Annotated in this window: 52 protein-coding genes and 7 pseudogenes (2 of these 59 running past the window's edge); 23 read left to right on the plus strand and 36 right to left on the minus strand. The window is 62.9% G+C overall.

Annotated elements, in window-relative coordinates; genetic code table 11:
* From OKW39_RS29040 to OKW39_RS29100, 13 genes and pseudogenes are all read right to left on the minus strand, one after another.
* Window positions 1-200 carry the start of a LysR substrate-binding domain-containing protein gene (locus OKW39_RS29040; RefSeq protein ID WP_429564200.1) on the minus strand. The gene continues 721 nt to the left of window position 1, outside the view, so only the first 200 of its 921 coding nucleotides appear in the window; its start codon is at window positions 198-200; its stop codon lies beyond the left edge, outside the window.
* Window positions 201-274: 74 nt separating this feature from the next.
* Window positions 275-1,522 (minus strand): amidohydrolase family protein, encoded by a 1,248-nt coding sequence (locus tag OKW39_RS29045; RefSeq protein ID WP_429564201.1) that lies wholly within the window; start codon window positions 1,520-1,522, stop codon window positions 275-277.
* Between the two features lie 66 nt (window positions 1,523-1,588).
* Entirely contained in the window at window positions 1,589-2,779 is a 1,191-nt protein-coding gene (locus tag OKW39_RS29050) for a M24 family metallopeptidase (protein WP_429564202.1), read from the minus strand.
* Window positions 2,780-2,852: 73 nt separating this feature from the next.
* Window positions 2,853-3,740: an ABC transporter permease gene (locus OKW39_RS29055; protein ID WP_090810837.1), complete on the minus strand. Its 888-nt coding sequence runs from the start codon at window positions 3,738-3,740 to the stop codon at window positions 2,853-2,855.
* 3 nt (window positions 3,741-3,743) lie between these two features.
* Window positions 3,744-4,805 (minus strand): extracellular solute-binding protein, encoded by a 1,062-nt coding sequence (locus tag OKW39_RS29060; protein WP_090810835.1) that lies wholly within the window; start codon window positions 4,803-4,805, stop codon window positions 3,744-3,746.
* 11 nt (window positions 4,806-4,816) lie between these two features.
* On the minus strand, window positions 4,817-5,869 hold the full coding sequence (locus tag OKW39_RS29065) for an ABC transporter ATP-binding protein (protein ID WP_090810833.1): 1,053 nt from the start codon (window positions 5,867-5,869) through the stop codon (window positions 4,817-4,819).
* Window positions 5,870-5,871: 2 nt separating this feature from the next.
* A complete protein-coding gene (locus OKW39_RS29070; RefSeq protein ID WP_429564203.1) occupies window positions 5,872-6,735 on the minus strand; it encodes an ABC transporter permease in 864 nt (287 codons plus the stop codon).
* Window positions 6,736-6,996: 261 nt separating this feature from the next.
* Window positions 6,997-8,292 carry an MFS transporter gene (locus OKW39_RS29075; protein WP_429564204.1) on the minus strand — a complete coding sequence of 432 codons (1,296 nt, stop codon included), beginning with the start codon at window positions 8,290-8,292 and terminating at the stop codon, window positions 6,997-6,999.
* A gap of 173 nt (window positions 8,293-8,465) precedes the next feature.
* Window positions 8,466-8,765, minus strand: a complete 300-nt coding sequence (locus tag OKW39_RS29080) for a hypothetical protein (protein ID WP_429564205.1) — start codon at window positions 8,763-8,765, stop codon at window positions 8,466-8,468.
* Between the two features lie 13 nt (window positions 8,766-8,778).
* A pseudogene (locus OKW39_RS29085) lies at window positions 8,779-9,859 on the minus strand (IS630 family transposase).
* Window positions 9,860-9,913: 54 nt separating this feature from the next.
* Window positions 9,914-11,791, minus strand: coding sequence for an alpha,alpha-trehalase TreA (gene treA, locus OKW39_RS29090; RefSeq protein WP_429564206.1), 1,878 nt, complete (start codon window positions 11,789-11,791; stop codon window positions 9,914-9,916).
* 284 nt (window positions 11,792-12,075) lie between these two features.
* The gene (locus OKW39_RS29095) at window positions 12,076-13,572 is read right to left on the minus strand and encodes an alkaline phosphatase family protein (protein WP_429564207.1); all 1,497 of its coding nucleotides are present in this window, start codon (window positions 13,570-13,572) and stop codon (window positions 12,076-12,078) included.
* 276 nt (window positions 13,573-13,848) lie between these two features.
* Entirely contained in the window at window positions 13,849-15,765 is a 1,917-nt protein-coding gene (locus OKW39_RS29100; RefSeq protein ID WP_429564208.1) for a potassium transporter Kup, read from the minus strand.
* 402 nt (window positions 15,766-16,167) lie between these two features.
* Between OKW39_RS29100 and OKW39_RS29105 the strand changes: the two genes are divergently transcribed.
* The 5 genes from OKW39_RS29105 to OKW39_RS29125 all read left to right on the plus strand — a co-directional run bounded on the left by OKW39_RS29105 (window position 16,168) and on the right by OKW39_RS29125 (window position 21,489).
* Entirely contained in the window at window positions 16,168-16,863 is a 696-nt protein-coding gene (locus OKW39_RS29105) for a TetR/AcrR family transcriptional regulator (RefSeq protein WP_184061816.1), read from the plus strand.
* Window positions 16,860-17,825, plus strand: coding sequence for an HlyD family secretion protein (locus OKW39_RS29110; RefSeq protein ID WP_429332647.1), 966 nt, complete (start codon window positions 16,860-16,862; stop codon window positions 17,823-17,825). Before OKW39_RS29105 ends, OKW39_RS29110 begins: the two co-directional genes overlap by 4 nt.
* Complete coding sequence (locus OKW39_RS29115) at window positions 17,822-18,802, plus strand: ABC transporter ATP-binding protein (RefSeq protein ID WP_429332646.1); 981 nt, start codon at window positions 17,822-17,824, stop codon at window positions 18,800-18,802. The genes OKW39_RS29110 and OKW39_RS29115 overlap by 4 nt, the downstream gene beginning before the upstream one ends.
* 32 nt (window positions 18,803-18,834) lie before the next feature.
* Entirely contained in the window at window positions 18,835-19,950 is a 1,116-nt protein-coding gene (locus tag OKW39_RS29120) for an ABC transporter permease (protein ID WP_090810822.1), read from the plus strand.
* 81 nt (window positions 19,951-20,031) lie between these two features.
* Complete coding sequence (locus tag OKW39_RS29125) at window positions 20,032-21,489, plus strand: efflux transporter outer membrane subunit (RefSeq protein ID WP_429360172.1); 1,458 nt, start codon at window positions 20,032-20,034, stop codon at window positions 21,487-21,489.
* A 13-nt stretch (window positions 21,490-21,502) separates the two neighbouring features.
* Here OKW39_RS29125 and OKW39_RS29130 read toward each other — a convergent pair whose 3' ends face one another.
* Genes OKW39_RS29130 through benA form a run of 5 tightly spaced genes read right to left on the minus strand, consistent with a single transcriptional unit; the run spans window position 21,503 to window position 26,437 of the window.
* Complete coding sequence (locus OKW39_RS29130; RefSeq protein WP_429564209.1) at window positions 21,503-22,720, minus strand: benzoate/H(+) symporter BenE family transporter; 1,218 nt, start codon at window positions 22,718-22,720, stop codon at window positions 21,503-21,505.
* A 25-nt stretch (window positions 22,721-22,745) separates the two neighbouring features.
* Window positions 22,746-23,537 (minus strand): 1,6-dihydroxycyclohexa-2,4-diene-1-carboxylate dehydrogenase, encoded by a 792-nt coding sequence (locus OKW39_RS29135; protein ID WP_090810816.1) that lies wholly within the window; start codon window positions 23,535-23,537, stop codon window positions 22,746-22,748.
* Window positions 23,534-24,556 (minus strand): benzoate 1,2-dioxygenase electron transfer component BenC, encoded by a 1,023-nt coding sequence (benC, locus tag OKW39_RS29140; protein ID WP_429564210.1) that lies wholly within the window; start codon window positions 24,554-24,556, stop codon window positions 23,534-23,536. The genes OKW39_RS29135 and benC overlap by 4 nt, the downstream gene beginning before the upstream one ends.
* A 25-nt stretch (window positions 24,557-24,581) precedes the next feature.
* Complete coding sequence (gene benB / locus OKW39_RS29145) at window positions 24,582-25,073, minus strand: benzoate 1,2-dioxygenase small subunit (RefSeq protein WP_090810812.1); 492 nt, start codon at window positions 25,071-25,073, stop codon at window positions 24,582-24,584.
* On the minus strand, window positions 25,070-26,437 hold the full coding sequence (gene benA / locus OKW39_RS29150) for a benzoate 1,2-dioxygenase large subunit (RefSeq protein ID WP_429332641.1): 1,368 nt from the start codon (window positions 26,435-26,437) through the stop codon (window positions 25,070-25,072). Before benA ends, benB begins: the two co-directional genes overlap by 4 nt.
* Window positions 26,438-26,895: 458 nt before the next feature.
* Here benA and OKW39_RS29155 point away from each other — a divergent pair, with 458 nt between their 5' ends.
* The 5 genes from OKW39_RS29155 (at window position 26,896) to OKW39_RS29175 (ending at window position 31,159) form a co-directional block, all read left to right on the plus strand.
* Entirely contained in the window at window positions 26,896-27,813 is a 918-nt protein-coding gene (locus OKW39_RS29155; RefSeq protein ID WP_429332640.1) for a LysR family transcriptional regulator, read from the plus strand.
* A 286-nt stretch (window positions 27,814-28,099) separates the two neighbouring features.
* Complete coding sequence (locus OKW39_RS29160) at window positions 28,100-28,873, plus strand: ABC transporter substrate-binding protein (RefSeq protein WP_184069458.1); 774 nt, start codon at window positions 28,100-28,102, stop codon at window positions 28,871-28,873.
* A gap of 81 nt (window positions 28,874-28,954) precedes the next feature.
* Window positions 28,955-29,644, plus strand: coding sequence for an ABC transporter permease (locus OKW39_RS29165; RefSeq protein ID WP_090810805.1), 690 nt, complete (start codon window positions 28,955-28,957; stop codon window positions 29,642-29,644).
* Entirely contained in the window at window positions 29,641-30,354 is a 714-nt protein-coding gene (locus tag OKW39_RS29170) for an ABC transporter permease (RefSeq protein ID WP_090810803.1), read from the plus strand. Before OKW39_RS29165 ends, OKW39_RS29170 begins: the two co-directional genes overlap by 4 nt.
* Before the next feature lie 37 nt (window positions 30,355-30,391).
* Complete coding sequence (locus OKW39_RS29175; protein WP_429332639.1) at window positions 30,392-31,159, plus strand: ABC transporter ATP-binding protein; 768 nt, start codon at window positions 30,392-30,394, stop codon at window positions 31,157-31,159.
* Between the two features lie 160 nt (window positions 31,160-31,319).
* Here OKW39_RS29175 and OKW39_RS29180 read toward each other — a convergent pair.
* The 4 genes and pseudogenes from OKW39_RS29180 to OKW39_RS29195 form a co-directional block, all read right to left on the minus strand.
* Window positions 31,320-31,542 (minus strand): annotated as a pseudogene (locus tag OKW39_RS29180) (Rieske (2Fe-2S) protein); the annotation flags it as partial.
* A gap of 3 nt (window positions 31,543-31,545) precedes the next feature.
* Complete coding sequence (locus OKW39_RS29185) at window positions 31,546-31,863, minus strand: YciI family protein (protein WP_429564211.1); 318 nt, start codon at window positions 31,861-31,863, stop codon at window positions 31,546-31,548.
* 5 nt (window positions 31,864-31,868) lie between these two features.
* Window positions 31,869-32,741, minus strand: a complete 873-nt coding sequence (locus OKW39_RS29190) for an intradiol ring-cleavage dioxygenase (protein WP_090810797.1) — start codon at window positions 32,739-32,741, stop codon at window positions 31,869-31,871.
* A 45-nt stretch (window positions 32,742-32,786) separates the two neighbouring features.
* Window positions 32,787-33,113: pseudogene (locus tag OKW39_RS29195) on the minus strand (maleylacetate reductase); the annotation flags it as partial.
* Window positions 33,114-33,321: 208 nt separating this feature from the next.
* Between OKW39_RS29195 and OKW39_RS29200 the strand changes: the two are divergent.
* Together OKW39_RS29200 and OKW39_RS29205 are read left to right on the plus strand one after the other, a co-directional pair.
* Window positions 33,322-33,672 (plus strand): BON domain-containing protein, encoded by a 351-nt coding sequence (locus tag OKW39_RS29200; protein ID WP_090810795.1) that lies wholly within the window; start codon window positions 33,322-33,324, stop codon window positions 33,670-33,672.
* A 445-nt stretch (window positions 33,673-34,117) separates the two neighbouring features.
* Window positions 34,118-34,405 (plus strand): high-potential iron-sulfur protein, encoded by a 288-nt coding sequence (locus tag OKW39_RS29205; protein WP_090810793.1) that lies wholly within the window; start codon window positions 34,118-34,120, stop codon window positions 34,403-34,405.
* Between the two features lie 365 nt (window positions 34,406-34,770).
* Here the strand turns inward: OKW39_RS29205 and OKW39_RS29210 are convergent.
* A pseudogene (locus OKW39_RS29210) lies at window positions 34,771-35,488 on the minus strand (dihydroxy-acid dehydratase); the annotation flags it as partial.
* On the opposite strand from OKW39_RS29210, the gene OKW39_RS29215 reads away from it, so the two are divergent.
* On the plus strand, window positions 35,453-35,611 hold the full coding sequence (locus tag OKW39_RS29215; protein WP_429564291.1) for a hypothetical protein: 159 nt from the start codon (window positions 35,453-35,455) through the stop codon (window positions 35,609-35,611). The pseudogene OKW39_RS29210 and the gene OKW39_RS29215 sit on opposite strands and share 36 nt — an antisense overlap.
* Before the next feature lie 177 nt (window positions 35,612-35,788).
* Window positions 35,789-36,007, plus strand: coding sequence for a hypothetical protein (locus tag OKW39_RS29220; protein ID WP_429564212.1), 219 nt, complete (start codon window positions 35,789-35,791; stop codon window positions 36,005-36,007).
* A gap of 50 nt (window positions 36,008-36,057) precedes the next feature.
* On the opposite strand, the gene OKW39_RS29225 is transcribed toward OKW39_RS29220, so the two are convergent.
* Together OKW39_RS29225 and OKW39_RS29230 are read right to left on the minus strand one after the other, a co-directional pair.
* Complete coding sequence (locus OKW39_RS29225; protein ID WP_429564213.1) at window positions 36,058-36,534, minus strand: bacteriohemerythrin; 477 nt, start codon at window positions 36,532-36,534, stop codon at window positions 36,058-36,060.
* A 90-nt stretch (window positions 36,535-36,624) separates the two neighbouring features.
* Window positions 36,625-36,909, minus strand: a complete 285-nt coding sequence (locus tag OKW39_RS29230; protein WP_429564214.1) for a hypothetical protein — start codon at window positions 36,907-36,909, stop codon at window positions 36,625-36,627.
* 174 nt (window positions 36,910-37,083) lie between these two features.
* Between OKW39_RS29230 and OKW39_RS29235 the strand changes: the two are divergent.
* Window positions 37,084-38,416, plus strand: a pseudogene (locus tag OKW39_RS29235) (Rieske 2Fe-2S domain-containing protein).
* A gap of 16 nt (window positions 38,417-38,432) precedes the next feature.
* The gene (locus OKW39_RS29240) at window positions 38,433-39,608 is read left to right on the plus strand and encodes a Gfo/Idh/MocA family protein (protein WP_429564215.1); all 1,176 of its coding nucleotides are present in this window, start codon (window positions 38,433-38,435) and stop codon (window positions 39,606-39,608) included.
* A gap of 182 nt (window positions 39,609-39,790) precedes the next feature.
* Here OKW39_RS29240 and OKW39_RS29245 read toward each other — a convergent pair.
* From OKW39_RS29245 to OKW39_RS29265, 5 genes and pseudogenes are all read right to left on the minus strand, one after another.
* A pseudogene (locus tag OKW39_RS29245) lies at window positions 39,791-40,110 on the minus strand (nicotinate-nucleotide diphosphorylase (carboxylating)); the annotation flags it as partial.
* A 90-nt stretch (window positions 40,111-40,200) separates the two neighbouring features.
* Complete coding sequence (locus tag OKW39_RS29250) at window positions 40,201-40,791, minus strand: MarR family winged helix-turn-helix transcriptional regulator (RefSeq protein ID WP_429564216.1); 591 nt, start codon at window positions 40,789-40,791, stop codon at window positions 40,201-40,203.
* Between the two features lie 89 nt (window positions 40,792-40,880).
* Window positions 40,881-41,951 (minus strand): porin, encoded by a 1,071-nt coding sequence (locus tag OKW39_RS29255; protein WP_429355191.1) that lies wholly within the window; start codon window positions 41,949-41,951, stop codon window positions 40,881-40,883.
* A 109-nt stretch (window positions 41,952-42,060) separates the two neighbouring features.
* Window positions 42,061-43,053, minus strand: coding sequence for an ABC transporter substrate-binding protein (locus OKW39_RS29260; protein ID WP_429564217.1), 993 nt, complete (start codon window positions 43,051-43,053; stop codon window positions 42,061-42,063).
* A 46-nt stretch (window positions 43,054-43,099) separates the two neighbouring features.
* Entirely contained in the window at window positions 43,100-44,446 is a 1,347-nt protein-coding gene (locus OKW39_RS29265; RefSeq protein WP_090810778.1) for an MFS transporter, read from the minus strand.
* A gap of 238 nt (window positions 44,447-44,684) precedes the next feature.
* On the opposite strand from OKW39_RS29265, the gene OKW39_RS29270 reads away from it, so the two are divergent.
* Both OKW39_RS29270 and OKW39_RS29275 read left to right on the plus strand, forming a co-directional pair.
* On the plus strand, window positions 44,685-45,653 hold the full coding sequence (locus OKW39_RS29270; protein WP_429564218.1) for a PDR/VanB family oxidoreductase: 969 nt from the start codon (window positions 44,685-44,687) through the stop codon (window positions 45,651-45,653).
* A gap of 301 nt (window positions 45,654-45,954) precedes the next feature.
* On the plus strand, window positions 45,955-46,254 hold the full coding sequence (locus tag OKW39_RS29275; RefSeq protein WP_429564292.1) for a hypothetical protein: 300 nt from the start codon (window positions 45,955-45,957) through the stop codon (window positions 46,252-46,254).
* Between the two features lie 137 nt (window positions 46,255-46,391).
* Here OKW39_RS29275 and OKW39_RS29280 read toward each other — a convergent pair whose 3' ends face one another.
* Window positions 46,392-47,177 carry an IclR family transcriptional regulator gene (locus tag OKW39_RS29280; RefSeq protein ID WP_018422624.1) on the minus strand — a complete coding sequence of 262 codons (786 nt, stop codon included), beginning with the start codon at window positions 47,175-47,177 and terminating at the stop codon, window positions 46,392-46,394.
* A gap of 187 nt (window positions 47,178-47,364) precedes the next feature.
* Here OKW39_RS29280 and OKW39_RS29285 point away from each other — a divergent pair, with 187 nt between their 5' ends.
* The 3 genes and pseudogenes from OKW39_RS29285 to OKW39_RS29295 all read left to right on the plus strand — a co-directional run.
* Window positions 47,365-48,648 carry an MFS transporter gene (locus tag OKW39_RS29285; RefSeq protein WP_429564219.1) on the plus strand — a complete coding sequence of 428 codons (1,284 nt, stop codon included), beginning with the start codon at window positions 47,365-47,367 and terminating at the stop codon, window positions 48,646-48,648.
* 4 nt (window positions 48,649-48,652) lie between these two features.
* A complete protein-coding gene (locus tag OKW39_RS29290) occupies window positions 48,653-49,099 on the plus strand; it encodes a type II 3-dehydroquinate dehydratase (protein WP_090810774.1) in 447 nt (148 codons plus the stop codon).
* Between the two features lie 62 nt (window positions 49,100-49,161).
* A pseudogene (locus OKW39_RS29295) lies at window positions 49,162-49,872 on the plus strand (cation diffusion facilitator family transporter); the annotation flags it as partial.
* 9 nt (window positions 49,873-49,881) lie between these two features.
* On the opposite strand, the gene OKW39_RS29300 reads toward OKW39_RS29295, so the two are convergent.
* Window positions 49,882-50,154 (minus strand): hypothetical protein, encoded by a 273-nt coding sequence (locus OKW39_RS29300; protein WP_184045046.1) that lies wholly within the window; start codon window positions 50,152-50,154, stop codon window positions 49,882-49,884.
* Window positions 50,155-50,454: 300 nt separating this feature from the next.
* On the opposite strand from OKW39_RS29300, the gene OKW39_RS29305 reads away from it, so the two are divergent.
* Window positions 50,455-51,270, plus strand: a complete 816-nt coding sequence (locus OKW39_RS29305; RefSeq protein ID WP_429332636.1) for a class I SAM-dependent methyltransferase — start codon at window positions 50,455-50,457, stop codon at window positions 51,268-51,270.
* Window positions 51,271-51,294: 24 nt separating this feature from the next.
* Here the strand turns inward: OKW39_RS29305 and OKW39_RS29310 are convergent, their stop codons facing one another.
* From OKW39_RS29310 to OKW39_RS29320, 3 genes are all read right to left on the minus strand, one after another.
* Window positions 51,295-51,600: an acylphosphatase gene (locus tag OKW39_RS29310; RefSeq protein ID WP_090810768.1), complete on the minus strand. Its 306-nt coding sequence runs from the start codon at window positions 51,598-51,600 to the stop codon at window positions 51,295-51,297.
* A gap of 109 nt (window positions 51,601-51,709) precedes the next feature.
* Window positions 51,710-52,798 (minus strand): hypothetical protein, encoded by a 1,089-nt coding sequence (locus tag OKW39_RS29315; RefSeq protein WP_090810766.1) that lies wholly within the window; start codon window positions 52,796-52,798, stop codon window positions 51,710-51,712.
* A 22-nt stretch (window positions 52,799-52,820) separates the two neighbouring features.
* Window positions 52,821-53,261 (minus strand): hypothetical protein, encoded by a 441-nt coding sequence (locus OKW39_RS29320; protein ID WP_429564220.1) that lies wholly within the window; start codon window positions 53,259-53,261, stop codon window positions 52,821-52,823.
* Window positions 53,262-53,859: 598 nt separating this feature from the next.
* On the opposite strand from OKW39_RS29320, the gene OKW39_RS29325 reads away from it, so the two are divergent.
* The gene (locus tag OKW39_RS29325; protein ID WP_429564221.1) at window positions 53,860-55,494 is read left to right on the plus strand and encodes an NADP-dependent glyceraldehyde-3-phosphate dehydrogenase; all 1,635 of its coding nucleotides are present in this window, start codon (window positions 53,860-53,862) and stop codon (window positions 55,492-55,494) included.
* Between the two features lie 117 nt (window positions 55,495-55,611).
* Here the strand turns inward: OKW39_RS29325 and OKW39_RS29330 are convergent, their stop codons facing one another.
* Window positions 55,612-55,864: the 3' portion of an SRPBCC family protein gene (locus OKW39_RS29330; RefSeq protein WP_429564222.1), read on the minus strand. It continues 194 nt past the right edge of the window; 253 of the gene's 447 nt are visible here — the last part of the coding sequence; its start codon lies beyond the right edge, outside the window; it ends in the stop codon at window positions 55,612-55,614.

The raw sequence follows: 55,864 nt of genomic DNA on the forward strand, positions 1-55,864 counted from the left end.
TCCTCGAACAGCGCCAGGGCTTCGACGGTCGGTTCGAGCCGGCCGCGGCTGCGATCGAACAGCGTGAGACTGGTCGAGCGCTCCAGATCGGTAATCAGGCGGCTGATGCCCGACTGCGAAGTGCCGATGACCTGCGCGGCGCGAGTCGTCGTGCGCGTGAGCATCAGCGCCCTGAATGCGTCGATGTGCCGAAAGTCCATCCGTTCTCTCCGGATTGCACGGGCCGCCGGCGCTCCCCGCTGTCAACCTCGCTCGCAAGCGAGCGCTGCGCATGTCACGCCGGCAAATCAAAGGCATGGATTCTACCGCCCTTCATCACGACCGGAATGCGCTCGCCCTGCCCCAGCAGACAGTCGAGCGACGCAAGCGGATTGCCGTCGACGACGAGCATATCGGCGTGCGCGCCTGCCGTGATCTGCCCGAGCTGCCCGACCTGGCCGAGCACCTGCGCGCCGACCACCGTTGCGCTGCGCAGGATCTCGAGCGGCGTCAGCACTTCGCTGCGCAAGCGGAATTCATCGCTTTGCAGACGCTGCGATTCGCCGAGCAGATCGCTACCGAAGCCCATCGGCACGCCCGCCGCGCGGAAGATTTCGAGCGAACGCAGGCCCGCCTGGCGCACGCTCCCGATCTTCGCGACGCTGTCGGCGGGCAGGCCGAGCGCTTCGCCTTCGTTCGCGAGCGCGTCGTAGGTGACGAGCGTCGGCACCGCGAACGCGCCGTGCTCGGCCATCACCCGCGCAGCCGCTTCGTCGACCAGATTGCCGTGCTCGATCGTGCGAACGCCGCAGCGTACCGCGCGCGCGATCGCCTCGGCCGTGTACGCGTGCGCGAGCACGTAGGTGCCGCGCGCCCGCGCCTCGTGGACGATCGCCCTGATCTCGTCTTCCGAATAGCCCCATGCGCCGACCGGATCGGTGGGCGAGGCGACGCCGCCCGAGGCCATGATCTTGATCTGGTCGGCACCCATCTGCAGCTCTTCACGCACCGCGCGACGCACGGCATCGACGCCGTCGGCGACACGCGATATCGCGCCGACCCGCGCACAACACGCGCACGGGCTATCGGTGCCGATGTAGTCGCTGCGGCCGCGCATGTCGCCGTGTCCGCCGGTCTGGCTGATCGCGCGGCCCGACACGAACAGGCGCGGACCTTCGGCGAGCCCCTGCTCCAACGCCTGTTTGAGCGCGAAGCCCGCGCCGCCCGCATCGCGCACTGTCGTGAAGCCACGCCGAAGCATGCCTTGCAACAACGGCAACGACTTCAGCGTGACCAGCACGTTCGGCAAGTTCACCTGTGCCGCGAGATTGAGCTGCGTCGCATGCACGTGCACGTGCAAATCGATCAGGCCAGGCATCAGCGTCTTGCCGCGCAGGTCGATTTCGCGTGCGGACACGCTGCGGATCGGCCGGTCCGCGACCTCCTTGATGCGTCCGTTTTCCACCAGCACCGCGTGGTCCTCACGCAATTCGCCGGCAGCCGGATCGAGCAGCGCGCAGTGCGAGAACAGAATCGACTCCATCAGGTCTCCTCCCGGTACAAGATCCGGGTCATCTGCAACGTTGAAGGGTGTCGCGCGCTGCGCGACTCAATCGATGGTCGCGTGCGCGAGCGTGCGAGGGGTCTTCGTCAGCAGCTCCGGCGTCGGGCCGGTCACGACCGAATCGTCGAGCCGGAAACCGCCGAGGCCGTACACATAGATGCCGGGCTCCGCCGAGTACACCTCGTTGTCCAGCAGCGCGCGGTGATTGAACGCCATGTCGTCCGGATACTCGTGACCGATGATGCCCATGCCATGCCCCGTGCGATGACGGATGTACTTCGCGCAGCCGGCCTGCTCGATCACCGCCTGCGCGGCCGCGTCGATACCCGAAACCGGCTGACCCGTGACGGCCGCCGCGACGGCCGCCTCGTTGGCCGCGCGCGCGACCTCATGAAAACGCGCCTGCTCGGCGCCCGGTTTGCCGCAGAACCAGGTGCGCTCGTTCTCGATCACGAGACCGTTCAAACGCGGAATCACGATATTGACGAGACCGTCGCCCGCCTTGATCTGCGCGCCGCACGACGCACCGTCGCCGTGCGGCGACGCCGATGCCGGTCCCGACAAGGTCCAGCAACGCATCACTTCGAGGTTCTCGCCAGGAAAGCGGCGCGCGCCTTCGGTCACCATCAGGGTGGCCATCTGATAGTCGAGTTCCTGAACGAGCCGTCCGGGGCGAATGTTCTCGCGATAGCGGTCCTGCACCCAATCGGCGAGGCTTGCGGCGGCCCGCATGATGGCAATCTCCTCCCGGTGCTTGACCCAGCGCAACGAGCGCAACTCGGCGAGCATCGGCAGGAACTTCGCGTCCGGCAGCAGTGACGCCGCGCGGCCGAGCGGACCGCCGGCGGCTTCGACGCCGATTCGCGATGCGCCAAGCCCGGCGGCACGCAAACGCGCGGCGATTAGCTCCGGGACCTCCGCGAGTAGCGGCTGCCGCTCGACCACGCGCGGATGCTCGGAGTAGAACGAGATATCGTCGAGCCACAGATGTCCGCGCTCGCGCGCCATCATCACGTGATGCGTCGACAGCTCGTTCATGACCGCGAACGGCTCGCCCGACAGCGGCACGCACACGGCGATCGGCCGCTCCCAGGTCTGCACGTCGACGTGGAAATTGGTCGCCCACTGGAAGAAGTCGGCGGACGTGAAGATGAGCGCATCGACTCGCTGACGTTCCATCAGTTTTTGCATCAGGTCGTGACGGTAAGCGCGAGTCTTTTCGGTGAGGATTGGCATCTGTTGTTCCTTCAGGAAGAAGAATTAAGGAGAGGCGCATCCCACACACCAGCCCGCGGCGCGCCCTGTCAGTTCAGGTCATCATCGTCTTCGCGTAGCGCCGCTGGATGATCCAGTGCGACAACAGCGCCAGCGCAAACGTGACGACCATCGATACGATCGACAGCACGGCCCCGAACGGCCAGTTGTTCGCCTTGGCGATCTGGTCGTAGATTGCCGGCGTCATCATCGTGATGCCGGTGCCGCCGAGCAGAACCGGTGTCGCGTACGCGTTCATGCACAGAATGAACACGAGCATCGTGCCGGCCGCGACGCCGGGCGCCGCGATCGGCAGCACGACGCGCGCGAGCGTCTGAGCGAAGCTCGCGCCGAGATTGCGCGCGGCTTCCTCGATCGAGAAATCGAGCCCTTCGAGCACGCTCTGCAAGGTCAGGATCATGTACGGCAGAACCACGGCGGTGGTGCCGGCCACCACCGCGAACGGCGTATACAGCAGCCGCACCGGTTGATCGACGAGGCCGAGCGCCATCAGCATCGCATTGACGAAACCCGCGTTGCCGAGCATGACCATCCAACCCGCCGCGCGCACGACGTTGCCGACCAGCAGCGGAAACACCAGCAGCATCACCAGTTGGCTCTTGAAGCGGCTCTGCGTTTTAGCAAGCACATAGGCGACCGGAAAACCGAGTACGAGCGACAGCGCCGTGCACAGCGCGGCCACCTTGATCGTGGTCCACAGCACCGCGTGGTAGTACGGATCGGTCAGAAACTGGACGTAGTTCTCGAGCGTGAACGCCGCCTGCATCATCTGGACCGAGTCGAAATGATTGAAGCTGTAGCGCACCAGTTGCACGCCCGGCAGCACGATCACGAATAGCACGACCAACACGGCAGGCGTTGCGAGCAGGCCCCCGGCGAAGTCGCGGCGCCGCGGCGCGGCGTTCAGTGCGCTCGTCGTCATGGTTCAAAGTCCCGGCTTGAATTCCTTGTTCCAGAAGTCGAGCAGCGCCGGTTTTTCCGCAGTGAAACGCGCGTAGTCGACTTTGACGAGGCGATCGAGCTCGGCATTCGTGAAGCCGACGCTCTGTTGCAGCGTCGGCGGTAACGCCGCGTCGGTGACGGTCGGCGCATAGCCCATCGTCTCGGCGAAGCCGACCTGCGCGCGCGGATCGAGCATCGCGTTCAGATAGTTGAAGCCGCACGCACGCGTCGGCGCGTTCTTCGGCACGGCGGCCTCGAACGTGACCGGCACGCCGCCCTCTTTCGGGAACGCGTAGTCGACCGGCACGCCGCCTTTTTTCCACTGCAGCGCGCGCGCTTTCCACATGCAGGTCATCCAGATTTCGCCGCTTTTCAGCGCCGCCGCGACCGTTTCGTTCGACGGATAGACCTTCGGCTGCTGCTTGCGCACCTCGCGCAGAAACTGGATGCCGGCCGCCGTGTCGCCATTGTGCTGGCCCGCCGCGAGCGAAGACTGCAGCACGTTGAAGTTGTACAGAATGTCGGAAAAACCCACCCGTCCCTTCAGTTTCGGATCGAGCGCGACCGCGAGCGAATCGGGTTTTGCCTGAAACTTCTCCGGGTTGTAGACGATCACCATCGCACTGAAGATGTGCGGAATCGAATACGGGCGGCGCAGCGCTTCGATCGTGCGCGCCGAGTTCGGCACCAGTTTCGTGTCGAGCGGTTCGAGCACCCCGGAACGGTTGACGTCGAACATGTCGATGTCGGCGAGACAGGCGACGTCGAGCGAACCGTGACGCGACATCTTCTCCGCGCGCAGCTTCGTCATGCGGCCGATCTGATCCGCCGAGTCGTACGTGACGCGACCGCCGGCGGCCTCGATGATCGGCTTGCCGATGTTCTGTTCGAGCAGGTTCAGATAATCGCCGCCCCACGTGCCGACGACGACGTTGGGGCAAGCGTCGGCCGCCAGCGCCGTGCGCGGATCGAAACCGAGCGACGGAGCGACGAGCAGACCGGAAGCAGCTTTCAGAAACGTGCGGCGCGTGATGGGATAGCTCATTTTATGGTCCTTCAGGCGGAAAAAAGCAGGCAATCTTCGGTTCTGAAGCACGCGTGCAGCGTGTCGCCCGGCGACCATGCGCCGGCACCGGCATGCGCGGTGTTCGGCACGAGCGCGACGAGGCTCTGGCCGCGCTCGCTCGTGAGGCGCAATTCGACGGTCGCGCCGAGATAGATCCGGTCGGCCAGCCTGACCGGGATCGACACTTCGCTGTGCTCGGGCGCCGCGGCAAGACGCAGGCGCTCGGGTCGGATGCCGAGCGTGTTGGCATTGCGCGCGGCCGCGTTGACTGTGAACTTTTCGCCGTTCGCGGTGATGAACTGGCCGTTGTCGACGTGGCCCGCGAGGAAATTCATGCGGCCCAGGAAGCTCGCGACGAACGGATTGGCGGGCCGCTCGTACAACGCGTCCGCGCTGCCGATCTGCTGCACGCGTCCGTCGTGCATGACGGCCACGCGGTCCGCCATCGCAAGTGCTTCCTCCTGATCGTGCGTGACGAAGATCGTCGTGAGACCGAGACGCTGCTGGAGCGCGCGAATTTCTTCGCGGACCTCGACGCGCAGCTTCGCGTCGAGATTCGACAACGGCTCGTCGAGCAGAAATACGTCGGGCCGGATCGCGAGCGCGCGCGCAATCGCGACGCGCTGCTGCTGGCCGCCGGACAACTGCCGGGGATAGCGTTCGGCGAGCGAGCTCAGCCGCACCATGTCGAGCGCCTCGCGAATGCGCGTGTCGCGCTCCGCCTTCGGTACACGCCGCATTTCCAGACCGAACGCGACGTTCTGCGCAACGGTCATGTGCGGAAACAACGCGTAGCGCTGAAACACCATGCCGGTATTGCGCTTGTCGGGTGCGAGCCGCGTGACCTCGGTGTTGCCGATCCAGATTTCGCCGTCGCTCGGCTCGACGAAGCCCGCGACCATGCGCAGCGTCGTCGTCTTGCCGCAGCCGCTCGGGCCGAGGAACGCGACCAGCTCGCCCTCGGCGATATCGAACGACACGTCGGCGACCGCGGTCGTCGCACCGTACTGCTTGCGCAGATTGCGCAGGGATACCTGAGCCATGATCAGATCACCTTGCCGAGCTTCACGAAACGATCGGTGATCAGCATCACGATGCCAAGCAGCACGATCTGCGCGGCCGATACCGCCGCAATGGTTGGGTCGAGATTGAATTCGAGGTACTGCATGATTGCGATCGGCAACGTCGTCTTGCCGGGGCCGACGAGCGGCAAGGTCATCTCGAGGTTCTCGAACGAGACGATGAAGCCGAACAGCGTGGAGGCGACGATCGCCGGCCGCAGCATCGGCAGCGTGACGCGCCACAGCGTGCGCCACGCACCGGCGCCGAGATTGCGCGCCGCCTCCTCGACGGTGGTGTCGAGCTGGCCCAGGCTCGCGGTGACGAGCCGGATCGTCCATGGGATCGTCAGGCAGATATGCGCGAGCAGCAGGCCGCCGAATGTGCCGACGATGTCGGTGTCGAGCGCATTCTCGGCGCGCAGATAGAACAGATAGGTCGCAATGCCGGCGACGATGCCAGGCACGACTAGTGGCAGCAGCAGCGTGTTGCTGACGAGACGACGCCCAGCAAACCGGTAGCGCGCAAGCGCGAGCGAGGCGGCGACACCGAGCACCACGCCGCCGATCGCGGCGCCGGCCGCGAGCTTCAGCGACAGCACGAAACCGTTCGCGAACGCGTCGTTACGCCATGCGTTGACGTACCACGACAGCGTGTAGCCGGACGGCGGGAACGTGATGATCGCGTCCTTGAAGAAGCTCAGCCAGATCACGAAGATCAGCGGGCTCAGCATGAACAGATAGATGAGCGCGACGCCCGCCCTGACGAACCATTTCACCGGGGACGGACGTGGGTGGGACAAAGCGCGCGCGGAAACGATGCTGCTACCGTCGATCGGAACCTGCGTCACCGCGCTTTCTCCTTGGTCGGGATTACACGTTGGGGTGTGTCCGGCGGGGTGGCGACGTCAGGCCACCCCCGCTTCGCCTCGGCTGGTCGCAATGTAAATTTGCATAGCCTGACGAACTGCGATTCACAGTAGCATGAATAAAAAAAGGAGCAAAGCGGGTTCTGGCTAGACGCGCGCTGGGGTTTACGCGGGCGCTGGTCGCCCAGGGGAAAGGTGTTTGCGCCGGAATGGCAAACGCGTTGACCGTCGAGGTGGCTTGGATCAGCGCGCCACCGCTGCCCGTGCCCTGCCCGACTTCACGCGCCAGTTCGCGAGCGCGCCGAGCGCCATCAGCACGCTGGTGCCGAGAAACACCGCGCGCATGCCGATGTGTCCGCCGACGAAACCGCCCAGCAACGGGCCAGCCACCTGCCCCGCGTATTGCGACGACACCGAGTAGCCAAGGATCGCGCCCGTCACGCTCGCCGGCACGCTATGGCGGATCACGCTCGCGATGCACGGCAGCAGGCCGCCCAGTGCCATGCCCATCAGGAAACGCAGCACCATCAGCTGCCAGCTCGCGGTGACGAACGCCTGCGGAACGAGCAACACCGCCGATACGGCGAGGCAGCCGACGATCACATTCCAGTGCCCGGCGCGATCGGCGAACTTGCCGAGACGCGACGACGAGATCACGCTGCCGAGCGCCGCGCCCGACATCACGAAGCCCGCGATCATCGTCACGCTTTGAGGCTTCGTGAGCTGGGCGACGTAGACGGTGATGATCGGCTCGATCGACATATTCGCGACCATCAGCAGCAGACCCGTGGCAAGCATCGCGATGGCCGGCCGCTTGTCGTCCACCGAGGCCCACGCGCCCTGCTTCGGCGCGCTGTCCGCGCGCTTGCGAACCGGCATTTCGCGAATCAGAAACGCCGTCGCGAGAAAGGCGACGAAGATCGCCGCGCCCGAGGCCCAAAAGGTCGCGCGGATGCCGATCAGCGGCGGCAGGAAGCCGCCGATCAGCGGGCCGACCAGATTGCCCGCCATGATCCCCGACGACAGCACGCCGAGCGCCCAGCCCGAACGCGCCTTCGGCGTCTGCGTCGCGACGAGGATCATCGAGCCCGACGCATAGCCGCCGAGCAACCCGGCGAGCAGCCGCAACGCGACCAGCTGCCACGCCGAGTGCGCCATGCCGATCAGCGACATCGCGACCGCCATGCCGAGGCTCGAGCGGATCAGCATCAGCTTGCGGCCGTAGAGGTCCGCGAGCTTGCCCCACAGGGGCGCGACGAGCGCGGCGCTGAAGAAGGTCGCGCCGAACGCGGCGCCGGACCACTGCACGATCGCCGCATGATCCTTTACGCCGAGCTGCTCGACATAGAGCGGCAGGAACGGCAGCAGCAGCGTCATCGCGACGATGGTCGTGAACGAGCCGAACACGCACACGCACAGATTACGCTGCCAATGCGCGGCGGCTTCATCGCCGGCCGGCGGGGCGGCCTTGGCTGTCGCCGTGACCTGCGCCTGCGGCGGCACCGGTTCGGCCGATGGTACGTCGAGCTTACGATTCATCTTCGAGGCTTTCCAGGGTGACGAGGGTCTGTTCGAGCTACCCAAAGCATCGTAACGGGCTGCGCCGCCGCCAGGCAGTCAACCCATCATCCTGGTATCGCTACTACCTCTTCGGAACGCGCGGGCCTGGCTGCGCGCCTCTTTGCAACTAGTACAACATCCCGTAAATAGCTTTAATAATTATCGGGCTGCAAATAAGGCTGCAGGAGCGTGACGACGAGCTCGGTCATCTCGTCGAGCGAACCCGTGCCCGGCAGCGGTTCCCATCGGCCGGTGTGGCTGCGAAAGGCGGCACTATAACGATTGCGGCCGAGGTCGGTGAGGCGCGCCACAACCGTCGGTTCCTCATCATCGAGACGTTTGATCAGCAGGTGCCGGCCATACGCTTGTGTGACGATCTGCTCGTGGCCGAGCAGCCCGCGCAGTTGACGCTCAAGTTCGCTCGCGTAATGTTTAGTGGGTATGGCTGGCATGTCAGTCTCTCGATTACGATGCGCCAGTTTGCAGCGGATAGCCCCTGAAAGTCCATTTGAAGGGGCGTGCTGCCTGATTATGCGCGCGGACAAACTGCTCGGTACGCTCGCGCAGGTGCGCGGTGCTGGTATGGCTGGCGTGGCGTAGCACCCGGCGCGTGTAACGGGCGAACCAGAGCTCGATCTGATTAACCCAGCTCGCGTGCAGCGGGGTGAAGTGGAAATGAAACCGCTCGTCGTGCCGTGCATTGAATGCCTGCCAGACGGCCTGGGCGCGATGCGTATTGAGGTTGTCCCAGATCACATGCACCTGCTGGCTCGGGTACGCAGCCGCCACGCGCTCCATGAAGGCGACCAGGTCGTCCTGGGTGCGACGCTCGCGACAATCTGCCAGCACCTGCCCGGTATGCACATCCAGCGCAGCAATCAGCGCCTGGGTGCCATGGCGGATATATTCAAACTCCCTGCGACGCAGCCGTCCCGGCGCCGGCGCACGCCCCGGGTGCTTACGCTCGATGGCTTGAATGCCAGTCTTCTCGTCAATGCTGAGTACCACCGCGTTTCGAGGGACCTTGCGGTAGAACCTGCAAATCACATTGACCTTCTCACGAAAGGCCGGGTCGGGACTGTGTAGCCATTGCTTGACCCGGTGCGGTCGAACGTCACCGGCCTGCAAAATGCGCTGCACATGACTGCGGCTGATCTGTTCGACAATGCCGCGCCCGATCGCGCGCGCTACGATCTCGTCCAGCGTTGGCGTAACCCGTCCCTCGGGTTCGTGTGCTTCACATGCCAACGCGATCAACTGCAGTCGCGTTTCTTGCGTGATGCGAGCACGACGGCCGCTGCGCTCACCCTCGCGCAGGCCCTGCGCACCGTGCTGTGCGATGCGCTTGCGCCACGTGCAGACCGTCTGCACCGATATGCGCAGTTCCCGAGCAATCACCGTATTCGCGTGTCCTTCGCGCCCACAGCGCGATGCGTGCCCGCATCACATCTCGCTGCGTCGCGGTCTTCCGCTCGATCAGCGACAGTAGTTCTTCTCGTTCTTTCTTCGCCAGCTTCACTGGCGTTGCATGACGACCTTGGCTCATCCCGAAATGATAGCCAAGACAATTATTTAATCAAGCTATTTACGGGATGTTGTACTAGTGGCCCGCGGGCGACGTGCTGTGCGACGTCTGCGGCGCGGCCGCCGCCGATGCCGCCGCATCCGACACCCCCACCGCACCGCCCGGCAGATCGGCCGGCTTCGTCGAACTCACCGCATCCGGATAGAGCTGCATCAGCACGCGCAGCACGCCATTGGTCCAGCCAAAGCCGTCCTGCAGCGGATACTCGCCGCCCCCCGCCGACTTGCCGCTCGCGTCGACGTCGTACTTCTCGACCAGCTTGCCGGTGCGCTGGTAGTACGCGACGTCGGTGCGGATCCAGCGCGTCGCGATATCGCGCGCGAGCTCCGGCTCGCTATAGCGGCGCAGCCCGATCACCGCGAGGTACTGCAGCGGCGCCCAGCCGTTCGGTTCGTCCCACTGCTGGCCGGTGTTGGTCCGCGTCGTCGCGAGACCGCCCGGACGCAGCAGATCGCGCCGGATCGTCTGCGCCACTTCGCGCGCGTCGTTGCGTGTCGCGACGCCGGCGTAAAGCGGGTACACCGTCGCGGCGGTAAGCCGGTGCGTGAGCGTGCGGTGCACGAAGTCGTAGTCGCCGAAAGCGTGCAGTTGCGGGTCCCACAGCACCCGGCGGATCGCATCGGCGCGCACCCGGGCACGTAGTTCGAGATTCTCGGCGTGGCCTGCATCGCCGGTCACACGGTAGGCTTTCGCGAGCGTGCGTTCGAGGTCCACCATCAGGCAGTTCAGGTCCACTGGCACCAGCGAGGTCACGTCGATGGTCGCGAGCGTCCTGCCGTCGGCGAACCAGCGCGAGCTGAAGTCCCAGCCGGTTTCGCCGCCCGCGCGCAGGTTGCGCCACAAATCCCGCGCATCGCGTTGCGGTATCCGTTGCGCCGTCATCACATCCTCGCGGTACGACTCGTCGCGCGGCGCCGCGCGCTCGTCCCAGTAGCGATTGAGCAGCGTGCCGTCGGCGAGGCGCACGAGATGGTGGGCCGCGTTGCCCGGCGCGAGATGGTCGCTGCCGGCCATCCAGTACGCGTATTCACGGCGCAGCTCGGGCAGATAGCGGGCGTAGACCTGATCGCCCTCCTTGCGCGCGACGAGCTGCACCATCTGCGCGAAGAACGGCGGCTGCGAACGGCTCAGGTAATACGTGCGATTGCCGTTGGGGATGTGGCCATAGCGGTCGATCAAGGTCGAGAAATTGTTCAGCTCGTCGTCGACGAGCGCGTGCTGGCCGCTCGCGTCGAGCCCCAGCAGGATGAAGTACGAATCCCAGTAGTAGATCTCGTCGAAGCGGTCGCCCGGCACGATGTACGGCGACGGCAGCGGCAGCAGCGACGAGTACGGGCTCGCGCTCGCATCCGGTTCGCGACGCAGCACGTTCCACAGCGTATCGATGTGCGCGGTGACGCTCTCGTCAGGATCGGACGCGTAGCGCTTCGGCGCGCGCGGGGGCAGCGTGAAGCGCTGTTCGACAAATTGTTTCAGGTCGAAGCGCGGCTGAGCACGCTGGCTGTCGTAGTCGGCGATGACCTGGGCCGGCGGCTCGCCTGGCGACATATCGGCAAACGTCTTGCTGTCCGGGTAAAGATGCGCGAGTTCGACGTCGCGATACAGCTCGCCGTACAGCTCGGACGGCGGCGTCGGCACGACCGGCGATGGCTGCGCGTGATCCGTGTTTTCGACGTGCCGGTCCGCGGCGCTGCTGGCGGCATTCGCGGCGGCGGCCGATGCGGGCAGCGTAACGGCCGGCACGGCCGGCTGGGTCTGGGCGGCCGTCGGCGCGGATTGCGCAATGACGCTGGTGCTTGCGGCGAACGCCAGCGCGGCGGCCAGGTTGGCTACAACGCGGCGGTATGGCCGCTCGCGGGAACACCAAACGGGAAGATCGTAACGAAATGGCATCGGCGGACCCGTTGAGGACGACGCGGTGACGTCGACGTAGGCGGCCCGCCGCGCGCGCCGATGACATGCTGCACGCTACCGCGGGGCTTCGAGGCGGTCTCGCCAGCAAGTGGGGGGCCCGCTTCGCAAAACGATGTCGCGCGCAAGCGTTTCTCACCAAACTGCGCTCAAGGCATGAGCCTTCATCAGGCCGTGCATCCCGCCGTGCGCGCTGGCATTCACAGTCCAGCGCGGCCCGGTCCGGCGCCGGCTTGCGGCCCGCTCATTTTAAGCGGAAACCCGGCTTAGCCTCCGGTCCGGAATCCTAGTGACGCCGCCTTCGCGCGCAGATCCGCGAAGCGGTCCGCCGTCGGGTTGATCGCCAGCTTTTGCGACTGATCGATCGCCGCTACGGAGCTTGACGGCGAAGGTGCCGCCGCCCCCAGACAGATCCCGCCGAACGGCCCTTGGGCGACCGTGAACGCGGGAGCGTCGGTGCGCGGCGCGTCGTCGAGATCGAGCGCGTAGGCGAGATTGAACGTCGCCGGATCGCTGCCGCGCACGCCAAGCGGCTGTAAGCCGAAGCGCCATTGCAGCAGCGCGTGAATCGAGCTGGGGTCGAACGGATAGCGCGTGATCGAGTTCGCGCGCACGCGCGGGCCAAGCAGCGCGAGCGGCACGCGAAAGCCGAGCTTGCCGTCGTTGCCGAGTGTGAGCTCGCTGTTGCTGATCGGCCTGGTGGGCGGCACCACGTGCTCGAGAAAGCCGCCCCATTCGTCGTAGACGACGATCATCAGCGTGCGGCTCCACGTCGGGCTCGTGCGCAGCGCCTCGTAGACCTGCGCGAGAAACGCCTCGCCGTCGCGGATGTCGGCATGCGGATGATCGTCGGCGGAAACGCCTTCCAGCTCGCCCGCGAAGGACGGATCGACCATGCAGAACGGCGGCAGCGTCCCGGCTGCGGCATTCACGAGGAAATCCGCAAACGGGCGCGAAATGCCCAGATAACGCGTGCCATAAAGCGCCGTGAACGGCACGTCATGGTAGTAGTAGTGACAGTCGATATTGCCGTCGCTCAGCTTGTCCCAGATCGTGGCGAGCGACGAAGTGTCGGTGCTGTCGTCGAGCCGATCCGTTGCGCCGCTATGCAGATAGACGCGATTGGGAAAGGTGCTGGTCAGAATGCCGCTGAAGTAGAAGTCGCCGATCGTATAACTGCTCGCCACGGCGTTGAAAAATTGAAGATCGGCTGACGTGTAGTAACCGATAGGCAGCAGGTCGCCCGAGTTCAGGCTCGTGCCCGGTGTGAGCAGCCAGCCATTCATCGCACCCGATGCCAGTTGCGTGCGCGCCCCCGAGAAGCTGTGATTAGGGTCCTGGTAGGCGCACGCCTGATAGCCGTACGCGGCATTCGCCGCGAGGGAAAACGGCGTTTGCGTCGCGCCGAACGCGTCTTTGAACTGCTGGTTCGCGGGCATGCCCTCGGCCCCCGGCACCCAGCCGAGGAAATGGTCGAAGGAACGATTTTCCATCGTGACCAGCACGATGAAGTCGATGCCCGAACTGGCCGGCGCGGGCAACGCCGGGCGCGGCAGGCTGTAGCGGTCGGCGGCGTTGGGCGATGGAATGTCGGTAATCGAGGACGCAGGTTCGCCGGCGCTCCCGCCGCCCGGTTGGCCGTCTCCGCCCAATCCACCGCCGCCTCCGCAACCCGATAGCGCAACGCTGCCGGCCACCGCGGCCACGCCCGCAAGAAAGCGGCGGCGGTCGTGTCCGTGATTCTGGTGAGTCTCGTCGCCCATGACACGTCTCCTCGTTGGATGCGGCGCGGGCATCCGACCATGCCAGCCTGCCGCGAAGCAAAACGCGCGCGCCGATTCGAGCGGCGGGTTGGTCGTGGGCAGCAAGTTTCGAACCCGAGGTATCCGAGGGCCATTGCGAAGCGGCGCTCAACGCTAGCGTCGGACAAGGGCGATTCGCCTCCGCCTCGCGTGCTGACTACGCAGGCGCGGCGGTTACGGGGCCGAGGAGTATCGAAGCAGGCCGGCCGCTGCTCCACGCTTGCTGAACGGCGCGCTCTAGATCTCCACGCGCGCGCCGACTTCGATCACGCGATTGGCCGGTAGTTTGAAGAACGCCGCGATATTGCCCACGTTGTGCAGCATCACCGCGAAAAGCCGCTCGCGCCATAGCGCCATGCCATGGCCGCGTTTGGGCACGACAGCCGCGCGGCTCAGGAACCACGATGTGTCGTCCAGGTTGAAGGCCAGTTCCGGCGATTTGTAGGCGGCCAGCGTGCGCGGCAAGTCCACTTCGTCCTTGAATCCGTACTTCACCGTTGCGTGCCAGCAACCCGTGCACAGCGGCCTGATCTGCACCCGCTCGCTGTCGGCCACCCACGGCACGTTCTTCGTTATTACGCTCAGGAAAACCGTGCGCTCATGCAGCACACGGTTGTGCCGCAGGTTGTTGACGAGCGCGTGCGGCACCGCTTCGGCGTCCGGCGTCAGGAAGATCGCCGTGCCGCCCACGCGCGTCGGCGAACTTTCGAGCAGCGCAGCGAGGTACGGCTTGAGCGGCGTCTTTCCCGCCCGCACGCGCGCTTCGGCCAGCATCATTTCCCAGCCGCGTCCCCACGTCGCCATCACCGTGAACACGATCGCGCCGATCACGAGCGGGAACCAGCCGCCATCGACGATCTTGAGCAGATTCGCCGAGAAGAACAACGCGTCGATCACGAAGAAGAACGCGGTGGACAGCAGGCACAGCAGCCAGTTGTAGCGCCACGCGTAACGCACGACGAAGAACGTCAGGAACGTGGTGATGAGCATCGTGCCGGTCACGGCGATGCCATACGCGGACCCGAGCGCCGTGGACGAGCGGAAGCCCAACACCGCCGCAACCACGGCGATCAACAGGATCCAGTTGATGCCGGGCACGTAGATTTGCCCGATCTCGCGCTCCGACGTATGCACGACGTTCATGCGCGGCAGGAAGGAAAGCTGCATGGCCTGCGTCGTCATCGAATAGGTACCCGAAATAACGGCCTGCGAGGCGATCACGGTGGCGATCGTCGCCAGCACGATCATCGGCACGATGGCCCACTGCGGGAACAGGCGGTAGAACGGGTTTTGCACCGCGCCGGGATTCGCCAGCAGCAGCGCGCCCTGGCCCAGATAGTTGAGCGCGAGCGCGGGAAAAACGACGCCGAACCAGGTAAGGCGGATGGGTCGCTTGCCGAAATGGCCCATGTCGGCGTAGAGCGCCTCGGCGCCCGTCAGCGAGAGCACCACCGCGCCGAGCGCGACGAACGCGAGCCAGCGGTGATGCATGACGAAGCCGAGCCCTTCCAGCGGATTGAGCGCATACAGCACGACCGGCGCGGACATGATGTTCGCGACGCCCGCCACGCCGATCACGACGAACCAGAGCACCATCACGGGCCCGAACACGGCGCCGATGCCGCCCGTGCCGTGCTTTTGCGTGACGAACAGGATGATGAGCGCGGCGAGCGTCACTGGAATCACATAGGTCTTGAGCCCGGGCTCGACGACTTCGAGCCCTTCCACGGCGCTCAGCACGGAAATGGCCGGCGTGATCACGCTATCGCCGAAGAACAGCGCCGCGCCCATCACGCCCACCACGAGGAGGCCGCGACGCAAACGCGGCCGCGACGCGATCGACGACGCCGCAAGCGCGAGCAGCGCCATGATGCCGCCTTCGCCATGATTATTCGCCCGCAGGATCAGTACGACGTACTTGAGCGAAACGACGATCATCAGCGACCAGAAGATCAGCGAGACGATGCCGACGATATTGAAAGCATTGAGCGTGAGACCGTTGCTGGGATCGAACACGGTGGCGAGCGTATAGAGCGGGCTCGTGCCGATGTCGCCATAGACCACGCCGAGCGCGGCCAGCGCGAGCGCTGGCAGAGCCGGCGACGCTTCGCCGTGGCCTTCCTTCGCCGGCGCGGCGGATGCGGAATGTGCCATGTCTGCCTCCTCATACGAATCGCCGTGAGCCGTGATGGCCGCGCCGCGGGTTCGCTTCGATTCTTTCGTTTCGTTGATGTGAATTCGTTTGGGTCGTACGGGCTGGATCGTGCCGGGTGTGCGCTAGAGAAAGTATAGAAATTTCCGGCGAAAGTGCGCTTCGCGCGGGATGCCAACTGCCGTCCATTGTCAGCTTAACGTCAGGCGGAACGGCGAAAGCGAAGCTACCCAGGCAGTGACGTCGCGCGTTTCCTGACGCGCATCAACGAGAGAATAAAGGCCGCCCGCCGCCAGGGGTTTCCCCTCCTTCGCCATACCGGAAAATAACCTAGTATCAATGAGTTAAAACTAACTAACTCATCAATTAGTCTGGTGTCCATGCCGCAAGCCGCCCGTTCCCGAATGGGTCGCCGTCCTCATCCGCAGGACTTCGACGCACGCGAACATCTGCTCGATGTCGCGGTGGCGCTGTTCGCCGAGCGCGGTATCGCCAACACGACGCTTGCGCAGATCGCGGCGGCGAGCGGCGTGACGTCCGCGATGGTGCACTACTGGTTCCAGACGCGCGAAAAGCTGCTCGACGCGTTGTTCGAGGAAAGGCTCGTCGCCGCGTTCGGCGCGATCTGGGACCCGGTCGATCCCGAACACGACGAACCGCTCGCGCTGACGCAAGGCATCGTCAAGCGCATGTTCGATGTCACCGAAACCATGCCGTGGCTGCCTTCGCTCTGGCTGCGCGAGATCGTCAACGAAGGCGGTTTGCTGCGCGAGCGCGCGTTTGCGCGCATCCCCGTGCAAAAGCTCGCCGCGTTCGGTCAGAACATCGCGCGTGGCTGCGCGTCGGGTCAGTTGAACGCCCAGCTCGAACCGTTGCTGCTGTTCAACTCGGTGCTCGCTCTGGTGATGCTGCCGCAGGCAACCGCGAGGATCTGGCAGCGCCTGAATCCGCGTACCTCGTTCGATCGCGCGACGCTCGAACGCCATGTCGTCGCGCTGCTCGCGCAGGGCATGAGCGCAACCACGGCGGTCGAGACCAACGCCAAGGCCGCAACCGGGGCGACGTCCACCGCACGCCGCGCGAAGGGCAAGCCGTCATGATCGGGTTCGCCAGCTCATCCCGACGTGCCGCGTTGCTCGCGCTGTGCATCGCGTGCGCAAGCTGTTCGCGACCACCGGCGAACACGTGGCAAGGCTATGTGGAAGGCGAGTTCCTGTACCTCGCGTCTTCGCAGGCGGGACAGTTGACCGAGCTCGCGGTCTCGCGCGGGCAGACCGTCGCGCAGAACACGCCGCTCTTCGCGCTCGAAGCGCAGAACGAAACCGACGCCGTCGCGCAGGCGGGCGAGCAACTGCGCTCGGCCCGCGCCCAGCTTGCCGACCTTGGAACCGGCAAGCGTCCGCCGGAAGTCGATGTGACGCGCGCGCAACTCGTGCAGGCCGAAGCCGATGCGGCGCGCGCCGCGACGCAGTTGCGCCGCGACCAACAGCAATTCGGTGCGGGCGGCATCGCGCAAAGCCAGCTCGACGACTCGCGCGCGAGCGCGTTGTCGAGCGCCGCGCACGTGCGTGAGTTGCAAAGCCAGCTGGCCGTCGCGCGTCTGCCTGGGCGGATCGAACAGATCCGCGCGCAGCAGGCGCAGGTCGACGCGGCGCAGGCCCAGCTCGGCCAGGCCCAATGGAAGCTCGATCAGAAAAGCGTGCACGCGCCGCACGCGGGCCTCGTGTTCGACACGATGTATCGCAGCGGCGAATGGGTGCCGGCCGGCAGCCCCGTCGTGCGCATGCTGCCGCCGGAGAACGTCAAGGTGCGCTTTTTCGTGCCCCAGGGAGTGGTCGGCTCGCTCGCGCCGGGCCGTCGCGTATCGATTCATTGCGACGGTTGCGCGGCCGATGTGCCGGCCGTGCTCAGCTTCATTTCGGACCAGGCGGAGTACACGCCGCCGGTGATCTTCAGCAACGAAAGCCGCGCGAAACTCGTGTTCATGGTCGAAGCCCGACCCCAGACCGCCGATGCGCCGAAGCTGCGGCCCGGCCAGCCCGTCACGGTCACGCTGCAATGAGTGCGCTCGCGCCCCCCGGCAATGCCAGCGACCCCGTGTACGCGATCGACGTGCAGGGGCTGAACAAGCATTTCGGCACCAAGCACGTGGTCAACGATGTCACGATGCGCGTGCAGCGCGGTGAGATTTTCGGCTTTCTCGGCCCCAACGGCAGCGGCAAGACCACCTGCATCCGCATGATGTGCGGACTGCTGACGCCCGACTCCGGCAGCGGCACGTGTCTCGGCTACGACATCGTGCGGGACAGCGCGCAGATCAAGCGGCGCACCGGTTATATGACGCAGCGCTTCTCCTATTGGGAAGATCTGACGATCCGCGAAAACCTCGACTTCGTTGCGCGCATCTACGAGATGAAGAACCGCCGCGAGGCGGTCGATCGCGCGCTCGAACAGCTTGGCCTTCAAAGCCGTGCGAAGCAGTTGGCCGGCGCACTGTCGGGCGGATGGAAGCAGCGTCTCGCGCTGGCCGCGTGCATGCTCCATGAGCCGGCACTGCTGCTGCTCGACGAACCGACCGCAGGTGTCGACCCGAGCGCGCGCCGCGACTTCTGGGAAGAGTTGCATCGCCTCGCGGCGCGCGGCATCTCGGTGCTCGTCAGCACGCACTATATGGACGAAGCGGAACGCTGCCACAAGCTCGCTTATATCGCCTACGGCAAGCTGCTCGCGCAGGGCACGTCGAAACAGGTCATCGATTCGCAAGGGCTCGTGACGTGGGCCGTGTACGGCCAGAATCTCGTCGCGCTCGGCGACCGGCTGCGCCGCTCGCCCGGCGTCGAGCAGACGGTGGCGTTCGGTTCGTCGCTGCACGTGAGCGGTCCCGACACGCCCGAGCTCCACGCCACGATCGACCAACTGGCTCATTCGGACCCGGCGTTGCGGATCGAACCACAGGAAACCGGCCTCGAGGACGTGTTCATCTTCATGATGAACCGCTCGACCGACAATTACGCCACCCCCTCGGGCAAAGCATCGTGAATTCCGCGCGCCGACTTCCACGCTTTTCGCTGATGCGTTGGTGGAGCGTCGTGCGCAAGGAGTTTTTGCAACTGAAGCGCGACCGCATCACGTTTGCGATGATGATCGTGCTGCCGATCATGCAGATGGCGCTGTTCGGCTTCGCGATCAATACCGACCCCAAGCATCTGCCGACCGCCGTCATCGCCGCCGATCACAGCGAGTTCACGCGCAGTTTCCTGATGGCGATGCGCAACTCCGAATACTTCGACATCGTATCGACGCTGCCCGACGAAGAATCCGGTCGCCGCGCGCTCGCACAGGGCAAGGTGCTGTTCGTGCTGAATATCCCCGTCGGTTTCACGCGCGATCTGGCCAAGGGCGCGCGGCCATCGCTGCTCGTCGAAGCCGACGCGACGGACCCCACCGCGGTGGGCACCGCGCTCGGCGCGCTGCCGTCGATCGCGCAGTCGGTGTTGCAGAAGGACCTCACGGGTCCGCTGTCGACGCTCGCGGTCGGCCCGGCCGCTTTCGACGTTCAATTGCACCGGCTCTACAACCCCGAAAGCCTGACCCAGTACAACGTGGTGCCCGGCCTGATGGGCGTGATCCTGACGATGACGATGGTGATGATGACGGGCCTCGCGATCACCCGTGAACGCGAGCGCGGCACGATGGAAAATCTGCTCGCCACGCCGGTACTGCCGCTCGAAGTGATGACCGGCAAGATCGTGCCTTACGTGGCGATCGGCCTGGTGCAGGTCAGCATCATTCTCGCGGCGGCGCGCTTCGTGTTCAACGTGCCGTTCGAAGGCAGTCTGATCGCGCTGTATCTGTCCGCTCTATTGTTCGTTGCGGCCAATCTGACGATCGGCATTACGCTGTCGTCGCTCGCGCAGAACCAGTTGCAGGCCATGCAACTGACGATGTTCTATTTTCTGCCCAACATCCTGCTGTCGGGTTTCATGTTTCCGTTCGCGGGCATGCCGAAGTGGGCGCAGTACATCGGCAACCTGTTGCCGCTCACCTACTTCAACCGGCTGGTGCGCGGCATTCTGCTCAAGGGCGTCGGTTGGGCCGACATGTGGCCGCACGTATGGCCGCTGCTGATCTTTCTGTTCGTCGTCATGGGTATCGCCGTGAAGTTCTATCGGCGCACGCTCGATTGAGGAAGGCCTGCAATGTGTTCCGCTCCTGGCTTTCGTGACGCGGTTTTTCATCGCGCGGCTTGTTGGTCCCAGCGTTGCGCCATGCGCCGGCTGGCCGGCTTCTGCGCAAGCGCGGCATTGTGCGCGTGCAGCGTCGGCCCGGATTTCCATCGACCCGACGTGACCAGCGTGTCGAGCTATACCGCCGCGCCGCTTGCGGCGAGCACCGTCGCAGCCGATGGTCCCGGCGGCGCCGCGCAACACTTCGTGCCGACCGAGGTGCCCGGCGACGGCTGGTGGCGCGCTTTCGGCTCGCCGGCGCTGGACGCGCTCGTGCAACAGGCGCTCGACGATAGCCCGACCCTCGCGCAAGCCCGCGCGAAACTCGACGAAGCGCAGCAGGACTATCGCGCGCAGGCGGGCGGCACGCTATGGCCGCAAGTCGATGCGAACCTGTCGACCACGCGCGAGAAAATCGATCCCGAGGCGCTCGGCTTCGGTCAGCTGACGCAGGGCCGCGCGTTTGCGCCGTTCACGCTGTACAGCGCACAGGTCACGGTGTCGTACACGCTCGATCTGTTCGGCGCGAATCGCCGCGCGCTCGAAGCGGTGGCCGCGCAGGTCGACTATCAGCAATACGAACTCGAAGCCGCGCGTTTGACGGTCGCGGGCAACGTCGTGACGGCGGCGATCCGGCGCGCGTCGCTCGCGCGGCAGATCGCCCTCACCGAAGCGCTGCTCGCCAACCAGATGCAGCAACTCGATATCGCCGAACGCCGCTATGGCGCGGGCGGCATCTCCGAGGTCGATCTGCTGAGCCAGCGCACGCTCGTGCAGCAAACCCGCGCGACGTTACCGCCATTGCGCACGCAGCTTGCGCAGACCGATCATCAACTCGCGATCTATCTGGGACGCGCGCCGGCGGAATTGGCCACCACCCACGACCTCGCCGCGCTCGACCTCGACACGCTAGTGCTGCCGGCCGATCTGCCGCTGACCTTGCCGTCGACGCTCGCGCGGCAGCGGCCCGACATTCGCGCGTCCGAGGCGCTGCTGCATCAGGCGAGCGCGAACATCGGCGTCGCGACCGCGAACCTGTATCCGCGCATCACGCTGTCGGGCAGCGCGGCGACCGAACGCGTCAACGTGTCCGATCTGCTGACGGGCTTCAACGTGTGGAATTTCGGTGCGGGTCTCACGCAGCCGCTGTTCCACGGCGGTGAACTGCTGGCGCGCAAGCGCTCGTCGGAGGCGGCCTGGCAAGCGGCGCTCGCCGTCTACAAGCAAACCGTGCTGCAGGGACTGCAACAGGTCGCCGACGCGCTGCGAGCGCTCGATCAGGACGCGATTGCATTGCAGGCACTCGACGCCGCGCAGCGCAGCGCACAACACAGCGCAGGGATCGCCAGCCAGCGGTATGCGGCGGGCGGCATCAGTCAATTGACACTGCTCGATACGCAGCGTCAGGAATTGCAGACCGGACTCGATCGCACCAAAGCCGCCGCGCAGCGTTATGCCGATACCGCCGCGCTCTATCAGGCGCTCGGGGCGCGGCCTTGAGTCGATCGGTTGGTCATCGGTTTGCCGCCGTCTCGCGCCGCACCTTGTTCAGCACGAGGTACGCGAACGCGCCGATCACGATGCCCCAGAACGCGGAGCCGAGCCCGAGGAACGTCATACCGGATGCGGTCGCGAGAAACGTGATGACGGAGGCCTCGCGATGGTCTTCGTCCTCGATCGCGCCCATCACGTTCGACGTGATCGCACCGATCAACGCGAGGCCCGCCAGAATCGCGACGAACTCCTTCGGCAGCATCGTGAACAGCGCGACGATCGCGCCGGCGAACGTGCCGCCGATCAGATAGAACACGCCGTTCGCCATGCCCGCGATATAGCGCTTGTCCGGGTCGTCGTGCGCATCCTTGCCCGTGCACAACGCCGCCGTGATCGCGGCGATCACGATCGTGATGCCACCGAAAAACGCCACGCCGATCGACGCGATGCTCGTCGCGGTGATGATCGGCCGGGCCGGCGTGTGATAGCCGGACACGCGCAGAATCGCCATCCCCGGCAGAAACTGCCCGGTCAGACTGACGACCACGAGCGGGAAGGCAAGACTCAGCGTCGAACTCAGCGTCCATTCGGGTTCGATGAAGATCGGCCGCGTGACTTGCAGCGGCAGCGCGCCCAGGTGCGCGGCGCCGAGCGCGATGGCGAACACCGTGCCCGTCAACAGCACCAGCACGATGCAATAGCGCGGCAGCAGGCGCCTGAACACGATGTACGCGCCGATCATGCCGAACGCCAATGCGGGCATCGACGCCGCCGCCTTGAACGCATGCGTGCCGAACTGCAGCAGAATGCCGGCCATCATCCCGCAGGCGATGCCCTTCGGAATGCTGCGCACCATGCGGTCGAAATAGCCCGAGATACCGATCAGCAGAATGATCACGGCGGCGCTCAGATACGCGCCCACCGCCTGATGCAGCGTCAACGCGGGAAACAGTCCGACCAGCAGCGCGGTGCCGGGCGCCGACCACGCGGTCACGACCGGCACTTTCAGCTTCCAGCTCGCGAAGATGCCGGAGACGGCCGCGCCGATCGAGATGCCCCATACCCACGACGCGACCATCTCGTTGGGCATGTGGGCGGCTTGCGCCGCCTGGAAGAAGATCACGAGCGGGCCCGCGTACGAAATCAGCACGGCCAGAAAGCCGGCCACGACGGCGGACAGGGACCAGTCGGCCGCAACGGCGCGCGTGGTCGGCGCCTGGCTAGGGGTGGGATTCATCGTCGATGTGGGTCAGGGCTGCCCGCTAGCCCTGATCGCCGCCGCCGACCGGCAGCACGGTGCCGGTGATATACGACGCGTCATCGGAAGCGAGGAACAGGATCGCGCCGACCTGTTCGTCGATCGTGCCGTAGCGATGCATCAGGCTCGACGCGATCGTTTGATCGACGATGCCCTGATACCACGTCGCTTCCTGCTCGCTTTGCGGTGCCGTATTGCGCGGCACGCGGCGCGGCGGCGCTTCGGTGCCGCCGGTGGCGACCGCGTTGATGCGGATGCCGTGTTCGGCATGCTCGAACGCGAGGCTCGCGGTCAGCGCGTTGACGCCGCCCTTCGACGCCGCATACGGCACGCGATAAATGCTGCGCGTCGCAATCGACGAAACATTGACGATCGCGCCGCTCGCGCGCTTCAGCATCGCGGGCAACACCGCGTGGCAGCACCATAGCGTCGGGAACAGCGAACGCCGCACCTCGGCCTCGATCTGCTCTGCTTCATATTCCTCGTACGGCTTCGCCCAGATCGTGCCGCCGACGTTGTTGACGAGCGCATCGATGCGGCCGAACGCCTCGATCGCGAAGGCCGTCATCGCGGCCGCGCCCGCATAGGTTTCGAGGTCGGCGATGAACGCGCGCGCATCGCCGCCTGTGCGTGCGATCTCTTCGGCCACCTCGTGCACGATCGGCGAACGGTCGACCAGCACCAAAGCCGCGCCCTCGCGCGCCGCGCGCAACGCGACGCCACGGCCGATGCCCTGGCCCGCGCCGGTCACGACGAGCACCTTGCCCTTGAAGCGATTGGTAAAGGTCGAAGTCATGCTACGTTGCTCGCCGAGAATTTTTCGTAGTAGAAGTTCGCGGGCTCGACGCTGCTGTCGCGCAGCCAGCCCTGCACCGCTTCGACCATCGCGACCGGGCCGCACAGGTAGACGTCGACGTCGCCGTCGTTCAGCCATTCGCTATCCACATGCGCGCTCACGTAGCCCTTGCGCTCGTGGCTGCTCGCGGAATCGACGACACAGGTGCGATAGCTGAAATTCGGCAGCGAGCGCTGCGCCTCTTCGATCTGTTCGAGCGCGACCAGATCGATGTCGTTGGTCACGCCGTACACGAGGCGCACCGGCTGCAGGTTGCCGCTCGCCTTCAGCACGTCGAGCATCGACAGAAACGGTGCGATGCCGGTGCCGCCCGCGAGGAACAGCACCGGACGCTGCGGATCGCGCAGGTAGAAGCTGCCATACGGACCCGTGAAGCCGATCTGCTGACCAGGCTGCGCATCGTTGCTCAGAAAGCCGCTCATCTTGCCGTCCGGCACGTTGCGCACGACGAACGCCGCGCGCGTCGCGCCCGGCGCCGAGCTGAACGAGTACGACCGGCTCTCGCCGCTCGCGCCCGGAATCTCGACGTTCACGTATTGACCCGCGAGAAAGCTCGGCGCGCTCGCGCCATCGATATCGATCGAGAAATGGATCGTCGAATCCGACAGCCGTTCGACCGCCGCGAGCGTGCCTTCGAAACGCGACACCCCGGTCTTGCACGCCGCCGACGACGCCTGCACGCGAATCACCAGATCCGAGCGCGGCCGCGTCTGGCACGCGAGGATATAGCCCTGGCTCGCTTCCTCGGAGGTCAACGCATCTTCGACGTAGCTCGACTCGGGCATGTCGTAGGCACCCGATTCGCACAGCCCCCGACAGGTGCCGCACGCGCCTTCACGGCAATCGAGCGGAATGTTGATCTTCTGCCGGTAAGCGGCATCCGACAGCGTTTCGTTCTCACGGCAACTGATGAAGCGCGTGACGCCGTCTTCGAACTGAAGTGCAATAGTGTGTTCCATGACCTGTCTCCTGCAACCGCACCGGCTAGATGTGGTAGATGTCGATGACCTGATTGATGTAGTCGTTCTTCAGCACGACGTACTTGCTCAGGATTTGCGGCTGCGCGCCGTTGAAGTCGATTACGTAGCGCGACATGCCGAAGTAGCTGTAGTTCGTCCTGTAGCGATGGCTCAGCGTGTGCCAGTTGAAGCGCACCGTGTACACGCCGTTGTCCGCGCTCTCCACTTCGACGTTGGCCAGGTTGTGGCTCGTGCGCGTGTCGGGCATCGTCGCGCTCGAACGCTCGGTCTTGATGCGGAACACGCGGTCTTCGAGGCCCTGGCGGTTCGGATAGTAGATCAGCGAGATCTCGCGCTGCGGATCGGTGACGAGCTTGTCCTCGTCATCCCACGACGGCATCCAGAACGACGCGTCCGGGTGATAGCAGGCGAGCCACTCGTCCCATTGCTCGTCGTCGAGCAGGCGGCTTTCGCGAAACAGGAAAGCCTGAATATCGGTGATGGCGATGTTGCTCATGCGCGGCTCCCCGGCGCATTCAGCGCCTTTTTCATCGTGTCGATCCAGTAGCGGTGCTGCACCGTGTAGAGGCCCTCGTCCTCGGTCTTCACACCGCTCATCACCGGATTGAGGCCGATCTTTTGCGCGGCTTCGTCCGCGCCGTCGATCCAGTGCTTCGAACCGCGGCACATGTCGTTCCATTCGACCGCGCGGCCCGCGTAGCCCAGCTGGCAGGCGCGGAATTCCTCGAGGTCGTCGGGGGTGGCCATGCCGCTCACGTTGAAAAAGTCCTCGTATTGACGGATGCGGCGCGAGCGCGCTTCGTCGGACTCGCCCTTCGGCGCGATGCAGTAGATCGTCACCTCGGTCTTGTTGACCGACAGCGGCCGCAGCACGCGAATCTGCGAGCCGAACTGGTCCATCAGATACACGTTCGGGTAGAGGCACAGGTTGCGCGAGTTCTGGATCATCCAGTCCGCGCGCTCGGCGCCGCAGCGCGCGGCGAATTCCTCGCGGCGGCTGAAATTCGGACGGTCTTCGGGATTCGCCCAGCGCGTCCACAGCAGCATGTGACCGTGCTCGAACGCGTAGAAGCCGCCGCCCTGACGGCCCCAGCTGCCGGCATCCATCGCGCGGATCTTGTCTTCGCGCGCGTTCTCTTCCTTGCGATGATTGGTCGTTGCCGCATAGTTCCAGTGCACGGCCGACACGTGATAACCGTCCGCGCCGTTTTCGGCGGTCAGCTTCCAGTTGCCTTCGTACGTATAGGTCGACGAGCCGCGCAGCACTTCGAGACCGTCTTCCGACTGGTCGACGATCATGTCGATGATGCGCGCGGCCTCGCCGAGGAACGTTTCGAGCGGCGGCACGTCATCGCTCAAGCTGCCGAACAGGAAGCCGCGATAGTTGCCGAAGCGCGCGAGCTTCTTCAGGTCGTGCGAGCCTTCCTTGTTGAAGCAGTCGGGATAACCGGCGTCCGCGGGGTCCTTGACCTTCAGCAGCTTGCCGCTGTTGTTGAAGGTCCAGCCGTGAAACGGGCACGTATAGGTCGCCTTGTTGCCGCGCTTGTGGCGGCACAGCATCGCGCCGCGATGCGTGCACGAGTTGATGAACGCGTTCAGTTCGCCCTGACGATTGCGTGCGATCACGACCGGCTGACGGCCCATGTAGGTCGTGAAGTAATCGTTGTTGTTCGGGATCTGGCTTTCGTGGGCCAGGTAAATCCAGTTGCCCTCGAAAATGTGCTGCATTTCGAGTTCGAACAGACGCTCGTCGGTGAACGCGCTGCGATGCAGGCGGTAATCGCCGCGCTCGCGGTCTTCCACGAGAAAGTCGTCGATGTTCTTCAGTTGTGGAGTGTGATCCGGGTAGATCGGAATCATGCCTGTCTCCTGGTTCGGACTGTTGGTATGCGTGCGACGCACGCGTATAGGGAGCGGCCTGCCTGCCGGGAGGCCGGTGGCCGGTTGGTCTTTCACGTGGGGGAGCGGAGGCGGTGCGCCTCCGTATGGCGTCAGGCCGTGGCGCGCAAGCGCTCGACCTTCGGCACGGGAGGCGGGATCTGGTGCCTGAGGGAATCGGTGGACAACCCTTGCATCGGGGTTGCGATATCAGCATGTCTCATTGCTGCTCCTGAACTCTTTCTAGGTCTTGGATCCCATGCGCGAGGATTTGCCTGCGCCGTCTCCAGGGGCCGACCGACGCTTCAGACCGGGCCGAGTTATCGATGCTCGGGAGGTATAATTTTGTGGGGCGTCTACGGTAACTGAAGGATAGTTCCACGCCATTTGCATCGTCCAACACTGATTTGGTATCGCGACGATACTTAAAAGGTATTTCTATGGAACTGCGCCATCTGCGCTACTTCGTGGCCGTCGCCGAGGAATGCAATGTCACCAAGGCCGCCAAACGTCTGCATATTGCGCAGCCGCCGCTGAGCCGGCAGATCCAGCAGCTCGAAGACATCCTTGGCGTGCAGCTGTTCGAGCGCAACTCGCGGCCGCTGAAGCTGACCGAGGCTGGCCGCTTCTTCTATTCGCACGCCGTGCAACTGCTCGCGCAAACGACGGAAATCGAGGCGATGACGCGGCGCGTCGGCAAGATCGAGCGCAGTTTGTCGGTGGGCTTCGTCGGCTCGACGCTGTACGGCATGCTGCCGAAAATCATCCGGCGCTTTCGTACCGAGAACAGCACCGTCGAGCTGAGCCTGCACGAGATGTCGACGATGGATCAGATCAAGGCGCTCAAGGAAGGCCGCATCGACGTCGGCTTCGGCCGCATCCGTCACGAAGACCCGAGCATCCGGCGCGTCGTGCTGCGCGAAGAACGGATGATCGTCGCGCTGCCGCTCGGCCATCCGCTGATCGCCGCGAAGCCGGTGCTGTCGCTGCAGGACCTGACCGGCGAAACGCTGATCATTTTCCCGAAGGCGCCACGGCCCAGTTACGCGGACCAGGTGCTGGCCGCGTTTCACGATCGCGGTCTGAAGCCGCAGCGGCTCTACGAGACGCGCGAATTGCAGATCGCGCTCGGCCTCGTCGGCGCGGGCGAAGGCATCTCGATCGTGCCGGCGAGCGTGTACGGCTTGCAGCGCGGCGACGTCGCCTACAAGGACCTCGACGATCAGAACCTCGTCTCGCCGATCATCATGAGCATGCGCATGCTCGACGAATCCGCCGACATCAAGCGCATGCTCGAACTGATCTACGCGCTGTACGACGAAGAGCACATGACGTATCTGCCGCCTGCGCATTCGTAGAGCGGATTGTGCGGTTCGCGGCCCGACGCCTACGCCGGCTTCGCCGCAACGAAGTTGTATGGACAAGATATCCGCCACGGTATAGACCGCGGGTATACGCGAAAATTCCGGCTGCGCCCGCAGCCCTTCAATTAGCCTTCCGAGCTTGTCCACAAAGGCTTTCACGCCTACTCCCTGTCTCCTTCCCGGGTGCCCGTAAGCACTAACCCTGATTGCCGCTCATCGCTCGTACGGGATAATTGTCTATACAACATCGCACCTCGCAGCGTTCCCTCCCGGAGACTTTATGAAGAAACTCGCCTTGTCCCTCGCCCTCGCGCTCGCTGCCACCGGCGCCTTCGCCAAAGATTGGTCCACGGTTCGCTTCGGCGTGGATGCGAGCTACGCGCCGTTCGAATCGAAAGCGACCGATGGCAAGCTGGTCGGCTTCGACGTCGACCTCGGCACCGAAATCTGCCGCCGTTTGAACGCGAAGTGCGTGTGGGTCGAGCAGGACTTCGACAGCATGATTCCGGCACTGAAGGCAAAGAAGTTCGACGGCGTGCTGTCGTCGATGTCGATGACGCCGCAACGCGCCGAACAGATCGCCTTCTCGTCGAAGCTGTTCAACACGCCGACACGTCTCGTCGCGAAGCAGGGTTCGGGCATCCTGCCGACCGCCGACTCGCTGAAGGGCAAGACGGTGGGCGTCGAACAGGGCACGATCCAGGAAACCTACGCGAAGACCTATTGGGAGGCCAAGGGCGTGAAGGTCGTGCCGTATCAGAACCAGGACGCGGTCTATACCGACCTGCAGTCGGGCCGTCTGGACGCAGCGCTGCAGGACGCCGTGCAGGCTGACCAGGGTTTCCTGAAGACGCCGCGCGGCGCGGGCTTCGACTTCGTCGGCAAGACCATCGACGATCCGAAGATCCTCGGCAACGGCGCGGGCATCGGCATGCGCAAGGAAGACGCCGATCTGAAGACGAAGGTCGACAAGGCGATCGCCGACATGATCAAGGACGGCACCTACAAGAAGATCGAGCAGAAGTACTTCAACTTCGACGTGTACGGCAGTTGAGTCCGCCCCCCACAAGCCCGCTCCCCCCGATCGCCAGGCCCCGCGCGCATGCGCGCGGCTCGCTCCATCAAGGACACTCCCATGCTGTTTCAAGGCTTCGGTCCGCTGCTCCTCGCGGGCACGTGGGTAACCATCAAGCTCGCGGTGCTGTCGCTCGCGGCGTCGTTTGCGCTGGGACTTCTCGGCGCCGCCGCGAAGCTGTCGACCAACCGTGCGATCTCGCGCATCGGCACGATGTACACGACGCTGATCCGCGCCGTGCCCGATCTCGTGCTGATGCTGTTGCTGTTCTACAGCATCCAGATCTGGCTCAATGATCTGACCGACATGTTCAGCATCGAGCAGATCGACATCGATCCGTTTCTCGCCGGTGTGATCACGCTCGGCTTCATTTACGGCGCGTACTTCACCGAAACCTTCCGCGGCGCGTTTCTCTCCGTGCCGCGCGGGCAGATCGAAGCGGGCTTCGCGTACGGCATGAGCGCGCGGCGCGTGTTCACGCGCATCCTGTTCCCGCAGATGATGCGCTTCGCGCTGCCCGGCATCGGCAACAACTGGCAGGTGCTCGTGAAGGCCACCGCGCTCGTGTCGATCATCGGTCTCGCGGACGTGGTCAAGGCATCGCAGGACGCCGGCAAGAGCACGCAGTCGTTCTTCTTCTTCACGCTGGCGACCGGGGCCATCTACCTCGCCATCACCACCATTTCGAATCTGCTATTGAACCGCCTCGAGAAGCGCTACTCGATCGGCGTACGGAGGGCCACGCTGTGATCGAACTGACTCGTCAATACTGGCAGAACTACCTGTTCACGGACGGCTTCAACTACACCGGCCTCGTCATCACGCTGTGGTTGCTGGTTGCGTCGATCGTGTTGGGTTTCGTGTTGGCCGTGCCGCTCGCGATCGCGCGCGCGTCGCGCAACCGCTACATCTCCGGACCCGTCTGGCTTTACACCTACATCTTCCGGGGCACGCCTTTATACGTTCAGTTGCTGTTGATCTACACGGGCCTCTACAGTCTGCATTTCGTCCATTCGCACCAGATGCTCGACAGCTTCTTTCGCAATGCGATGAACTGCACGCTGCTCGCGTTCGCGCTGAACGAATGCGCGTATGCCACCGAGATCTTCGCGGGTTCGATCCGGGAGACCTCGCACGGTGAAATCGAGGCGGCCCAGGCTTACGGCATGTCGAAGTTCAAGCTGTACACGCGCATCATCCTGCCTTCGGCGCTGCGCCGGGCACTGCCCTCGTACAGCAACGAGGTGATCCTGATGCTGCACGCGACGACACTCGCGTTCACGGCGACCGTCCCCGACATTCTGAAAGTGGCGCGCGACGTCAACTCCGCGACCTACGCGACGTTCCAGGCGTACGGCATCGCGGCGATTCTGTATGCGGCGATCGTGTTCGCGCTGATCTGGGGCTTCCGCAAGATGGAAATCCGATTGCTGGCTTATCTGAAACCGCAAGCGCATTAAACCCGGACGCATTCGCGTCATGATGGAGCATACGAGCATGTACAAGCTGACGGTCGACGACCTGCACAAGAAGTTCGGCGACAACGAGGTATTGAAGGGCGTCTCGCTGAAGGCGAAGGCGGGCGACGTGATTAGCCTCATCGGGTCGAGCGGCTCCGGGAAAAGCACCTTCCTGCGGTGCATCAACTTTCTCGAATCGCCGTGCTCCGGGCGCATCACGCTGAACGGAGAGGAAATCAACACGAGCAGGGATCGCAACGGCTCGCTACGCGTGACCCATCCGAAGCAGTTGCAAACGATGCGCACGCGTCTGTCGATGGTGTTCCAGCATTTCAATCTGTGGGCGCATATGACGGCGCTCGAGAACATCATCGAGGCGCCGATCAGCGTGCTGGGATTGAGCCGCGCGCAAGCCGAGGAACGCGCTCGGAAGTATCTGACCAAGGTCGGTTTGCCGGCCAGCACGGAGAAAAAATATCCGTCGCATCTGTCCGGTGGTCAGCAGCAGCGCGTCGCGATTGCTCGCGCGCTTGCGATGGAGCCGGAAGTGATGCTGTTCGACGAACCGACTTCGGCGCTCGATCCCGAACTCGTCGGCGAAGTGCTGCGTGTGATGCAGGCGCTCGCCGAAGAAGGCCGCACGATGATCGTCGTCACGCACGAAATGGGCTTTGCGCGCAACGTGTCGAATCATGTCGTATTCCTGCACAAGGGCAAGATCGAGGAGCAAGGGCATCCGCATCAGGTGCTGACGAATCCGCGCAGCGAGCGGTTGCAGCAGTTTTTGGCGGGGCGGTTGAAGTAGCGGCGGCGGGGTATGGCGCGTCGTTCAGCCTCGCGCCTTGCCCCGAATCATTTCCAGAACGACTGCGCCACTCACCCGATCGCACTGGTCTGCGCGCGGTTCACAGATACACCGTGTGTTCGCTCTCGCCCTCCGGCAGCACGAGGATCACGCCTGACAACAGCGCGCTGTGATGCGCGCACATCAACACCTGCGCGCGATAGCACAGCACATCGCCGGGCTCGAAATCGAGCGGCACCGAAATGTGCGCAACGGTTCGCGTAAGCCCACACCTGCTCGCCACGCCGCACGACCACGACGGGCACGCCGGCGGCCGTGGCATCGACGACCCGCGCGCCGCCGTCGGGCACGTCGGCAAGCGGGCACAGCGGTGTTTCGTTCATCGCTCAGACTCTCCGTTCCGGATTGCCGAGGCTCCAGTCCCACGGACGGATCTCGACGCAATCGAATAGCCCCGCCTGCATATACGGATCGTTGCTGACGAACTCCATCACATCGTCGATACGCTCCGCTTCGACGACCAGCAACGTGCCATTCATCGCATCGCATTGCGGCGCGAGCGTCGGACCGCCGAGGCGCACGAACACGCCACGATGCGGATTGCCGCGCAACCACGTCCGATGCACCGGACGCACCCGTTCGCGCACTTCGCGCATGCCGGGCTTGTCGGTCGCGAATACCGCGAAAAAAAAAAAACGTGCCATCGTCATCAACTCCGATCGAGGATGAAGTCGTAGCGCGCTTCGCGGAACGGTCCATCGAAACCGAAGCGGCGCGCGAGTTCGTGATCCGCGGAGCACTCGCGATAGTCCACCATCAGCGAGGGCTTCACGCCGAACACCGCGTCCGAATCCAGATACGGATCCTCGCGATCGAACACATGCGTGACCAGTGTCCGATGCCCAGGCGCATCTATCATGAAGTGCAGATGCGCGGGTCGCCACGGATGCCGTCCAGTCGCTTCGAGCATGCGGCCGACCGGGCCGTCGGTCGGAATCGGATAGCTGACCGGCACGATCGTCGAAATCGCGTAGCGGCCTTCGGCGTCGGTGCGAAAACGTCCACGCAGATTGCCGTGCGGCTGCTCGGTGTCCTGCCCCGAGTACATGCCGTTATCGGCGGTCTGCCAGACGTCTAGCACCGCGTTGGCAAGCGGCTCTCCGTCCGTCGACAGCACGCGCCCATGCACGAGTGCGGGCGTGCCCGGCGTGAACGCGATGTTCTCGCCATATGCGCGCTCGGGCATGCCGCGAATATAGAACGGACCGAATACGGTGGTGTCGGTCGCGCCCGTCGCGAGACGGTGATTGATCGCGTCGACGAGCATCGATACGCCGAGCGTATCCGACAACAGGATGAATTCCTGACGCACGAGGTCATCGCACATCTTGCCGGTGTCGGTCAGAAAGCGAATGGCCGACATCCATTCGGCCTCGGTCGGCTCGACTTCACGCACGAACGCATGCATGTGCCGCACGAGGCTTTGCATCAACGTGCGCAGCCGTTCGTCGGGCGTGCCCGCGAAGCTTGCTACCACCTGCTCGGTCAGGGCCTGCTCGGCTTCTTTGCTGTCTGTCGACATGTCTTCCTCCATCGATTGTTCTGGCGGCGCTGCGTTGGCCAATGCTCAGGCGGGTTCGGCGCCCTGCCACGCACGTTGCAGCGGCGCGCGGATCGCATCGCGCGCCACGGGACGCGGGTTCGCATACGGATTCTTGCACGCGAGATCGGCCGCTTCGTCGAGTCCCTGCTCGGGCATGCCGATCTGCGCGAGCGCCATCGGAATGCCGAGCGCGCGGTTCAGTTCGAACAGCAGCGGACCCGCGTCGGCCGCGCGCTTGCCGCCGAGCGCGCGTGCGACGCACGCAAGCGCATCGGGCGCGGCGCTGTGGGTGTAGTGTGCCGTATGCGGCAGGTTAAACGTACCGCCCAACGTATGACACAGCTTGTGATGGTAAGTGAATGCTGTTTCGCTGCTAATCGCTGAATCTGTCAATCGGTCACGCTGGATCGTGCAGGTACATGGCTAGCCTGAAAGGCCTGGTTTCGTATCAGCATGGCCCGTGCCGTCCGTGCATACTTTGCCGCGAGCGCCACGGCAGCGATGTTTTTGTGTCGACGTTTGAATGTACGAATGAACGGATTTGGATGTCATAACCGACATGCGAAACGCGCCATACATCAAAGACCGGTTGCTGATCGTCGCGATGTTCGCGTTGCCCGCGTTCGTGTTCACCAACGGCTGTAAGTCGACCGCGACGGCGACGCCGTCCGCGACCGCGCCGCGGGCAATCGCCACCGACGACGCTACGCTCGCCCGCCGGGTGAAGCAGGCGCTTGTCGCGGACCCCGCGCTACGATCGTTACCGATGAGCGTGGCAACGTATCGAGGCGTCGTGCAGTTGTCGGGATACGTGGATTCAGAGGCACAGATTCTGGAAGCACTTGCGGTGACCCACGGCGTGCCGGGGGTGCAATCCGTGAGCAACGATCTGCACCTCAAGCCGCAATGACATGCGTTCGCCGGTAGACGGATGACACGAGAGTAACGCGGCACAGCGCACTCAAGCGAGCGCGGTCTCACAGCCGAAAACTCGGCGCGAGACCCAGGGCCGCTTCTGGAGTTCTCCGGACTTCGCTTTGGTCCGGTTCACAACGATAGCGGGCCGCGCAAGGTCATCTTCATATCCCGCTCCTCGTACCGATCAGCTTCTGCGTCACATCCGGTTCCACGATCGATCCTCCGTGGCTCGGTCATGCCTCGGCCTTCAATATATCGCATGTGATATTTCACCCAACAGGCCGGCTGCGAAACTGGTGTTCGACAATCGACAGGTATGCTGATTGCTCATGTTATGACGAGGCGGTTTGCGATTGACCGGTTCACCGTCACTTTGCCACCGTCTGATTGTGTCTCGAAAGGAGGTTTCGATCGTGTCGCTCTCTCGCCGTCATTTCATGATACTTGCCGCATCCGTTGCCTCAACGACGGTTCTCTCGACAAAGTCAAACGCGGACGCGCCTGTGCTGTCCGAAAACGATCCGACCGCACTGGCCCTCGGATACAAGATGGACGCATCGAAGGTCGACAAGGCGAAATTCCCTCGGTACCAGACAGGGCAGACCTGCGCCAATTGCCAACTGTATCAAGGCAAACCCGGTTCCACGATTGGGCCGTGTCCGACCTACGGGGGCAAGCTGGTCTACGCAAAAGGGTGGTGTAACGCCTACGTGAAAAAGGCGTAATTTACACGCCGTCGTTGTGCTTCATCGTAGCTCGCGCCGATAGCCGCGTTCCAGTGCGCCGTTATGACAAGGAATAACAAGCTAGCCTCCGTTCAGCACCATCTCACCTGGTCATATCCAGCAGGATCGACGGTCTAGTCCGGCCACTTGCGAGATTGAGCCGCGATACCAATGGGCGTTACACGCCTCGAAACACTGGGGCCCAGGCAATCCGCCATAGTCGGGGATCACATCCGAAACGTTGTTTCGGCGCGTCTTGACGTCTACCGGAACGCGTCCGAAGCCGGAACTCTGAGCCGAAACGACCCGTTCCCGATCGAATTCGACGATCGAATCTTCGACAACACCTCTGATGGGGGATGAACTTACTTAAGCTCTTCGGAAGGAAACGCGGTGAGGAAGTCGAAGTCGCACCCTGCCGCGGCAGAGAGTACGTGATCGTGATAGAGCCGCTGGTAACCGCGCGCATACATCCCTTGCGCCGGACGAATCTCAGCGGCACGACGCGCCAGCTCGACCTCGTCGACCAGTAGATCGATCCGCTTGTCCCGCGCCGAGAGCCGGATCCGATCACCGTTGCGCACCAGCGCCAGCGGGCCACCGAGCGCCGCTTCTGGCGTCACGTGAAGCACGATGGTCCCGTACGCCGTGCCCGACATGCGCGCATCGGAAATCCTCACCATGTCCTTCACCCCCGCCCGCGCAAGTTTCTGCGGAATCGGCAGATAGCCGGCCTCGGGCATGCCTGAAGCACTGCGCGGCCCCGCGTTCTGCAATACGAGAACGTCGTCCGCGCGAACGTCCAGACCGGGGTCGTCGATGCGCGCGGCCAGATCTTCGAGCGAGGTAAATACCACGGCACGCCCTTCGTGTTCGAGCAGTTCGGGAGTAGCGGCGGCGCGCTTCAGAACCGCACCGCCGGGCGCCAGACTCCCGTTCAGAACAATCAGCCCGCCAGCCATCGGGACTGACCGGTTTCTCCGTCGAGCGGATCACGGCCGTATCGATCGGATCGGCAAGCGGCCTGTTCAAACGCTCCTCGAGACTGTGCCCGGCGATATCGCGACAAGTCAGATCGAGTTCCCGATTTACGACGCGCGGGACGACATGATCGCCGCTATGGGCATCTCCTGCCCGAGCGTGCGCGTCGACGCCGCCCACCCCGCCGAACTGGGTCATATCGTGCTGCGCGAGTCGGGTGGCTGATATGGGCCGTGGCCAGGACAGCAAGAGACATCACTGCGGACATAGGGAGGATCAGGTTACTTCTTGACGAGCACGTGGGGCTATATCTCAGCTTACGTGGTTTCCGCTGAAATCCTGCCGACGCGGTTGCGCGCCTCGGGTTTGGGCGTGTCCGTTGCTTTCGGTCGAGTGGGCGCAATGGTTACGCCGCTACTGCTGACGAGTGCCTTCAGCACGACGGGCGCACCTTCCGCACCGTTGCTCGTACTGCTGGCGCTTGCGCTGCCCGGTCCGGTTGCCGCCGCGATGTGGTGGGTCAAGGGACGCGAAACCTGGAATATTTCGCTGGAGGAAGGTAGCGACGATGCGTTGACGGAAGCCACAGGTCAGCAAGAATTCCGAACGCGCGAAGCATAAACGCTTGGAGAGCTGAAGGGCTGCAGAGAGAAATCCCTGCAGCTTTTTCTTCAAATCGTCCGTCTTAAGACAACAGGCTTTCCACCCATCGTCTGTTTCGTCATCCATGCAGCAAGCGCCGAATCCAGGTAGTCGGCGTGTCCCGGAAACCAGTTGTACAGATGCATGCCGATGTCATGCACCAGCGCGCAACCGGCCTGCCCTGCTTCGACCGCGGCTTTAACGTCTCGGACTGAATTCAGCACGGCTTCGTGCTCTTCGATGTGGCAGTCGCGCGGGGGAAAGTTTGTCGTGCGCATCCATTCGTCTTCCTGCTCGAAATGGCTGACGGCGTGTTTTTCGAATTCGTCGATTGCGGCAAGGGCGCTCGCATCGGTGCAGGTCACGAGCCGTAGCGCAACTCCATAGAATTCCTTATGCACGTCATCCATCGGCGTGAAGCCGAGTAGCCGTGCGTCCGACCACACAAGGCTGTTGTCACTTTCCCGCACAGGGGCTTCGACATCTTTCAATACAGAGTCTGTCATGTTCGATCAATCCGGCTTTATCAAGATCTAAATCATAGCCGCGACATATAGAACGCCGCGAATTTCCCAGCATTCCACCGTCAGCGCCGCTTAAATCCTTAAGTCTTTCGAGGCTAGCCGGGTGGAACAATTCGGCCGGCATTCGGGCACGCCGATGCGCTTGCCCTTCAAATCTTCAGGCTTGTCGATACCGCGATCTGCAGCACCCGGTCGCCGCTTGCCGTTGCGCTCCCCTTTCGCGCCGGTGTAGTCACCGAAAAAATTGCCCTCCGTTTCCGGTTTCGACGAATTCACCCCAGCATGCTTCCCGGGATCGATGACGACAACGTAGCCATCCGACCGAAGCACAGCCAGCGCCTCACAAATTAGATCCATCGGCGATGAATCCCGTCCCTTTATATTAGAGATCGAATATTCCTAGTCCTGCGGCACTTCCGACCATACGTACTTTCCCGGATGCCCCCAAAGGTTCTTGCCAATTTCACTAGATATCTAATATAGTTGAGTAACACCTGTTGATGAAGGCGACCTGTCGCCGGGAGACATTACATGCTGACCCACCAAGTAAATGAATTGCTGTGCCGCGTTGAAGGCGATGCCCCGATGGGCCAACTGATGCGACGGCACTGGACGCCGGTTTGCCTCATCGAAGAAGTCAGCGAGCCGGATGGTGCGCCGGTCAAAGCGCGCGTATTTGGCGAAGACCTCGTCGTATTCCGGGACTCGGAAGGCAGCGTTGGTGTGCTGGACGAGTACTGCCCGCACCGTCGCGCATCGCTCGTCTACGGCCGCAATGAAGACTCCGGCCTGCGCTGCCTGTATCACGGCTGGAAGTTCGACGTCGCGGGCAACGTGCTTGAAATGGTGTCCGAGCCGGCAGCGAGCTGCATGACCGACAAGGTCAAGCACAAGGCCTATCCAGTGCAGGAATGGGGCGGCATGGTGTGGGCGTATATGGGCCCGCAAGACGCCATCCCCGAATTCGTGCCGCCGGCCTGGGCGCCGACTGCCGACACCCGCGTGAGCATCGCCAAGGCGCTGCTGCCGTGCAATTGGGCGCAAATCCTCGAAGGCGCGATCGACTCCGCGCACAGCTCCAGCCTGCATTCGTCCGACTTCGTGCCGGCACGCGTCGGCGGCGCCGAAGCGACCGGGAAGAACTGGTTGCGCCCGTCCACCGACAAGGCCCCGCGCCTGCAGGTCGAGCGCACCGACTACGGCTTCCGTTACGCCGCGCTGCGCCGCCCGATCTTCAACGCCAACACGCACGACTACGTGCGCTCCACGGTGTTCGTGGCGCCGGGAACGGTGCTGATTCCGCCGAACAATCTTTACAACGTTGCGAACATCAATGTGCCGATGGACGACACGAACACGGCGTTCTACTTCATCGCCTGGGGCGATCCGGAGACGACGCCGGAAAACGAAACGTGGCGCAAGTTCCTGCGTCAGCAGGTCGGTGTTGATCTCGACCAGTACTATCGTCCGCTGCGCAATCACGACAACCGCTTCTGGCAGGACCGCCAGGCGATGAAGGCTGGCAATTTCACTGGCAATTTCGGGCTTCCCGAACCAGGACATCGCCATGTGGGTCACGATGGGCCCGATTGCGAACCGCTCGGACGAGCGCCTCGGCGCGAGCGATCTCGCCATCGTCGAATTCCGTCGCCGCATGATCGATGCGATCGCCGAATTCGAGAAGGATGGCGAAGCAATTGGCACCGGTGCAAAGGCGATTTCCCGGGAAGTGTGTTCGTACCAGGCTGTCGTGCCGAAGGAAATCGACTGGCGCACGTATGCTGCGCGCTACGTCAGCAAAAAGAATCCGGAACCGGCCGACCAACCGTCCGCGCTTGCAACGGACTATCAGGTCAAGCAATAACGGGAGACACACGGCCATGGAGCAGCGCCGTTTGCGTATCGGGGTCGCAGGACTGGGACGGGCATTCTCGCTGATGTTGCCGACCTTCCTGCGCGACCCCAGAGTCCAGCTCGTCGCTGCGTGCGACCCGCGTGACGAAGCGCGGCGGCAGTTCGCCGCCGACTTCGCTGCGCCCACCTATGCGGACGTGGCGGAGTTGGCGGATGACCCCAACGTCGAGATCATCTACGTTGCGAGTCCGCACCAGTTCCACGCGCAGCACACTGAAATTGCCGCGGCAAAAGGCAAACACGTGCTGGTCGAAAAGCCGATAGCGCTCGCCACTGCGGACTGCGATCGCATGATCGCTGCATGCCGCGCAGCGAACGTGCATCTGATCGTCGGGCATTGCCACAGTTTCGACACGCCGTACCTGTGTACGCGCGAATTGATCAGGCGCGGCGATTTCGGCGCGGTGAAAATGATCCAGGCCGTGAACTACACCGACTACCTTTACCGCCCGCGCCGGCCCGAGGAGCTGGCCACGGCTGAAGGTGGCGGCGCCGTCTTCAGCCAGGCGGCTCACCAGGTCGACATCGTGCGAATGCTCGCCGGCTCGCGCGCGACGCGGCTGCGCGCGAGTGTGGGACGGTGGGATTCGTCACGCCCGACCGAAGGTGCTTATTCGTCGCTGATCTGGTTCGAGAACGGTGCTTATGCCTCGCTCTCGTACAACGGCTATGGCCACTTCAATACCGAAGAGTGGAGCGGCTGGATCGGCGAAATGGGCGATCGCACAAGCCCCGACATGTACGGGAGCGCCCGCCGCCGTCTGGAGACGCTCGCGTCCTCGGGCGACGAAGCCAGACTCAAGGCGGCCGGCACCTACGGCGGATCGGCATACAAGCCGCCGACGGCCACCGCGGACGAGCCGCCGCGCTTTCATCAGCACTTCGGTCCGATCATCGTCTCGTGCGAACGCGCGGACCTGCGCCCGCTGCCCGATTCAATCGTCGTCTACGGCGACGAGCAGCGCCAAACGCTGCCACTGCCTGCACCCGTCGTGCCGCGCGCCGAAGTCATCGACGAGTTGTATGGCGCGGTCGTCGACGGACAGTCGCCCCTTCACGATGGCGAATGGGCAAAGGGCACGCTGGAAATCTGTATCGCGATTCTGAAGTCGAGCAAAACGGGCGCAGATGTAACGCTTTGATAGTTCGCGGTAAGCGCAAAAGCCCCCATTGCCCTCGTTTGAACTGAGCCATATACAGTTAAAACGAGGGATTTTTTGTCAGCGCTTCCTTCTACGGGGCGCACACATGCGCCCCGATCTCGTTACCCGGCGAACGCCGCGAAGCGCCGCGAAAAATCAATCGCCCTGACGTTCTTCGTCAGCTAACCTAACGAAATACGGTCCACGCTGGTCTCGCCAATGGTTCGCAGCGTCTGCTCGGTCACACCGCCCGAGACTTCCAGCTCGGCGCGCCCTCCGATGCCACGCACAGCCTCGCGCATCGTCTCGATCGGGAAATTGTCGACAGAATCGCCGCGGCGCCCCCAGCCAACGCTTCCTTTAACTCATCGAGCGTCTCCGCCTCGACCTGCACGGGCACACCCGCACCCAATGCTTGAGTGGCGCGAAGCGTCGACGCAATGCCGCCGCCCGCCGCGATGTGGTTTTCCTTGATCAGAATGCCGTCGGTGGTCTGCCGTCGTGCCTGTCGTGGACCTGGCACGCCCGCCTATATTATTAGATCTATAATTAATATGCTACTCGGGAAGGACCTGAAACGCTGAGCTGCGCCTCAATCCTGATCGATTTCTTCGCCGCGTGCCGCGATCAGATTGCCCACTTCCCGCGTCGACGGAATGCGCAGCGCCGGGTTGTCCGACTCGGATTCGTCGCGTGCCATGTTCTCGATGATCGTCAGCAGAACCTTCCGCGCGACGTTGATCTCGGTGGTTTTCAGGCCCCTGACGCTAATTTCGTTGACTTCTTCCGCGAGCGGGACGAGCTTGTTTTTCAGGCTCCGGCCGCGCGGCGTGAGGTACACGTGCGTGTTCTTGCGATTGCCGGGCTCATAGCGGCGCTCGACATACCCGAGCTTTTCCATTGCCGACACCGCACTGAACGTGGTGGGCGTGGTGGTGCCGGTCTCGTCGCTGAGCTCCTTCTGCGTAAGCCCGTCGGTGACCCATAGCACACGCAGATAAGCCCAGTGGCCGAACGAAACTTCATGCTGCGCCAGGCGCATTTGCAGACCGCGAATCATCGCGCGGCCTGCATCCTTCACCAGGTGAGCAAGACGATCATCCGGAACCGCCTCGCGCCAGTGCCGCAGGATGGGGTCCTGGCTCGCGCCCCCGCCCTTGCCCGAAGTACGTGCTGCTGCCATACCTTCCTCGCTGTTATTGTGACCAGACCGGTGACAATCATAGCGCTTTAGCCGGCGCGAGAGGCGCTGGAGCGCATCGCCTGGGCCGCTCAGAAGGTGTGGCGAATGCCCACGGTCACGCCCGCCTGGTCCATGCCTGGCGCAATGTCCACGCCTGTGCCACGAATACCGACATTGGAGAATGAACGGTTGGAGACATACGCCCCTTCCGCATACACGTCGGTGCGCCTGGACAGCGAGTAGTCGACGAGCAATACCCCCATCGTCGGGCCGCCGTGCGGATTGCGAAACTGCGTGTGATAGACGCTGGCGGAAATGGCAAGCGGCGCATTCACCCTCCAGGTCACGCCGCCCCAATAGAGCAGCGAGCTCGGCGGCACATCCGTATTGCGCGTGTTCAGCCAGCGCAGGCCGGCCAGCGTCGTGACCGGCCCGAAGTCGTACGACACGCCGAGCAGCGCGCGCTGCTGCGCATTGCTCTGTGTCGCGATCGAGGTGCCCTGCAACTGGTCGTACGTCAAACCGATGCTGAACGGCCCGCGATCATACAGGACCGCCGCGCTCATTTCGCGGCCCACCTTCGTTGCGCCGGGCACGCTCCCACCGTTCGGAATCGTCGCGTCGAACCCGGTGCTGTACAGTGCCGCGAACGTGACGCCGCCGAGGTGCACGCCATAGCGCACCGAATTGTCCGCGCGGTTCACAAACTGGCTGTCCATGCTTTGCGCGGAGTAGCTGGGGTTGAACGTCAGCGCGTCGTACTTGTACATCAGCTCGTAGAGCAGGTTCTGGTGACGTCCGAGCGTGAGCGTGCCGTACGGCGTTGAGACGCCAACGAATGCCTTGCGGCCGAACAGCCGTCCGTTCTGACCTAGCGCGCCGGTGTTCACGTTGAACCCGCCCTCCAGCGTAAACACGGCCTTGTAGCCGCCGCCAAGGTCTTCTGATCCCTTGAGCCCCCAGCGCGATCCGGCGAGATTGCCCGACTGTTCCCGGATCACCGAGCCCGTCTGACTGCCCTGGGGTACCCGATTGACGTACTCGACGCCCGCATCAACGATGCCGTAGAGCGTGACCGAACTCTGCGCATGGGCCGACGTGCAGGCGAGCGTCAGCAACCCGCCGCAGGCAAGCGGGAATGTGTGTCTCTTCATGTTCATCTGTCTTCTGGATTACTGAGTATATTGGATGTATTGTCCCCTTCCGCGCATCCGTCGCGCACCCAGCGCCTGCCGGATGCGCGACGGCACGAACAACCGCCGCGAGAGGTCAGATCTTGAATCGCTCCAGGCTGGCCGGGTGGAACAGTTCGGCAGCCTGCAGGCGACGGCTCGACAATCCCTCGGCGTGGTGCTGCGCGAGAAAGCGGTCGATCACATGCTCGTTGTTCGCGAATCCGTACGACCAGAAGTCGTGCCCCATCAAACGCCGTGCATTGCGCAACTGGTCCTCGACGAACGGCAGCGTCACCTTGGTCGCCGAGGTGTCGCTCAAACGGGCCAGCGCCACTTCCTTCGATTGCTCGAACGCCTTCGCGATCGCGCCGGGCAGCCACGGGTGCTGATCCGCGAGCGTCTTGCGAATGCCCAGCGTGTGCATGATCGGGAAGAGCTGCCTGTGCTCGTACCATTCGGCGGCGCTTTTCTGCGGATCATCGAAAAGGTACTTGACCTTCGGATGCCCACGGTCGAAGCACGACGGCGCGCGCGGTCCGATCACGCCGTCGATCTCGCCTTCGGCCAGCAGGTTCGAGATCGTCTGCCCTTCGGGTGCGCTTTCCAGCACGACGCCTTCAGGCAGCTTGAGCGCAATCTTCTCCACGCGCGTCGGATCCTCGTAGCCGCCCCGCACCCAGCGGATATCCGACGCCTTCACGCCATATTCCTCTTCGAGAAAGAGCCGCACCCATACGTTGGCCGTGAGCTGGTATTCCGGCACGCCGATGCGTTTGCCTTTCAGGTCCTCGGGCCGGTCGATCCCACGGTCGGAACGCACGTAAACCGAGCTGTGTCGGAACGCGCGCGACGGAAAGACCGGCACCGCGATGTAGGGCGACGTGCCCGCGGCCGTCTTCACCGAATAGCTGCTGAGCGAAAGCTCGCAAATGTCGTAATCGGCGTGCCGGAACGCACGAAAGAAGATTTCCTCCGGGTCCTGCAGCATGAACACCGGATCGACACCGTCGATCTGGACGTCGCCGTCGATCAGCGGCCGCATCCGGTCGTAGTTGCCCACCGCGATGGAAAGTTGAAGCTTGCTCATTCCTGCTCCTGTCTGACTGTCAAAATGCTTGCCGTCGCGTGCATCGTCACGCGCCGGATTGCTGTGCCTGCCGCTCGCGCGGCACGCCGAAGAAGACGGCGATGCCGCCGATGAAAACGAGCGCCGCCACCAGCAGGATGCCGGCCGAAAAGCTGCCGGTCACGCTCTTCACCCAGCCGAGGACGATTGGTGCGAAGAAAGCGCCCACCTGACCGAGACTGCTGATCACGCCAATGCCGCCGGCGGCCGCCGCGCCCTTCAGGTAGTTCGGCGGAATGGTCCAGATAATGGCTGCGGCCGCGAAATAGCTCACCGAAACGAGACTCAGGCACGCGATGGCGGCAACCGAGTTGTGCGTCAGAACCGTCAGGAGCACCGCGCCCGTGGCACCCGCTGTCGTCGACAGCACGAAGTGCCAGCGGCGCTCGAGCCGCAGGTCGGAGCTGCGTGCGATCAGCAGCATGGCAACCGCGCCGACGATATAAGGCAGCGCCGACAGGAAGCCGATCTGCAACAGGTCGGAAACGCCCGCCTGTTTGATGATCGTGGGCGTCCAGTAGTTGAGGATGGTTCCGCAAATGGGCACCGTGGCCCAGCCCGCGGCAATCACGTACACGCGCGGGTCGCGCAGCGCCGCGAGGAGCGTGCTCGGCGAGTTATGCGGCTTGCTGCGACCTTCCTCGTCGAGCGCGCCGATGACAATTCGTTTTTGATCCTCGGTCAGCCACCTCGCATCTTGCGGCCGGTCGATCAGGTAGAAGTAGGCAACGACACCGGCAATCACGGCGGGGACGCCTTCAAGGAAGAACAGCCACTGCCAGTTGCGAAAGCCCCATACGTCCATGAAGTTTTGCAGGATGAAACCAGAAAGCGGGCCGCCGACAATCCCCGCAACCGCGATCGCCAGCAGGAACCGCGACGTGATACGAGCGCGGCGCTTCGACGGGTACCAGTACGAGAGATAGAGGATGATGCCGGGCCAAAAGCCCGCTTCGGCCGCGCCGAGGAGCGTCCGGGCGAGATAGAACTGCCATGGAGCGGTCATGAACGCCATGGCAGTCGAGATGGCGCCCCACAGCAGCATGATCCGCGTGACGGTCTTGCGGGCGCCAATGCGCCGCAGCAACAGCGTGCTCGGCACTTCGAGCAGGATGTAGCCGATAAAGAACAGACTCACGCCGAGTCCGTACGCCGCGTCGCTCAGCCCGAGATCGTGCTTCAGCTGCAGCTGCGCGAAGCTGACGTTGACACGATCGAGATAGTTGAGGACCCAGCACAGGAAAAGAAAGCTCATTAGCCTTAACGTGATCTTGCGGTATGTCGCCTCCTCCGCCGCCGAGTCGGCTATGGCAGACAGGGATAGGTCCCCTGAGTGCAACGTTGAATGTGCCATGACTGAATCTCTCCGAATTTCACTCTGGATACCGGCCGGAACAGCGTCCCTCTCACCGTTTAATTAGAGCTCTAATATTCAGCTTACGGCGGCTTTATGTCGCTGGCAAGAACGGGTTTATACCGAGAGCAAGATCGCGAAAAATCGTGCGCCTTGACTTGCATAATTAGAGATCTAGTCATAATATGCAATCCATGTTGATGCAATGCAAGACTGGACTGGTCAGAAGGAGATAGACATGACGCCCCCATCGGAAGACGGTTTTCGTCGTCTGAACATTGCTGGCAAGGAGAAGATCGCCCGCGACGTCTGGCGCTTTGAACTGACCGACCCGCAAGGCGCGCCGTTGCCGCCGTTCGAGGCAGGCGCGAACTTGACCGTCGTGGCGCCCAACGGTTCGCGACGCAGTTATTCGCTGTGCAATGACTCGCAGGAGCGCAATCGCTACGTCATCGCGGTCAAGCGTGACAGCAACGGACGGGGCGGTTCGATGAGCTTCATCGACGATACGGCCGAGGGCGACACCGTGGACGTCTCTTTGCCCCGCAACGAGTTTCCCCTCGATGAGCGCGCAAAGTCATTCGTTCTCGTCGCGGGCGGCATCGGTATCACGCCGATGTTGTCGATGGCACGGCAGTTGCGGGCGGAAGGCCTGCGCTCGTTCAAGCTGTATTACCTCGCCCGCGATCAGGAAGGCACGGCGTTCTTCGAGGAACTGACCAGCGACGAATGGCGTTCGGACGTGAAGATTCATCACGATCACGGCGACCCGTCGAAAGCATTCGACTTCTGGCCTGTGTTCGAGAGGTCGAAGTCGGCGCAACACGTGTACTGCTGCGGCCCGCAAGCGCTGATGGACACCGTGCGGGACATGACCGGCCACTGGCCGTCGGGCACGGTGCACTTCGAGAGCTTCGGTGCAAGCAATGCGGATGCGCGCGAAAGCACGCCGTTCACCGTGCGGCTTTCGCGCAGCGGCACGTCGTTCGACATTCCCGCCAATCGCTCGATCCTCGAGGTGCTGCGCGACGCCAACGTGCGCGTGCCGAGTTCGTGCGAAAGCGGCACCTGCGGCTCGTGCAAGACAGCGTTGTGCTCAGGGGAGGCGGATCACCGGGACCTCGTGCTGCGCGACGACGAGAAAGAAACGCAGATCATGGTTTGCGTGTCGCGTGCGAAATCCGCGGAGCTGGTTCTCGATCTTTGAGCATCGCGGGCTGGGTACGAACGCGTCGCATGAAGGCCTCCAGCGCACCCAATTAGAAAAGCCCCCGCCGAGGGGCAAAAATCCTTAAATGCCGTTCTGCATGCTGGTTCCGATTCCGGAAGTCCTGACGGCTGAAACCAGCATTTCCTGAGACGGCATTCCTCCGGCGCCGATTGGACGCACGCACCGATCTCCATCGCATCGATTCATCGTCTATCGAAGGGAAAATCATGGCGGCAACAGATCACTGCGTTCTGAGGTCGAAAAACTCGTTGGCCCGACGCGGGGCCGCGGGGCGTGCGTGCGCACGATCGCCGATGGATTCGAGTGGTCGTTTGGCTGGTCAGCCCCGGCCGCGCAACGGCTGCGCTTCCTGCTCGACTTCGGCTATCTGCGGCACGCGTCTGTATCGACGACGTCGATCTATCTGCACAGTGACGAAGTAAAGCGGGCACGGCAGATGAGCGACGTGTTTGCTGTACGAAAGCGAAGTCGCTTCGATGCAAGCGTGCTATCCCGATGCCAACCAGACATAACGCAGCGACGGCAAGTCGTCGTGACCGCCTTTGTCAGCGGGTTTTGGGGCGAAGCCCGAGTGTGATGGCAGCATGGCGCCGGACCGTTAGTTGCGCATCCGACAGGAAGACGTTCGGTCATCTGCGCCAACGTATCGGAGACCGCAGTTCGGCGCGAAGCGGACGAAGTTCGCCGCTCGGATGGCTTTGCACTTGTGTCTCGTCATCCCTTGCCGAGCGGCGGCCGACTCGGGAATCCCGCCATATTGCTTAGCTGGGCCAGTTCATTCGCCGCCTCGCGCAGCAGCATCGAGTACTCGTGAATCTTCTCGGTCGTCAGCCGCACCCGCGGACCGGCCAAACTGATGACGCCGACGCAACGCGAGCCGCTCACCACGGGCACCGCCACCGCTGACATGCGCGGGGCAAACACCTCGTCGATCATCGCGTAGCCACGCACGCGCGCAGCGTGCAGGAAGCCCAGCAGCGCCTTGAGCGTCGTCGGCGCATTGGGTCCAAACTCATTGGGCTGTCCAAAACCCTGCTTCAAAACCAGTGCCGCCGCCTGTTCGTCAGTCATTGTCATCAGCCATGCGTGTCCGGTCGACGTGCATGAAAGTCGTGCTGCCTGGCCCATGTCAGGATCGTAGCGAAAGCCGATGCGCTGTCCGTCCGCCTTCCCCACCCAGATGATTGCTTCGCCGTCCACCAACGACAGCCGCGCCAGTTCACCTGTCTGCGCAGCGACGCGTTCGATGATCGGCTGGGCGATATCCGCGATGCCCGTCAGGCTCAGGAATTCCAGCCCGTTCGACGTCATACGCATCGTCAGAATGTAGCGGCTGTGATCGACCAGTTGCCTGACATAGCCGCCTTCGATGAGCTCGGCGAGCACGCGGTGGCACGTGCTGCGGGGCAGGGACAAAGCGTCGGCAATCGCCAGAAGACCCGCGCCTTCGGCTTGCGTCGCCAGGAAATCAAGAATTCTCAGGCCGTTTTTGAGCGACATTTCGCGTGATTTTCATTATGTGCAATGCAGTTCCGGTGCGGAACGCCTCGCTTTCCGAGCGCAAACAATAGCACTTGTTCGTCGCCAGAAACGAACGGTTCGACATATGAGGAATTCAGGAGACAACATGTCATTTTTTGCTGATTCAGCCCTTGCTGCGGAACAACAGTCCGCGCAGGCTCACTTGATGGCGCGTCGGGCGGTGGCAGGCGCAACCGTCGGAACGGCGCTCGAATGGTTCGACTTCGCGCTGTATGGTGTGGTCGCGGCCACGATCTTTCCAAAGCTGTTTTTTCCATCGCTGGACCCGACCGCCTCGCTGCTCGCGTCGTTGGCTAGTTTCTGGGCAGGGCTGGCCGCACGCCCGCTAGGCGCGGTGATCTGCGGGATGCTCGGCGACCGTTGGGGACGCCGCAAACTGATGCTTATCACCGTGTCGGTAATGGGAGCTTCATCGTTCCTGATGGGGCTGTTGCCCACTTACCACCAGGTTGGCATCCTCGCGCCGACGTTGCTGGTGACACTGCGCATCATCCAGGGATTCGCGCTTGGCGGCGAGTCGACGGGCGCGCAACTGATGGCGGTCGAGCATGCGTCTGCTAACCGACGCGGTTGGTATTCGGGCCTGCTTGGCATCTGCTCGCCACTCAGCCAGATTCTCGCCAACTTCTCGCTCTTTACACTGGCCGCGTTGCTTTCATCGGACGACTTCGACTCCTGGGGATGGCGAGTCCCGTTCCTCGCAAGCTTTGTGCTGGTGCTGCTGGGCATCTACATCCGCAGGAAGGTTAGCGAGACACCGGCCTTCGAGGCGCTCAGGAAGAGTGGCTCGCCCACACGCGCTGCCAATCCGCTAGGCACCGTTTTCAAATATCACTGGCGCACCGCGCTTCGCCTGACGCTGTTCTTCTGTGGCCCGGCCGCACTGTTTTATCTGATCGTGGTTTTCTCGCTCAGCTATCTGACGAAACACCTCGGCGTACCAAAGCAGACCGGTTTCATGCTGCTGATGGTTGCGAATGTCTGTGCCATCGCGGGAGCGCTGGCGGGCGGTTATCTGAGCGATCGGATCGGACGCAAACGTGCGCTGATGATCGGCTCGTTCTGCACGCTGATCTGCTGCCTGATCTACTTTCCGATTCTGAACCAGAACTCGATCGCCATGACGATGGCCGTGATGGGCGCCTTCCTCGGCTTCACACAGTTCCAGAGTGGCATCCAGCCGGTGTGGTTCGCCGAGTCATTTCCGACCGATGCGCGCTACACGGGATCCGCACTGTCGTACTCGGGAGCCAACCTGCTCACCGGCGGCCCGATGCCAATCGTCGCCGTGGCGCTGCTCAATGCCTTTAACGGTTCCCCTTGGGCCATCGTAGCGGTCTGCGGCTCGCTGAACCTGATCTCCTTCCTGATGATCGCAATATCCCGGGAAACCAAAGACACGGCCCTGGAACGCTCTTCTACCCACTGACACCATGACTCGCAAACTCTACATCCTCAATGGCTCCAACCTGAACATGCTGGGCGCGCGGGAGCCTCATCTTTATGGCAGCACTACGCTAAAGGACATCGAACAGAACTGCCTCGCGCTGGCCGACGCCCTCGAGTTCGACTGCGTATTCCGACAAACGAACAGCGAAAGCGAGTTGATCGACTGGATCCAGGAAGCGTTCTTGCAGGACGCCGCGCTGATCATCAATCCAGCCGGCTTTTCATTCGGTCGGATTCCGGTGCTCGACGCAGTCAAGCTCATCCGCCGACCAGTAGTGGAATTGCATATCACCAACATCCACCGACGCTCGGAGGAATATCGTCACTCGACGATTTCGGTGGCGGCTACCGCGGTAATTTGCGGGGCTGGCGCAAACGGATACTTGCTGGCAATCCGCGCGATTGACGATCTGTGGGGCAACCAGACCTGAGCCGGCTCCTCTATTCATGAAGCACGCGGGCTCCTCGATGGAGCCCGCTTCGGCAGGAGAGCAGTCGACGCTTCCAGCACGGCTTCTGGCACATCGAGCCGCTCGTGCTCGTGTTCAACGGCAATCTGCTGTCGGTGCTGTGCTTTTATGCTTTCATCAACGCGGTCAAAGGCCTGCTCGACGGCGGCCACGAGCTCGAGTTCGGCTGGGGCGTCTTCTACGCAGTGGTGGTTGCCACGTTCGCCTTCGTCATGTTCTTGCGCGAGCGGCGCGTGAATCGCGCGATCGACTCCGAACTGATAGGGCTCGACATCAAGAGCTGGCTGATGTCGGCGTGCGTCAGCGCGGCGCTGTTGCTGGCGTTTTTGATTGCATGGCTGCTCGAACGAATCGGGCACGGCCACCTGACACCGTACATCGACCCCGGCGTGCTCGCACTACTGACGCTCGTCCTGATCCCGATGCCGATCGGAACCGTGATCGGCGCGGTCAAGGAAGTGTTGCTGATCACGCCGCCGGATCTGGAGCGCGGACTGCGCGACCTGATGCAACAACTGACCGCCTACTACGGCTTCGTCAAGCACTCGCACTACGCGACGCGCGTCGGCCGCGGCCTGTTCGTCGAGGTGCATATCGTGTTGCCCGAGGCGATGGAGCACGCCGGCGTCCGCCAGCTCGATCAGATCCGCGACAGGATCTCGCGCGCAATCGGCGAATCGGGCCCGGACCGCTGGCTGACGGTGGCGTTCACGCGCGAGCCGCGCTGGTTGTAACTTTCGCGACTAGTCCCCGAACGGGTTGTTGGTGTCCTTCACTTCGGTACTGAGGTTGTATTCTGCACGCATGGCCTTGAGTACGCCCTCGATGTCGCGCTCGAAGCCGATCGCGTTACCGAAGTGGGTCATATTCCAGTTGCAGCCTGTCTTGTCAGCCTCTTGCAATTGCGGCCGCGGCACGCGAATCTTCACGCCATCCTCGACGATTTCCTGCAGTCGATGGATTCGCCGACTGACCTCCTGCTGAAGCTGCGAGGCATTAAGCGTCTTGCGTATCATCCAGGTCTCCTCCCGGTTGCTCGAGCCAGTCTAACGCAAGTGACGCGTTTCGCGACCTGGCGCTGAAATGCGAAGCGCCAGAGAGAAAGCAGGCGTATTGGTTCGTGGGGGTGCGTCAGCCAGCGCCGACGCGCGCGAAAGTCTGGCGGCTTTAGACGACGTTGGTTGTGCGTCGCACCACACATTTGTTCGCTGTCTCTGTCGCCGCCTGATTGTTTCCCCGATAGCCAGACATACGGATTACGAGGAACATAGGCATGCGCTAAAGGTTGCCAACGTGTAAAACCGGTGGGGGTAAGCATGGGACAACTCGACTTCAGTACCTTCGAGCACGAAGGTTGGGAGCGGGTCGCGCAGGCCTATCATGAGTATTTTGGCGATTTGACCGCCCAGTCGAACCAGGCCATGCTCGAGACCCTCTGCATTCGGCGGGGAGCCCGTTTTCTCGACGTCGCCTGCGGCCCGGGCTACCTCGCGGCGGCCGCCGCGCGCAGCGGCGCGGATGTCGCCGGCGTGGATTTTTCGGTCGCGATGGTCGACAAGGCGAGACGCGTCTTTCCGGCACTTGAGTTTCGCGTCGGCGACGCGGAGGATTTGCCATTTCCCGACGCAAGCTTCTCGGCAGTGGGGATCAGCTTCGGAATGTTGCACTTTGCGCACCCCGAGCGCGCACTCGCGGAGGCGTTTCGTGTACTGCAACCTAACGGCAGAATCGCCTTCACGGTATGGGCGACACCGAACAAGGCGGTTGGCTTCGGCATGGTGTTGAAGGCGATCGAGGAACACGGGACGACCGACGTACCCGTCCCGCCGGGACCACCCTTCTTCCGATTCAGCGATTGGGAGGAATCGAAGCGCCTGTTGCTCGATGCCGGGTTCGTCCAACCGGAGGTGCGGGAGTTGGACCTCACGCTCGTGCTTCGTGCTCCCACTACACCTTTTCATGCACTCCTGCGTGGTGGCGTGCGGGTTTCCGCGTTGCTACACGCGCAGACGCCGGCCGCGCTAGCTTCTATTGAACGGGCCGTCGCACACGAGGCGCAGGCGTATCGCAGCGATACGGGGGACCTCAGGCTTCCGATGAGCTGCGTTCTGGCTTCCGCACTCAAGCCTTAGGGCGAGCGGGTTGACTCAACTCAACTAGACCGTCGCGGCGAGCTTGAATTCATCGAACCTGGCTACTGGTGGCGATAGTTCCTGGACTTCCAGACGGTCCACCAGAGCTGCATGGGCACCGTCAACCAGCCAATCGCAGATTCGCTCGAGTTCTTCTGCGTGTCCTTGCAACACAGCCTCGACCGAACCGTCCATCCGATTGCGCACCCAACCCGTGATGCCTCGAGCCGTGGCCTCGTTGATGCAAGCCTGCCGGTAACCTACACCCTGCACGTGGCCATATACCCTGACCAGTCTGGTCCGTAAATCGGTATCGAACTGTGGCGTCATGATGCACGTAACTCCAGGCCGGATAAGACGCAGCGCAATTGCCTCTGGTCGCTGTCGCTGTCAGTCCGGAAGCAAAAGCGCTGCTCGACACGAATCGCGAATTCGACAGTCAACCTCCGCGCACCTCGTCGCTTTCGCCTGCCGAGTCTGTCGCCTCCCAATCCGCCTTCGTCGTTGCTGCTGGCGTCACCGGCTTGATACGTGTCCACCACGCGGTATTTGCCGGTGCATGGAAGCGGAACTGCGTGCTCCATGCCGCCCAGAACTCCCGCTGTGCGGCCTGGGACGTCGGGAGAACAAAACCTAATTTCTCAGCGAGTGCCGGCAGATAAAGGTCAAACGCTGATTTGACAACGTCGCCCCAGCTTCTTGCCTCTAGAATCGCAAGCCGATACGCAATTGCCGCAATGGCGGCCGCAATCGCAGCGTTCTGAAAAAGATCCGCCAACAGGTAATTACCGGCCAGTCCGTCGGCAAGCCAGATGTCAATCGCTCGCACCAAGGTAAAGATGGACGTAAAGGTACCCAGGACGACGAGTCCGACCAGAAAGTCGACTGGCGCTCTCGCATCCGCAATGATTGCCTGATAGTCCTTTGGGATGACTGCAAGAAGACGCGGCCATACGAATATGCTGTCAACCTTATAGACTTCGCTCGAGTAACCCTCGAATGCACGCAACGTGTTCCCAAAGGCCGTAGGAAGAACGAGATTTTCATGCCGGGGGAAATCACGGGCGTTCCGCTCCTGGTTGCGGTACAGCCTCGCCCTTACGGTGGCTCGGTTCGATTCAGCCTTTCTGTATTCCAACGATTCCTTTGAGGCTTTAAGCCGCTCGATTGTACTGTTCTCTGTAGCGAGTTCCGTACGGAGGCGTTCTATGAGGTCCAGCTGACGATTGCGGCGATTTCGCTCATCGCGCTTCCAGGCCTCGCGATTGAATGGCCATTTGTATCCTTCGAGGACCTGATAAAACCAGTTGTTCAATACCAACAGGATCAGCGATAGGACCCATACGATGATGAGGAAAGAGAACAGGCTTCCAACCTTGTCGCTGTCCGAGGTCGCTTTGAGTAGCAAATCGCAAAATGCCGGGATATCGGCGTTTGCCGCGAGAAAGCCTGTAAAGCCAAGCAGGGCCGGCAAAAAGAAGCCGAGGATAAATGCTTTGTCCAGCAGTTTCGATAGGCCCGAGAGCATCGGAGATTATCCCTTGGCAAGTTCAGCGACGCACTGGCGGCGGGTTGTCGTCATCTGGGTCCTGCTGCGACTGTCCCGGAAGACCTCCGAATTGAAGAGCCCGGTGAACCGCATTCAAATCGATGCTTGCCAGTTTGCTCGCAGGCGTTGCTGAGCCGGAGTCGTCTACAAGATGTTGATAGAGGAAATCGACAATCGCACTGAGCGCATTGAGGGCGCTCGCGTAATCTCGTGCGATCGCCAGGTCGTGGACTTCTACGGCCCGCCTCATCACCAATTCGCGTAGCGGTTCCGGTGCTGATTCGTATTGGCGAGCAAACGCGGCGTTCCGTTTGATCTCTTCAAGCCGGTCAATCGCTTTTGAGGCACTGCGGCGGCTCTGCCCCCTAGGTACATGCGTGGCGCTGCGTCCGACCACTTTTGTCAGCAGTTCGACGATTTCACGAGATGAGTTTTCTTTCATCCTGGCTCTCCAAGGGGAAAACACACTCGCCTCCCCGCCCGCCCGGTCGTCAATGCTCGAACCGTTACTCGATGTTAGTACAGCTGTTCGGTAGGAGGAAACAGTATATCGGTGCGCAGGCCGCAGAAGTGTCACGTGGACTTCGCAACAAGTGAACTATCGCCGGGTTCCTCGCTGCCTCGCACATACGGTTGGTCAAGCGAGCGGCACAGGACAATCCCTGAACGCTTGCCGGGCAATGTTCAGGAACATGCGGGCGCAATTCTCCGCAGCGAAATGTTGGTTTCCGACCGTCGCTGCCCGGTCAAAGTGTAGGGTGAATCCCACCATCGAGTCCACGTCGCCACTGTCACGCGAGCATTCAACGCCTACGCAGCCCGTTAGCGGCACGCTTGCCTGACAGCCCCTCCGTCGGCACGGTCTTTGCGTCCAGAAACTGCGTCAACCGGAGATAGCCATGATGCGATGTTTTGCGGACTTCGCTCCCAAGCAAGCGCTGCGCGGCAGTGCAGCCGTACTTGCTGCCACCATACTCCTAACAGCATGCGGGACGGGAATGGCGGCATTCGCCGGTACTGCACGAACATAGGAGCGAAACGTGGCAAATATTGACTTCGAGAACCTCCGGCAGTTGTTTCCAGTCACCGACGATATTCCCGATTCCGTCCGCCTCGCGGAGCCGATTCATCAGCGCGTCTCGCTCGTCGATGGAGAACTGAAGGCATGGGATGGCGCCTGCAAGAGCGTGCAGTCCCCAGTCTGCGTGCGACAAGCCTCCGGCGACGCTGAACAGGTCGTAATTGGCAGTTATCCGGTCATGGGCGAGGTCGAGAGCGATGCCGCGCTGAACGCGGCCGTGCGAGCCTACGATCACGGCCGCGGTGAGTGGCCAACGATGACAGTCGCGCAGCGCATCGGCTGCATGCAAGACTTCATTCGTCTCATGGCCGCCAGTCGCCATGAGATTGTGAATCTGATCATGTGGGAAATCGGCAAGAGCCTTGCCGATTCGCAGAAGGAGTTCGACCGCACCATCAGCTATATGCAAGACACTATCTCGGCGCTCAAGGAGCTAGACAATAGCAACTCGCGCTTTGTCATCGCCGAGGGCACCATCGGCCAGATTCGCCGCACCCCGCTGGGCGTCGTACTGTGCATGGGGCCTTACAACTATCCGCTGAACGAAACGTTCGCGACGCTCATTCCCGCATTGCTGATGGGCAACACCGTCGTGTTCAAGCCGCCCCAATATGGCACGCTGCTGTTCTTTCCACTGCTCGAGGCTTTCCGCTCTGCTTTCCCGAAAGGCGTCGTCAACACGATTTATGCACCGGGTGCGGTGGTGGTGCCACACATGCTCGCCTCAGGAAAGATCGACGTGCTTGCCCTCATCGGCTCAAGCAAGGTTGCAGACCACCTGAAAAAACAGCACCCAAAGTCGCATCGGCTACGCGCCGTTCTCGGCCTTGACGCCAAAAACGCCGCGATTGTGTTGGCTGACGCCGACATAGACCTCGCCGTGAAGGAATGTCTGCTCGGTACGTTGTCGTTCAATGGTCAACGGTGCACAGCGCTCAAGATATTGATGGTGCACCGCTCGATCGCCGATACGTTTCTTCAGCGCTTTAACGCAGCGCTCAAAAATCTCAAGGTCGGCATGCCGTGGGAACAGGGTGTGTCCATTACACCGCTGCCGGGCATGCATCGCACGGCCTACATGACTCAGGCAATTGACGATGCGAAAGCGAAAGGCGCGGCGGTCGTGAACGAAGGGGGTGGCGTGTTCTGCAAAACTCTTTTCTATCCGGCCGTGGTGTACCCCGTGAAGGAAGGGATGATGCTCTATCGTGAGGAGCAGTTCGGACCGATCATCCCAGTCGTGCCGTTCGATGACATCGATACACCACTCGAGTATGTCATCACTTCGGACCACGGTCAGCAGGTCAGCATTTTCGGCACCGACGCTGCCCAAATTGGCTCGCTGGTCGACCCGCTCGTCAATCAGGTGTGCCGCGTCAATCTCAACAGCCAGTGCCAGCGAGGCCCAGACGTCTTTCCGTTTGCCGGCCGCAAGGATTCTGCGGAAGGTACGCTATCGGTCACCGATGCGTTGCGCGCGTTCTCGATTCGCTCCATGGTCGCGGCCAAGGAGACCGACCTGAACAAGACGCTGCTCGATACGATGGTCACGAATCATCACTCGAAGTTCGTGAATACCGGTTTTATCTTTTAGCGGCTCGATGGGTATCGAGCTCGAGTCCCGGTGCGGAGATTCAGCGCGCGACGCCGTAAAGGTCAGCGCATCGCGCGCATGGTTGAGTGAAAGGGAGCAAGCGGCTGTTATTGAATGTCAGTCCGCAATCTCCGGCTCGACCAGCTTCGCCAGTTGCGCGAGCGACTCCTGCCAGCCGAGGTAACACATCTCGACCGGAATCATCTCGGGGATGCCTTCCTGCACGATGTTCAGTTCGGTCCCGCACGACACCTGCCGCAACGAAACGGTCGTGTGCATCTGACCGGGCAGATTCGGGTCGTCGAAGTGGTCCGAATAGCGGATCTTTTCGAACGGCACCAGTTCGATGTACTCGCCGCCGAACGAGTGC

The sequence above is a fragment of the Paraburkholderia sp. MM6662-R1 genome (genome assembly GCF_050436245.1).
GTDB classification, from domain to species: Bacteria; Pseudomonadota; Gammaproteobacteria; order Burkholderiales; family Burkholderiaceae; genus Paraburkholderia; species Paraburkholderia tuberum.

What these genes read in the sequence shown, in the direction of transcription:
- OKW39_RS29045 (WP_429564201.1), bottom strand. Translation starts at nt 1,522, where the DNA reads ATGGAGTCGATTCTGTTCTCGCACTGCGCGCTGCTCGATCCGGCTGCC.
- OKW39_RS29050 (WP_429564202.1), bottom strand. Translation starts at nt 2,779, where the DNA reads ATGCCAATCCTCACCGAAAAGACTCGCGCTTACCGTCACGACCTGATG.
- OKW39_RS29055 (WP_090810837.1), bottom strand. Translation starts at nt 3,740, where the DNA reads ATGACGACGAGCGCACTGAACGCCGCGCCGCGGCGCCGCGACTTCGCC.
- OKW39_RS29060 (WP_090810835.1), bottom strand. Translation starts at nt 4,805, where the DNA reads ATGAGCTATCCCATCACGCGCCGCACGTTTCTGAAAGCTGCTTCCGGT.
- OKW39_RS29065 (WP_090810833.1), bottom strand. Translation starts at nt 5,869, where the DNA reads ATGGCTCAGGTATCCCTGCGCAATCTGCGCAAGCAGTACGGTGCGACG.
- OKW39_RS29075 (WP_429564204.1), bottom strand. Translation starts at nt 8,292, where the DNA reads ATGAATCGTAAGCTCGACGTACCATCGGCCGAACCGGTGCCGCCGCAG.
- OKW39_RS29080 (WP_429564205.1), bottom strand. Translation starts at nt 8,765, where the DNA reads ATGCCAGCCATACCCACTAAACATTACGCGAGCGAACTTGAGCGTCAA.
- treA (WP_429564206.1), bottom strand. Translation starts at nt 11,791, where the DNA reads ATGCCATTTCGTTACGATCTTCCCGTTTGGTGTTCCCGCGAGCGGCCA.
- OKW39_RS29095 (WP_429564207.1), bottom strand. Translation starts at nt 13,572, where the DNA reads ATGGGCGACGAGACTCACCAGAATCACGGACACGACCGCCGCCGCTTT.
- OKW39_RS29100 (WP_429564208.1), bottom strand. Translation starts at nt 15,765, where the DNA reads ATGGCACATTCCGCATCCGCCGCGCCGGCGAAGGAAGGCCACGGCGAA.
- OKW39_RS29105 (WP_184061816.1), top strand. Translation starts at nt 16,168, where the DNA reads ATGGGTCGCCGTCCTCATCCGCAGGACTTCGACGCACGCGAACATCTG.
- OKW39_RS29110 (WP_429332647.1), top strand. Translation starts at nt 16,860, where the DNA reads ATGATCGGGTTCGCCAGCTCATCCCGACGTGCCGCGTTGCTCGCGCTG.
- OKW39_RS29115 (WP_429332646.1), top strand. Translation starts at nt 17,822, where the DNA reads ATGAGTGCGCTCGCGCCCCCCGGCAATGCCAGCGACCCCGTGTACGCG.
- OKW39_RS29120 (WP_090810822.1), top strand. Translation starts at nt 18,835, where the DNA reads ATGCGTTGGTGGAGCGTCGTGCGCAAGGAGTTTTTGCAACTGAAGCGC.
- OKW39_RS29125 (WP_429360172.1), top strand. Translation starts at nt 20,032, where the DNA reads ATGCGCCGGCTGGCCGGCTTCTGCGCAAGCGCGGCATTGTGCGCGTGC.
- OKW39_RS29130 (WP_429564209.1), bottom strand. Translation starts at nt 22,720, where the DNA reads ATGAATCCCACCCCTAGCCAGGCGCCGACCACGCGCGCCGTTGCGGCC.
- OKW39_RS29135 (WP_090810816.1), bottom strand. Translation starts at nt 23,537, where the DNA reads ATGACTTCGACCTTTACCAATCGCTTCAAGGGCAAGGTGCTCGTCGTG.
- benC (WP_429564210.1), bottom strand. Translation starts at nt 24,556, where the DNA reads ATGGAACACACTATTGCACTTCAGTTCGAAGACGGCGTCACGCGCTTC.
- benB (WP_090810812.1), bottom strand. Translation starts at nt 25,073, where the DNA reads ATGAGCAACATCGCCATCACCGATATTCAGGCTTTCCTGTTTCGCGAA.
- benA (WP_429332641.1), bottom strand. Translation starts at nt 26,437, where the DNA reads ATGATTCCGATCTACCCGGATCACACTCCACAACTGAAGAACATCGAC.
- OKW39_RS29155 (WP_429332640.1), top strand. Translation starts at nt 26,896, where the DNA reads ATGGAACTGCGCCATCTGCGCTACTTCGTGGCCGTCGCCGAGGAATGC.
- OKW39_RS29160 (WP_184069458.1), top strand. Translation starts at nt 28,100, where the DNA reads ATGAAGAAACTCGCCTTGTCCCTCGCCCTCGCGCTCGCTGCCACCGGC.
- OKW39_RS29165 (WP_090810805.1), top strand. Translation starts at nt 28,955, where the DNA reads ATGCTGTTTCAAGGCTTCGGTCCGCTGCTCCTCGCGGGCACGTGGGTA.
- OKW39_RS29175 (WP_429332639.1), top strand. Translation starts at nt 30,392, where the DNA reads ATGTACAAGCTGACGGTCGACGACCTGCACAAGAAGTTCGGCGACAAC.
- OKW39_RS29185 (WP_429564211.1), bottom strand. Translation starts at nt 31,863, where the DNA reads ATGGCACGTTTTTTTTTTTTCGCGGTATTCGCGACCGACAAGCCCGGC.
- OKW39_RS29190 (WP_090810797.1), bottom strand. Translation starts at nt 32,741, where the DNA reads ATGTCGACAGACAGCAAAGAAGCCGAGCAGGCCCTGACCGAGCAGGTG.
- OKW39_RS29200 (WP_090810795.1), top strand. Translation starts at nt 33,322, where the DNA reads ATGCGAAACGCGCCATACATCAAAGACCGGTTGCTGATCGTCGCGATG.
- OKW39_RS29205 (WP_090810793.1), top strand. Translation starts at nt 34,118, where the DNA reads ATGATACTTGCCGCATCCGTTGCCTCAACGACGGTTCTCTCGACAAAG.
- OKW39_RS29220 (WP_429564212.1), top strand. Translation starts at nt 35,789, where the DNA reads ATGGTTACGCCGCTACTGCTGACGAGTGCCTTCAGCACGACGGGCGCA.
- OKW39_RS29225 (WP_429564213.1), bottom strand. Translation starts at nt 36,534, where the DNA reads ATGACAGACTCTGTATTGAAAGATGTCGAAGCCCCTGTGCGGGAAAGT.
- OKW39_RS29230 (WP_429564214.1), bottom strand. Translation starts at nt 36,909, where the DNA reads ATGGATCTAATTTGTGAGGCGCTGGCTGTGCTTCGGTCGGATGGCTAC.
- OKW39_RS29240 (WP_429564215.1), top strand. Translation starts at nt 38,433, where the DNA reads ATGGAGCAGCGCCGTTTGCGTATCGGGGTCGCAGGACTGGGACGGGCA.
- OKW39_RS29250 (WP_429564216.1), bottom strand. Translation starts at nt 40,791, where the DNA reads ATGGCAGCAGCACGTACTTCGGGCAAGGGCGGGGGCGCGAGCCAGGAC.
- OKW39_RS29255 (WP_429355191.1), bottom strand. Translation starts at nt 41,951, where the DNA reads ATGAACATGAAGAGACACACATTCCCGCTTGCCTGCGGCGGGTTGCTG.
- OKW39_RS29260 (WP_429564217.1), bottom strand. Translation starts at nt 43,053, where the DNA reads ATGAGCAAGCTTCAACTTTCCATCGCGGTGGGCAACTACGACCGGATG.
- OKW39_RS29265 (WP_090810778.1), bottom strand. Translation starts at nt 44,446, where the DNA reads ATGGCACATTCAACGTTGCACTCAGGGGACCTATCCCTGTCTGCCATA.
- OKW39_RS29270 (WP_429564218.1), top strand. Translation starts at nt 44,685, where the DNA reads ATGACGCCCCCATCGGAAGACGGTTTTCGTCGTCTGAACATTGCTGGC.
- OKW39_RS29280 (WP_018422624.1), bottom strand. Translation starts at nt 47,177, where the DNA reads ATGTCGCTCAAAAACGGCCTGAGAATTCTTGATTTCCTGGCGACGCAA.
- OKW39_RS29285 (WP_429564219.1), top strand. Translation starts at nt 47,365, where the DNA reads ATGGCGCGTCGGGCGGTGGCAGGCGCAACCGTCGGAACGGCGCTCGAA.
- OKW39_RS29290 (WP_090810774.1), top strand. Translation starts at nt 48,653, where the DNA reads ATGACTCGCAAACTCTACATCCTCAATGGCTCCAACCTGAACATGCTG.
- OKW39_RS29300 (WP_184045046.1), bottom strand. Translation starts at nt 50,154, where the DNA reads ATGATACGCAAGACGCTTAATGCCTCGCAGCTTCAGCAGGAGGTCAGT.
- OKW39_RS29305 (WP_429332636.1), top strand. Translation starts at nt 50,455, where the DNA reads ATGGGACAACTCGACTTCAGTACCTTCGAGCACGAAGGTTGGGAGCGG.
- OKW39_RS29310 (WP_090810768.1), bottom strand. Translation starts at nt 51,600, where the DNA reads ATGACGCCACAGTTCGATACCGATTTACGGACCAGACTGGTCAGGGTA.
- OKW39_RS29315 (WP_090810766.1), bottom strand. Translation starts at nt 52,798, where the DNA reads ATGCTCTCGGGCCTATCGAAACTGCTGGACAAAGCATTTATCCTCGGC.
- OKW39_RS29320 (WP_429564220.1), bottom strand. Translation starts at nt 53,261, where the DNA reads ATGAAAGAAAACTCATCTCGTGAAATCGTCGAACTGCTGACAAAAGTG.